Origin of the sequence: Microbispora sitophila, from assembly GCF_014892245.1 — a bacterium.
GTDB lineage: Bacteria > Actinomycetota > Actinomycetes > Streptosporangiales > Streptosporangiaceae > Microbispora > Microbispora siamensis.
On sequence record NZ_JADBGC010000028.1, the window covers coordinates 1 to 57671 of the forward strand.

Consider the following 57671-nt stretch of genomic DNA (forward strand, 5'->3'; position numbering starts at 1 on the left):
CATTGCGGGGTGTGAACGCCTTCATCGCGAGCTTGCGCAGCCTCATATGATCCGGTGGATCGGCCAGTGCCACATTCCTGCCGAACACGGTCAGCGCCAGGCCCGCCTCCTTGAACTCCCGGCCGGCATTTTCCGGGTCGTTGCTGAAACGCGGGTCGTCCAGCAACGCGAGAACGTCGGCGTAGCGGGTCACTAGCCACACCGGAACGCCTGTTCCGGGAATCTCGAACCTATGGACAGGATCGTTCGCACGCAGCCACCGCCAGGCCGGATAGGGATCGCGGAAGTACTCCGGGCTGTGCAGCGCGGGCGACGGTCCTGACATCGGCTCTCCCCTCACGATGCTGCGGTTTGCAGCCGTCAGCGGAAGACTGCCGCCCGCATTGATCCGGCACATTAGGGGCTTCCCCCAACGCGCCCCCCTAGAGATTTCAGGATGAATGCCGGGATGGTGATCTCGGCCGCGCAGCAGAGTCCACTTCCACGTAAGATCCGCTGTCCCACGTTCGGTTGGGCAGCCATCGGCGCCTCACGCCCGCCCTCTCACATCGTGCAGAACCGGACAGGCAGCGACTCCGGCCTGCGGGAGAAGATGTTCGCCTCGTAGCGGATGTGGCTACGCGTGACCGTGAGCTCCCACTCGGGGAACCGGCTTATCAGCATGGACAGGACAATCCGCACCTCCAGCCGGGCCAGTGCCGCACCCAGGCAATTGTGCAGACCATGCCCGAAGCCGATATGACGGACGTCTCGTCGTGACAGATCCAGCCGGTCTGGATCGGCGAAGCGTTCGGGGTCGCGATTGGCCGACAGCAGCCCTCCGAGGACCGCCGCTCCTGCCGGAAGCGCGGCTCCGGCGAATTCCAGATCATGTGTGGCGAAGCGCCACCCGGACACAGCCAGCGCTCCTGCGTAGCGAAGGAGCTCCTCTACGGCCTGAGGAACGATCGACAGGTCCTTGCGCAGCAGTTCCAGCTGCTCAGGATGGTCCAGCAGGGCGAGTACGGCGTTGGCGATCAAGTTCTGCGTGGTCTCGAAGCCGGCCACGATGAGCGTCGCGACCATCGTCACCAGTTCAGCCTCGTCGAGGCGATCGGATCCGTCACGGGTTTCGATGAGGTGTGACGTGAGATCATCCATCGGGTGGGCGCGCTTGGCCGCGACAAGTTCCCGCGTATAGTCCAGGACCGTCTCAAGGGATTCCCGGACCCTCCCGGGGACACCCGACGCCACCCCCTTCATCTGTTCGGACAGACCCTCTCGCCGGTCAGCGTCCATCCCCAGGATCCGGCCTATCACATCGGCCGGTATGACGGTGGCGAGGTCGTTGACCACGTCCATCTCACCTCTCGCCCCGACCGAGCAGAGAATGTCGTCAACCATCTCCTCGACCACACCGCGCCAGATTTCGACGTTGCGCGGAGTGAACGCCTTCATGGCAAGCTTACGCAACCTCGTGTGATCGGGCGGGTCGGCCATCAGCACATTCCTGCCCAGCGGGGCGAAGCCTAGTCCTGCTGCCAGGAATTGGCGTCCGGCGTTGGCGTAGTCGTTGCTGAAGCGGGCGTCCTGAAGTAATGCGAGAACATCCGCATACCGAGTCACCAAATAGACCGGAACGTCCGTGCCGGGAAACACGAACTCGTGTACCGGGTCATGCCGACGCAGCCACGTCAAGGCAGGGTAGGGGTCCTGAAAGAACTCCGGAGTGTACAGAGCCGGTGACGGACCATTCATGACGCCTCCTCGCCGAAGCGCGCCGCCCACAGCGCGCATCATCTCCCGCCGCTCCCGACAGGGAGCCTGTCATCGGCGCGGGACCAGCACCACCAGGGAATCCCCTAGTGCACCACCCAAATGTTTGGTGAGCGGCCAGCGGTTTCCCCAAGCACTGATCAGGGTCAGGAGTCGCGCAGCCTATAGGGCAATCCCGCGGGAGCGATGTGCGGCGAGCCCGACTGGTCGTCGAACTGCGGCGCACGCAGGCAGTCCAGCACCCGCCCCACCGTTTTTTCATGCTCGTATCGGCATCCGGCACCTCTACCAGGCCTTGATTCTCGTCCGCATTCCTGGGGTTCCCCCTTAGCCGGGACACTAATTTTTGGAGCAATCGGAATTACGGGGTTAGCCGCGTCGACGGCGCGGCGGAAGATGTCTCCGAAAGGAGACGCAAATGCCTATGAGTGGAATCGGCGTCGTGGGGGCCGGCATCAGCGGCCTGACACTGGCGCTTCGGCTGCAGCAACTCGGTGTCGACGTGACGCTCTACGCGGAGAGCACAGCGGACGAGATGCGGCAGGCGCGGCTGCCGAACACGGTCGTGCGGATGAAGCACACCCGTGCTCGCGAGCGGGCGCTCGGCTGCGAACACTTCGCCTTCGACGGCAGCCTCGCCCACACCGCGACGATCTTCATCAAGGGCGAGCCTCCGCTGGAGTTCCGCGGGATGCTGGACGATCCCTTCCACGCGGTCGACTTCCGCCTGCTGCTGCCCGCCTTCCTCGACGACTTCACCACGCGCGGCGGACGCCTGGTCGTGACCGGCTCCTCTCCCGGCACCGCGGACATCGACACGTGGTCGGAGAACCACGAACTGATCGTGGTGGCTGCCGGCCGCCGATCCGTGGCCGAGCTGTTCCCGCGTGACGAACGCAGGTCACCGTACGACCGCCCCCAGCGGAGGCTGCTGTCCGGGCTCTATACCGGCATCGCCCACGCGGGCTTCGGCTACAACGTGTCCCCGGGAGTGAGCGAAACCTTCCAGATCCCGATGTGGACGCGCCATGGCCTGGTCGCCGCCATGCTGATCGAGGCGGTTCCCGGTGGACCGATGGAGGCGATCACCCGGCTGCCGTACGAGGAAGACCCGCAGACGTTCAACCGCACGTTGGAGAAACTCCTCTCGGAGCACGCGCCCCAGGTCGCCGAGCGGATCGAGTCCGATTCCTTCGGCCTGATCGGTCGCGACGACCTGCTCCAGGGTGCGATCACCCCTGTGGTGCGCGAACCGGTGGCGAAGTTGCCCAGCGGCAAGGTGGCCCTCGCCATCGGCGACGCGTGGATCACCAACGATCCGATCACCGGCCAAGGGGCGAACCTCGGATCGCACTGCGCCTGGGTCGCCGCCGAGGCCATCGCGGCGGGCGGTCCCTATGACGAACGGTTCGCCCATGCGGTGGCCGACTCGATGTGGCAGGTGGCCGGACCGGTCACCGAGTGGTCCAACGCCTTCCTCCAGCCTCCGGCCGATCATGTGGTACGGCTATTCGCCGCGGCGGCCGGCGACCAGAGCGTGGCCGACCTCTTCGCCAATCTGTTCAGCGACCCGGTGCCCGCGTGGGCGCTGCTCTCCGACCCGGCCAAGGTCGACTCCCTGCTGACGTCCCGCACGCGTCCCTGAGGGCGCGCTCTTGATCACGTCGTTCGACCACACCCCGGACAAGAACAGAGACACGATGTCCAAGACCCTCAGCCCGCATGCTCATGCCTACGACGACTTCTCGGGACCGCAGCTGAATGCCGGCAAGTGGATGTATCTGGAGTACCGCATGCCCGATGGGTCGTCCTGGCGGTGCGCCGAGCCTGGTGCGGTGACCTCGGTCGCGGACGGCGCTCTCAGCGTCTCCGTCGACCGCTTCCGACTCGAGCACGACGGCATCCAGATCATGGACAACCCGAAGCATCTGCTCCTGTCCACGAAAAGCTTCTCCCTGCCCGGGTCAGGCCTGATCACCTTCTCGGTGGACATGGCGGTCAGCTGCCGGGGCAACGACCCCCACGACTACCGGGACGGCGTCGCCGCCTTCAACGTGCTGGACATGGAGTCCGGCTGGGTCTTCGACGTGGCCGCGAACAACGACCACATGTGGGCCATCCACGAGATGCTGCCCGTGCCGAGCGCCGCGGCGGCGCCCTTCACTCATGTGGTCGAGGACCCTTTCGCCGGTCTGACCATGCGTCCGGGCCGGCCCCATCGCTGCCAGGTGGTGATCGACACCGCCGCCGGAACCGTCACCTGGCTGGTGGACGACAAGCCGATCCATCATGTGGCCTCCGCACACCTGCCCCGTCAGGTCCGGGTGGGATTGGGGATGTTCACCCTGCGTCCGATCGCCTTCGGTAAGAGCCAGTCGCTGCGAGGCCAAGGAATATCGGCGTGGTGGAGCAATCTCACCGTCGAAGAGCAGGCGTTCTGAGGCGGCCCCTGCCGCGTTACTCACATCGGAAGGGATGTCATGACCTCCATCACGCCGAGCGCGGGGCGGCGCCTCGCGGGCAAACGCGTTTTGATCACCGGGACGGCAGGCGGGCAGGGAGCGGCCGCTCAGGAGCTGTTCGCCCACGAAGGCGCCCGCGTCGTGGGATGTGATGTGATCCCCGGCGGGGCCGAGAGCACGGCGGAAAAGCTCGCGGCACAGGGATACGACGTCCACGGCGCCACAGTCGACCTGGTCGACCCCGAAGCGGCCAGAGCCTGGGTCGAGGAAGCCGCCGACCGCCTCGGTGGGATCGACGTCCTCTACAACAACGCGGCCGGCTTCGGTTTCTCCCCCTTCTCGGACTTCACCCTCGCCCTGTGGCACCACGTCATCCAGGCCGAACTCGACATCGTCTTCCACGTCACCCATCCCGCCTGGACCTACCTGCGGCAGGGCGGAGGATCGATCATCAACACGGCGTCCGTCTCCGGCGTCCGGGGTGTCGGCGGCATCGGGCAGGCCGCACACGCCGCCGCCAAGGGCGCCGTGATCGCCCTCACCCGCACCCTGGCCGCGGAGGGAGCCGCCGACGGGATCCGCGCCAACGCGATCTCGCCGGGCTTCGTCACCTCCCCCGCCACCGATGCGGCGATGGACGACTCCGCGCGCGACTACATGCTCGACATGCACCTCATCAGGCGAGCGGGCACGGGACAGGACATCGCGGCCCTGGCCCTCTACCTCGCTTCCGACGAATCCAGTTGGGTCACCGGGCAGAACATCCGCATCGACGGCGGCTGGACGGCCGGCTTCCGCTGACCGCAGCGGCGTCATCCGACCATGTCCGATGTTTCCCGAGCCGCGGTGGCGGCCATCGTCAGGACGTCCTCGTCGCGCGTGCGGTTCCCATTCCCATCCTGATCACGTCATGCCCTGCCACACGGGGCGTGCTCGAAGACCCAGGAGAAGCAACAGGGCCAAAGTTCGGGGCACCCGTAGGGGGCGTGCCCCGATGTCCTCGGACGAACCGCCGACACACGATGAGCCGTCATCTTTCCATCATCCGTTCCGGAAGGCGGTTCCATGACCAGCTCATCCCACGAGGCCGACGCCGCTCTGGTTGGGGAGGGCTACGATCCCCTTTCTCCCGGCTACGCCGAAGATCCCTATGGCTTCTACGCGCGTGCGCGTCGCCTCGCCCCGGTCTGCTACAGCACTCGCTACGACGCTTGGGTCGTGACAGGCCACGCGGAGCTCATGACGGTGGTGATGGACCCCGCTCTGTACTCCAGCTCCGACAATCTGAGCCTGCCCGTGCCACCGGCGCCCGAGGTGCGCGCTGTACTGGAGGAGGGCCACTATCCCTGGGCTCCCACCCTGTTCAACGACGATCCTCCCCACCACACCCGCGCCCGGGCCCTGTTCTCCAGGGCGTTCGCGGCCCGGCGTATCGCCACTCTGGAGCCGGCGATACGAGAGATCGCCCACGCTCTCGTCGACGAGTTCGCCGGTCAGGGCACGGTCGACCTGATGGAGCGCTTCGCTTACAGGCTTCCGCTGACCGTCATCGCGGACCTCGTCGGCGTGCCCCGCTCGGACATGCCGCAGATCAAGGCGTGGCACGACGACTGGATGTCCCTCTTCACCATGCCCTCCGTGGAACAGGCGCTTCCCGCGGCCCGCAGCGTCGTCGCCTATCAGCGCTATTACGAAGCCCTCATCGCCGACCGGCGGGCCAACCCGCGTGAGGACCTCGCCACCGCACTCACCCAAGCGGAGATCGACGGCGCGGGATTCTCCCTGGAGGAGCTCATCGCCCAGCTGATGCTGATTCTGGGCGCGGCGCACGAGACGACCACCCACCTCATCGGCAGCCTTGTCCTCCTCATGCTCCGCAACCCCGAGCAGCGCGAGGCACTGGAAGCAAACCCCCACCTGATCGGCGCCGCCGTCGACGAGGCGCTCCGTTACTCGTCGCCGGTGCAGGCCGAGCCGCGCACCGCCACGCGGGACGCCGAGTTGGCGGGGGTCACGATCCCCAAAGGTTCTCGGCTCTACGTCGTCTTCGCCTCGGCCAATCGTGACCAGGCCGTCTGGAGCACCCCCGACCGCTTCGACATCACGCGCGAGGGGCCCCAGCGGCACGTCGCCTTCGGCCATGGCATCCACTTCTGCATCGGCGCCCCGCTGGCCAGGCTGGAGGCGCGGATCGCGTACGAGGTGCTGACCGAACGTCTGCCCGGACTCCGGCTCGCACCGGGGTACACGCCGGCCTACCAGCCGAGCTTCTTCTTCCGAGGGCCGCGGGCCCTCGATCTGGAGTGGGACGCGATGACGTAGCCGAAGCCTGCCCGCGTCACCGGCGGTGGAGCCCTGCCCTGTGGATGAGGTCCCACATCCGCGCGGGGGACAGCGGGGTCTCGACGAGCCATTCGGCGATCTCGGGGACCGCCGCAGCCACGGCGTTCCCCACCGCCGCAGGCGCCACGATGGTCCCGCCCTCGCCCAGGCCCTTCATCCCGCCCGGGATGTGCGCCACGCCCACGCCCTGTCGGACACGCCCGGCCGAGGGCCGGGCGCGCGACGCGACACCGGCGCTGACCCGGCGCAGCGCCTCGGGATAGTCGCCCGAGTCGTATGTCTGGAATGTCCGTGTCTGATACGGCAGGTCCTGCGGGCCGAGCATGTTGCGCAGGCGCAGCTCCACCGGGTCGACGCCGAGCTTTCTAGCGGCCTCGTCCACGAGGCGCTCCCGCACCCACGCGGCCTCCTGCATGCCGAACCCGCGCAGGGCGCCGGTCGGCGTGGTCGAGATGACCGCGGCGGTGATCGTCGCGCCGGCGCGCTCGAAGACGTACGGGCCGGGAAGCATGGCGGCGGAGATGCGGAACGGGCCCGTCCCCTTGGTTGACGCGTGCGCGCCGCAGTTGCCGACGATGTCACTGTGGATCGCCAGGAACCGGCCGTCGGGGTCCAGTGCCAGCCGTGCCCGGTGCCACGCGTCACGGGCGTGGAAGGTCGCGTGGAAGTGCTCCCGGCGGTCCTCGATCCACTTGACCGGCCGCCCTGTTCTCATGGCCGCCAGGCAGGCCAGCACCTCGTCCGCGTACAGATGGTCCTTGCAGCCGAACCCGCCGCCGACGTCGCGGGCGACGACCCGCACCTGATCGGCGCGCAGGCCGAGGGCCACGGCGAGGCTGTCGCGGACGTGGTGCGTCACCTGCGTGGACATCCACACGGTCAGCGTCTCCGCCCCGGTGTCCCACTGCGCGACCAGGCCGCGGGGTTCGAGCGGGTTGACCGCGACGCGCTGGATCCGCAGGCGGCGCTCGACCACGTGCGCCGCGCCGGCGATCACCCCTTCGATCTCGTCGCGGGGGTCGCCGACGTCGTAGGCGGCCACCACGTTGGTCCCCCACTCGAGATACAGCAGGGGCGCGTTTTCCCCCAGCGCCTCGTCGGCGTAGACCACCGCGGGCAGCTCCTCGTATGCGATGTCGAGCAGATCGAGGGCGTCCTCGGCCGCCGCCCGGCTGTCCGCCACGACCACCCCGATCGGCTGACCGCCACGACCACCCCGATCGGCTGACCGACATACCGGACCTCGGTGGACACCACGGGAACACTCGTCTGCCGCTGGCCGGGAGCGATCCACACAAGAGGTATCCGGCCGGTGCCGGCCGCGGCCTGGTCGAGGGTGACCACGGTGGTGACATCCGCTGCGGCCGTCGCCGTCTCCGCGCCGAACCCGACGACGCGCCCATGCGGGATCGAGGGCCTGACGATGGCCGCGTGCAGCATGCCGGGGAGGGAAAGGTCGTCGACGTAGGTCCTGCGACCCGTCAGGAGTCTGCCGTCGTTCACCCGGCCGACCCGGGCGCCGACCAGGCCCGGTCATGCCGGAACCTCGGTCGTGCCCCGTCCGCCCGCGTCGAGTGCGGCCCAGCGGCGGCGGACCGCCGCACGGATGCCCTGATAACCGGTGCATCGGCAGATGTGCGCTCCGAGCACGTCCTCGCACACCTCCTGACAGGGGATGCCTGACCTTTCCGCGGCCAGCAGGCTCATCAGGACGCCGGGGGTGCAGAAGCCACACTGAAGGCCGTGCTCGTCGCGCATGGCCTCCTGCATGGGTGACAGCTCCCCCCTCGGGCGCCAGCCCCTCCACCGTCTCGACGTGCGCCCCGTCGACCTGTACGGCCAAGCCAGCAGGAGGCAGGATCGGACGGGTGTGCCGTCCACCAGGACCGTGCAGGAACCGCAGACACCCTGCTTGCACCCCACGTGGTGCCGGTCAGCCCGAGCTCGTGCCGCAAGAAGTCGGAAAGGAGCGTCCGCACCTCGGCTCTTCCCTTCGTCTCGCGGCCGTTGACCGAGAGAACCACCTCACGCGTCTCCGCCTTCACGCCGCCTGCTCCTCTCGGTCCCAGCCCTCGATCGTCCTCCGGACCAGCGCCGCCAGGATCCCCCTGCGGAACACCGCGCCGCCGTGCACATCCGTCGGCGGGTCAACCTCCAGCGAGGCGAGGGCACCCGCCTGCTCCGCCGCGCCCGCGTCGAGCCGCCGGCCGGCGAGAGCGCCCTCCGCCTCCAGCAGCCGGACCGGCCGGTCCGCAACCCCGATGGCGGCCAGCCGGGCCTCGCTGACGATTCCCTCCTGAACACGCAGGCCCACGCAGACGGCCGCGATCGCCGTCCCGCCCCGGTGCCGGGCGAACTCCCGGAATCGGAAGGCGAACCCGGGGCGGATCGGGAAGATCACTTCGGTCAGCAGTTCGTCGGGCCCGCGTGCCGTGACGAAGCCGGACCTGAAGAACTCGTCCCAGCCCACCACCCGTTCTCCTCCTCTCGAAACGAGCCGTACGGCGCCGTCGAGCGCGGCCAGCACGGCGGGCAGCTCCGACGAGGGGTCGGCATGGGCGATGTTGCCGCCGATCGTGCAACGGTTGCGGATCTGGGGGTGCGCGATGTGACCGATCGCCTCGGCGAGCACGGGCAGGGCGTCCGCCACCTCGGCGTCGCGCTCGGCGGCGAACGCCCGGACCAGCGCGCCGATCCGCAGGGCGCCGCCGTCTCGGCTCATCCGACCCAAGCCATCGACCTTGTTGATGTCGACGACGACCCTGGGCCGTACGAGCCGCATGGTGAGGAGCGGGAGCAGGCTCTGACCGCCGGCCAGCACGCGGGCGTCGTCGCCGTGCTCGGCGAGTGCGTCGAGTCCCTCCGGCAGCGTCCGTGGATCCTGATAGGAGAAGACGGGTGGCTTCATGCGGCCCTGCCTTGTGGAGATCGGGGCGTGCGGACGGGGCGGTGACGACATCCGTTCGTTCCGCGGCCGGTTCGCGCGGCGCTTGCTCACCGCGGGGAGGTGACCACGCGGGCCTCGGGCCTACGCGCCCGCGGTTCCCGTGCACGCACTCCCAGCAGCGCCAGCCCGGCGGTGGCCGCGCCGAGCAAGACCCAGGCCGTCGTGTAGCCGGCGGCCGGGACGAGCAGCCCGAACGCCCAGGGCAGGACGAAGCCGCCGACGGCAGTGATCGTCAGCATGAGGCCGACCGCCGTCCCGATGTTCTCCGGACGAACAGTGCGATCTTCCCCAGGGATCGTCTCCCAGACCGCGAAGGCGCCGTTGAACGCGAACCCGACGATGAACGCCGGCACCCAGAACCAGGACTCGCCGGCCACGGGGATCAGCAGCAGGCCGACGGCCTCCAGGAGGACGGCCACCAGGAGCACGAGCCGCGGCTTGCCGAGCCGGTCGGAGACCAGGCCGATGACGAGAGGGCCGGGAATCCCGGCCAGGCCGGCGATCAGCGAAGCGAGACCGGCGGTCGAGAAGTGACGGTAGTCGGCGCCGTAGCCGCCGAGAAGCTGGGAGGCCGCCAGGAACGACCCGTAGCCTCCGAGGAAGGCGACGCCGTAGATCCACAGTCTGCGGTTGCCGAGAGTCTGACGCACGGCGTCGCCGGTAATACGCACGCCCGTGAGGCTCCTCCCGCCGGGCGGCGGGCGGAAGACCACACCGACGGCGGCCCCCGTGACCACGCACAGCACGCCGCCGGCGACCAGCGCCCGCCTCCAGCCGACGGCGTCGGCGAGGTCGGCCCAGACATACAGGCCGAGGGCGGTGCCGAGACTGAACATCGCCGACACCACACCGAGGGCGAAACCGTGCGCGCGACCGGCGAACCACACGCTCACCGCGGCGATGCCGATGCCCGCGTAGATCGAGGCCCCGACACCGCAGACGATCCGCAGGACCAGGAGCTGGGTGTAGTCGGCCGCGACCCCCGACAGCGCCCCGGTGATCCCCTCCACCACCAGGCCGATGACGAGGGTCCTGCGGATGCCCAGCCGGGTGGACAGGAAGCCGGCGGGGATGTGGAACACGCCGTACCCCGCCACGAACGCGGAGATGAGCAGGGCCACCTGGGGGATCTCCACCCGGAACTCCACGCTGATCGGGCCGAAGGCGGGCGCGAGGTCGAACCAGTTGACGGTCATCATCACGAAACCGAGCGAGACGACCGTCATCACAGCCCAGCGGCGCCCTCCCGACGACGACGTCGGAGGCTCCGGGGGCGACTCGGCGAGACCGGACATGAACATCCCTTCACGTGCGAAGACGTTCCTTGTTCAGTGGCGTGGCACGCCCCTCGTCGGCGTGCCTTTCTCGTCGCTTCCGCCGTATCCATGACTCGCGCAGCCGATCGGTTCCGGGAGTCGTCGAGCGTGGTTTCGTCCTTCCGTCAGGACGATTGGGCTTCTGCCGCGGATTCTTCTTCGAGAAGTACGGCCCTGACATCAGGGGGCGCCCCCAAGCGGGCTCCCCAATCCTCGGATGAGCCGACCCGGAGGATAGGCGTCGACGGCACACATCCCAGGCGTCCGCTCGCTCGCACACACCGGTCGCGGCGACGCCGCCATGAGCGGCCTTCAGCGTCCCCGGCGGTGTGCCTCACCTCAGGGGCGCATGTCAGGGATTGGCTGGGGAGACCGGCGGAATCGCTGGGGTGGCGCCCGAATGCGGCCCTGCGCCTGAAGCAGATAGTCAATGTCAATGTGCGAAACAGGTTGGCGAACTGACGAAAGCGCCCGCGACAGCGGGCGTCGAGGCACCTAACCGGAGATCGCACCGTCTTCACAGGGCCGCCGCCGGCGCGGGATTCGGCTGCGTCACTCATCCGTGCACTCGACGGCGCACCCTGTCCGTCAAGCATCCGAGGAGGACCCTCATGTCAATGCCAATTCGGCTCCGCCGCGCCCTGGGCGCCCTGGCGATGCTCACCGCGACCGTCGCGGCCGTCCCCGCCATCTCCGCCGCACCGGCGAACGCGGCGACGGGGATCTCCGTGCGCCTCTGGGAGATCCAATGCCTGGAGAAGAGCGACGTCGGCCATGGTGACCGCCCGTACTTCGTGGTGTTCACCGGAAGCCCGACCAACCCCGATGACAACCGGACTGTGCTGGTCGACCCCGGCATCATCACAACGGACCGCCCGCTCCCGTACTACCCCAAGACGCTCATCGCCAGCCGGGTGCCCTCCGGCTCGCTCACCGTCACCGTGATGGTCGAGCAGGACGATGACAGAGACCTGACGTTGGATCAGATCCAGAAGATCGGCGACGCGATGCGCGGCGACTACCAGAAGTACTTCTTGAAGCCCGCCGGTGAGAGGGCGGGCTTGATGCGCGCGGCCCTCAGGTCCTACGTGGAGGGTTATCTGGGCTGGGACGACAATGACGACATCCTGGGTGACAGCTACGCCACGGTCTATCAGGGCAAGGTGACTTCCTCCATGTCGTTCACGGGAGACGGCGGCGACTACAGGATCTATTACACCAGCTGACAACAACCGACCGACCGGAGTGTTTCGCGCCACGGCAGCGCGACCACGGCTCTGATCACCGCGATCGCGGTCATCTCGGCGATCAACGGCGCTCCGGTGACCTCGCCCTCACGGAAGATCGCGTTCCGCCCACGAGAACAGGCACGGGCGGAACTTGGAAAAGGGGATTTTGAATAGGTGAGTAGCCCGGATCGTGTGCCGGTCACCGGCCGCCGAACGGCACAAGGGCGGGGTCTCACGGCTGCCTTCTCAACCGATGGGTTTCGGGCCGCTCGCCGAAAGACCTAGTGCTCGAATGCGCGCGCAGACGCCGAGCCTCGGCGGAAGTTGTCCATCGATCGTCAGAGAGGAATTCTTATGTCATCTGTGCCCCGCCGGCTCCGGTACGCCCTGGGCGCGCTGGCCATGGTCACGGCCGCCGCTACCACGTTCACCGCCACTCCGGCGAACGCGGCGACGGGGATCTCGATACGCCTCTGGAAGATTGAATGCGTGGAGCAGAGCGACTGGGGGTCGAGCGGCGACCGCCCGTACTTCGTGGTGTTCATCGTCAGCCCGAACCACCGCACAGGGACGGTGCTGGTCGACCCCGGCATCTACACCAAGAGCCAATCCACCTACCTCCCCCAGACGCTCATCACCGGCAATGCGTCTTCCAGGGCTCTCACCGTCACTCTCACCGTCACCGTGATGCTTGAGCAGGACGAGGCCAGGGACCTGGCGCCGGAGCAGATCGACGGGATCGACGCCAGCATGAGCCACGATTATTGGTTCGAGATGCCCTCCATGGAGTCCACCCACGAGAAGGCGGCCTGGCTGGGGGCCCGGCTCAGGTCCAAAGTAGATGCCATTCTGACCGAGAACGCCAAAGACGTCATCCCGGGAAACGGCGACGACGACATCCTGGGCACCAGCTACGCCACGGTCCAGCAGGGCCAGGCGACCGCCCCGATGTCGTTCAAGGAAGACGACGGCTACTACAGGGTCTATTACACCGGCTGACGGCAGCCGACCGACCGGAGTGTTTCGCGCCACGGCGGCGCGACCACGGCTCTGATCACCTGATCGTGGTCACCTCGGCGATCAACTGTGCTCGCCGAGGTGACCATTCCTTCACCGCTGAGCAGGGACCAGTCCGTGTGATCAGGGTCAGTCCGGACCCGCAGGCACCGGGGCCGTCGACCCCGATCACGATCAGGGCGCCGAAGGCCGCAACGGGGCCGACAGTGGCATGCCCGATGGTGGGAGCTGACCTGCTCGGTGCCCAGCATTGCGTCCGACACCGCGGGGGGCGGCGGTTGCGGAGGTCGCGGTCTGGCCATCCGGTCGTCACCGCCGGGATTCCTACCGGGAGCCGCCCCAACACTAGGGGCTCGTGTCAGGGATGACCCCGATACCGGAGACCGGCAACGGGAGTTTCATGAGGAAACCCGCTTGCGACCCTTCCAGCCAGAACGGGTCAAGTTGGGCAGCGTTGTTTCTTTCTTTTCGATGGAGGCAGGTTCATGAAACGGTCAACGACCGGAGAAGTCCAGCCGAACGTCAGAGCGCAAGATTTCGTGTTCGTGAACTCCGGAAGCCCGGAGGATCTGTTCGAATTCTTCACCTCGCCGCAAACCCTGAACCTGCCGGTCGCGTGGGATTACCAGAGCTACGGCGATTTCTGGAGTGGGGCTGCTTATATTGGCAGAACCAATCTGCAATTCTTCAGGTTCGATACCGATCTGGTGCCTCGACTCCCGGAGGGCACGGCCCGGTTTCACGGGATCGGATTCGAGGCCGCCGGCTCCCTGCAAGACACTCTCGATTATTTGAAGGATCAGAATATCGAATGGGAGAGGGGCGACATCAATGTCGGTTCCACCTTGCTGTGCACGAACATATATCCGGTCAATCTGGATCATCCGGCCCAGAGCGACACGGGGCTGCGGACGCAGATAACGTTCTACGGACCGGACTTCTACTCGGCCACCTTCAGGGCGGCGACCCCCAGCGAATATCGGGACGCGGCGGACCGCGAGCTCATCGATGTGCGCAGCGGAGGACCGCTGGGAATCCAAAATGCGATGACAGTGGTCGTCGAATCCCCCGACGCCCCGGCCGCACAGAGCGGATTCGGACGTTTCCTGGGGATCGAGCCGAACTCCCACGGCGCATTCGAGTTCGAGGACGGTCCCGCATTGAAAGTCATCCCCGGTCGGACAGAGAAGTGGGCGAAGCTCGTGCTGAAGGTGTCCGACCTGGATGCGGCGAAGGACTATCTCGATGGCAACAACATGTTGGGGATCCACAGCGCGGAACACGTGCAGATCGCCCCTAGCGCGATCCAGGGCCTCACCATCGAGCTGAGAGAGAGCTGAGAAGGGGCTGCCGAACCCTGCCGATGGGACAGCCGAACCATATCGCGGCGAACTGCGACGCGGGATCTCATCGTAGCGCCACGAGCAGCATTCCCCAGCTTGGGCGGTGTGTCTCGCGGCCGTCCGGCCGACGGCACGATACGCGAATGTCAGGGATTGCTCGGGGAGCCCGAGCGAATCATTAAGGTAGCACCCCAATGCGCTCACACGCACAAATCAGATAGTCATATAGAGGTGCGAGCAAGGCACGGCACTTTGGCGAAAATCGCCGGTAACGGGGTCAAGGCGTCCGCCCACTGCTCGCACCGTCTTCGCGGGCCACGGCCGGTGCCGGATTCGGCTGCGCCACTCATCGTGCGCAGCAACTGTCTCGGCCCTCGGCGACACGCCTATTTCGTTAATCACCATACAAGGAATTCCATGTCATCCATATCATGCTGGCTCCGGCGCACCATGAGCGCGCTCACGGTTGCCGCCGCGGCGATTCCCGTCATCGCCTCCGGAAGTCCCGCCAACGCGGCGACGGGGATCACCGTCGATCTCCGGCAAATCGTCTGCGCAGAGATGAACGACACAGCGGGCAGCGACACTCCGTACTTCGTGGTATTCATCGGCAGCCCGACCAATCCCGACGACACCCGGGTCGAGGTGGTCTACCCCGGTATCGAAACCACTCCCAGAAAAACCCCATACACCCCGAAGACGAAAATCGCTACTAACGTCCCATCCGGCTCGCTCACAGTCACGGTCATGCTTGAACAGGACGGACCTTTCGGGGATCTCAACCCAGGACATCAGATCCCTAACATAATGCATAACGAGTACCAGAAGTATTTCTGGCAGCCCATAGAGAAGAAGGCCGCCGCGCTTCGGACCGCCCTGAGATCCGCGGTCAAATCAGAAATGAAAAGCGAACTCCTGGGCAGGGACGACATCCTGGGAGACAGTTACGCCACCGTCTACCAGAACACCGTGACCGCCCCGATGAAATTTGCCGAGGACGACGGCGAGTACGTGGTCCGCTACGCCGGCGGCGCCTGACGGCGTCCCGGCCGGACCGGCAGGCCAGGCGTCGCGTCACGGCGACGCGAAACGGCTCTGATCACCCGATCGTGGTCACCTCGGCGATCAACGGCGCTCGCCGAGGTGACCATTTCCGTTAGAGACAGGCCGAGGACGGGCGCGGCAGCGGCCCGGAGCGAAAAATAGGGGCGTCGCCTTGGGGTCCGCCCCGGTGTGCGAATGGGAATGCCGGGAGACGATGCCCCGGTGCCTTTGGTCGATCACCGGGCCTGCAACCCGGGACGACGGGCAGGGCTCCCATTGTATGGAGGGACGACATGTCGGCTGAACAACCTTCTCCCACGTTGTACACACCAGAGTTCTTCCGGGATCCCTATCCCACTCTCGAATGGTTCCGAGACCATGCGCCCGTAGCACAATTCCAGTTTCCGGTAGGGGACGTTCCCGTCTGGCTGGTCACGCGATACGAGGATGTACGGTTCGTGCTGGGCGACCCCCGGTTCAGCGCCAATCCCGCCCACGCCAACAGCGAGATCCAGGCATCTGGAATATTGTACTCTTCTCTGCCTCCCGGGATGGGCCAAGCGGATCCGCCCGACCACGCCCGGCTACGCAAACCCGTCATGGCGGTGTTCACGGCCCGGAGGATCCAGGCGTGGAGCCAGGTGGCCCACGACGTGGTGCGTTCCCTGCTCGAAGGGTTTCGGAACCGCTCGGAAATAGACCTCGTGCCCGAGTACGCGCATGTCCTGCCCGCCGAGATCATCGGCCGCATTCTCGGGTTCCAGCCTGATGATAGGTGCCAGGCGGCCGAGGATGTCCGGATCCTCTTCTCGGGTCACCCGGACAAAATCCCGGCTGCCATCAAGAGTCTCATCGAACTGTCCGAAGACTTGATCGCCACCAAGCGTGCTCACCCGGACGACGACCTGGTGACGCATCTGGTCCAGATGCGGGACGACGGGGGCGGCCTCGACGAGGCCGAGTTGATCGGCACGGTGACCAATCTCATCCTGGGAGGGTATGACACCACGCAGAACCTCATCGGCAACGCGGTTCTCGCGCTCCTCGACCATCCGGTGCAGCGGAGGCTGCTCCAGGATCAACCATCTCTTCATACTGCAGCGGTCGAGGAGTTCCTCCGCTACGAAGGCGCTCTGCTGGCCACCTGGAGGTATGCCACCGAGCCCGTCGCCGTCGGCGGTGTGGAGCTGCCCGCGGGGGCAGCCATACTTCCCCTCACCCTGTCGGCGAACCGTGACCCGCGGCGTTTTCCGAATCCGGACGTTCTGGACATCACCCGCTCCGATGTCAAACACGTGGGCTTCGGACACGGCCTGCACAACTGTGTCGGTGCAGCGCTGGCCCGACTCGAAACGGAGATCGCGGTCCCGGCGATCATGAGCGAGTTCCCCGATCTCAGGCTGGGGGTGGCGCGCGAGAAGGTGTGCTATAGGGACAGCTTCTATATGCGAGGCCTTGTCGAGCTGCCGGTCGAACTCCGTTGAGAAGACCCATCGCGCGGGACCGGCCAGGTGGGCGCGTGACGGCCGGCTCTGGAGAGTCCGCTCACGTTTGGCCCGATCCTGCCAGCATGGAGGTGAGCTGCTGCCGACGCGTGACGCCGAGCTTGCGGTAGACGCTCGACAGGTGGACCTCCACGGTCTTCACCTGGATATAGAGGCGCTGGGCGATCTGGCTGTTGGTGAAACCCTCCGCGGCCAGCCGGGCGACGCGGGACTCGCTGGGGGTCAGCGACTCGGGACCGCTGACGTAGGAACGCCTGGGGCGGGCTCCGGCGGCGGCGAGGTGGCCCCGCGCCTCCTTCACCAGGGGTGCGGCCTGACAGCGCTGGGCGAGCTCCATCCCCTCGTACAGCAGGGGCCGCGCCGCGGCGAGGTGCCCCATGCGGCGCCGACATGCCCCGAGCGCCACCAGCGAGTACGCGAGCTCCAGTCGGGCGGTGGTGGGGCGCAGCACGTCGACGCTGCGTTCCAGCAGTGTGAGCGCCTCGGGCATCGGGGCGACAAGCCCTGCCACCCGCACCGCGCGCCCGATCGCATACGGTGCCCCCCATCGCTCCGCGAGTTCGACCTCCTCGCGAGCGTACGCCTGAGCCCCGGCCGCATTTCCCAACGCGTACAGGCTCAGGGCCGCCTCCGAGCGCCAGGCCACGATGGCCGGATTGGCGCCGTTGTGGCCCGCGAATCTCTCCCCCGTGACGAGCGCCGCCTCGAGTGCCCGTTCGGTGAGGCCCTGCGCCGACAGGAGCTTCGCTCGCGCATGGAGAGTGAAATGGAGAATCCCAGCCTGCGGCAGTTTAGCGGGCAGTTCCTCCTCATCGAGGAGTGCCCCCGCCTCATCGATCTTCCCCTGCTCGACCAGAACCTCGGCGAGGAGTCCCCGCGCGATTCCCAGCACGATGCCCATGGGGCTGAGTCGATCCATCTGGAAGACCTCGCGGAGGTCGGCTTCGGCTTCGGCGAGTTCTCCCCCGCGCAACCAGCCCATCGCCCGGTACGTCAGCGAGATGCCGAGGGCGACCGTCGACCCGTGCCTGCGCGCTTCCTCGACCACCACACCGTACGCGTCGATGCCCTGCTCGATGTCGCCGACGATGAGCGTGAAGTGGCCGACGATGCCCGCGGAGGCTCCCATAGCGGCGGCCGCCGGCATCCCCGGATGCCTGAGCGCCGCCCGCGCGCGCTCCAGTCCGCGAGGATCCCCTGCATAGCATTCGTTCCCGGCGATCATGCACTCCAGGAAGGCCGCGTTCAAGCTCTCGGAACGCGGGAGGCGTCTCAGCGCCGGCATGCGCGTGCGGAGGTCGCCGAAGCCGTCGGCGACCAGCGGAATGTCCAGCAGCAACGCTTCGAGGCCTCGCCGCAGATCGTCGGCGTCATCGGGCAGCCGCTCGATGGCCTCGGCGAGCTGCTTCGCCATCTCGTCCCCCCGGCCGATCCATGATTTGGCGAGCCCTGCCATGCACAGAAGTTCACCGGTCTCGACCGGGTCCTCGCTCAGCTGGAGGGCCGACTCCAGATGGTCGGTGGCCAGCTTCACATCCACGAGCAACGCGGTGGTGATGGCCTCCTTGAGCAGGTCGAGCCTCTCCTTCGGTGGCACGTTCGCGGTGAGGGCGTGCGCCAGGTAGGCGTGGGCCGACTCGGGCGCTCCCCTGTCCAGAGCCTGTCTCGCCGCCTGTCGCAGCACCACCAGATGCCCGGCGGCCGGGAAAGGGAGCGCCAGGAGATGGATCGCGGGCTCCTCCGGACGGCGGCCCTCCTGGATCAATAGTTCGGCCGCCTCCAGATGCCGGCCGGCACGGTCACTGGGGTCCATCTGCTCGTAAACGGCCGACCGCACCAAGGGATGCACGAACTCGACGGCCGCCCGCTGCCCTGGAGCACGGCGGAGGATGTGGGCGTCGTCGAGCTCGCTGATTCCCCGGTGCACCGTCTCCGGCTCGAGCTGTGCAAGAGTGGCGAGGCGGCCCAGATCGGCCTGACGGCCCAGTATCGCTACGGTCTCGGCAATTCGTCGGCCCGCCTTCGACAGCCTGACAAGCTCGACCGAGACGCGCCTGGCGATGGCCTTGCCTCCGACATCGTCGATCCGCATGTTCTCCAGATCGCGCGAGCCGCTCTGCTCCCTCCTCAGTGCACGCCCCATCTCCATGAGCAGCAATGGGGTGCCCACCGTGGCCGCGTGGCACGCCGAGACCAGCTGCGGGTTCGGGGTGTGGCCGAGAATCTCCTCCAGGACGGCTCCGGTGGCCTGAACGCTCAACGGCTTAGGCCACAGGGTCCGGCATTCGGGATGAGTCAGGAGGACATCCAGCAGATCTCTCGCGGCCAGCGGATCGGACGGCCGCGTCCCCGCTACCACCACCAGACCCACATCATCCAGCCGGAGTTGCAGGTACGCCAGAGAACGCAGCGATGCTTCGTCCGCCCAGTGGAGATCGTCCACCGCGAGCAGAACGGGGCCGATGTCACAGAGATTGGCCGTGAGCCAGAACAACCCGTGGAACACGGCCATCTCGCTCCGTGGGGCGCCGCCTCGCCCCGTGGGCTCGAAGAGAGGGCGGACCTCACTCGCCGCGCCCGACAGCAGACGCTCACGCTCGGCCTCGTCTGCCCGTATGAGGACGCTTTCGAACAACTGGCGTACCAGTCCGAACGCATACCCACGCTCAAGGGGTGAGGCCTTGGCCGCCAGAACGCGCAGGCCGTTCTCGGCCGCCGTCCGCCTGGCCTCCTCGATCAGCCGGGTCTTGCCTATGCCGGCAGCCCCCATCACCGCGAAGAACGTGCTCCTTCCGGCCCTGGCCCTGGTAACTCCGTCGAAGATGGCGGATAGCTCAGATTCACGTTCGAGCATTAGGTCACGCGGCACGGGCGACATTCTCAGGCCACAGGATCACAAGCGGAAGCCTCTCCGGTGACAGACATGGGAACTTCTCCGACGGCGGCCGGGTCCGCGGAGCGGCGGAAGCCGCCCTCCAGAAGGATCGGACATCTGGAGGATGGGGTCATTCCTGGGGTTGTCCCCCAATGTTTCGCCCTTCCTCTTGCCGGACGATGAGGAGCATCCGAGACAGGAGGAAAGGTGTCTGTTGATCGCTCTCCTCGTATATCGCGCGCGCTGATCACGGCCGCCGTCTTCGTGGCGTCGGCGTGCGCCCTCACCACAGGTCCCGCTTCGGCCAAGCCGTTGTGGCAGACGGTCAGGGCGGAGACTCCCATTGATACGACTCAGTACAAACATGTCGAGGCCACCTGCCCTGCGGGGACGAAACTCGTCGGCGGTGGAGCTCACATCGGGTACGCTTCCATCCCTCTTGCTCAGGCGGAGGCGTCCGCACAGGCGAACTCCTACTCCGGCGCGGCGTATGCCGGCGGCACGACACAGGACCCGTGGAACCTGAACGTCACGGCGCTCTGCGCCGACGTCAGCGTCGTCCTGAACCTCCAGTACGTCAATCGCAGCACGCCCGTGAACGACACGGACGCCAAGTCGGTGACCGTCCAGTGCCCCGGCACCCTGCGCGTGCTCAGCACCGGCTTCAGGATCATCGGCGGTAAGGGTGACATCCGGCCGGTGGGCACGTCGCTCAGCGAGCCCGCATCCTCCAGCTCGGCGGTGTCTCCGAACACCGCGGTGACGGCGAGCGCAGTCGAAAAGCCGGGCTATCCGGGCACGTGGGGCATCAACGCCTCGGCCGTCTGCGGGACGCCCAGTCCGAATTACGAGGTGAAAACGGCGATCGACACAGTCGTCGTAGACCCTCCGGCCACGCTCTACTCGTGGAGAGGCGCGGTGGCGAAATGCACGCCGGGAAAGCAGCTTTATGGAATAGCGGGCCGGATCGACGGAGGAGCTCCGAGATACGTGGCGCTTCAGGCTTTCATCGCGGATTACGCTCCGGAAGGTACGGCCTTGCTGCAGGCAGTAGCGGAAGTCCCGAACATGCCTCCGTGGTCGGCGACAGCGAGCGCGATCTGCGGTTAGCCCTGAACTCTCGTCGTCTTCTGGTGGGCTGAGTGGTTCGGCTGACCTCTGATTTCACGGTCGTTGTCATCCCGTTGGCCCCGTTGGGTGGCTCTGGCGCATCGCTGTGCCAGGGCCCCTCAGCGATGGACGGTCGCGCCCATCAGCCGGCTGTACGCCCAGGTCGGCGCGAGTGTGGACGGAGCCACCGCCAAGGTGCGCGACCGGAGCCGAAGGACCGGATCCTAACCGCCCAGGGCGTGGTCTAACCACCCGATGAAATCTCATTTCCTTGGGGTTGCCCCCGAAATTTTAGGAGGCGAGACCCACATGCTGGCCCGTCCGTCGAGACGGACACTGTGACACGATCCCGGCCGTCCCCGAGCATGAAGTGTGACGCGGCCTTGCACGATGGCGCCATTCAGCGGCCCATCGCGTGCCGGTGGGAAAGATGCCACGCGGAGCCGACCGGGACGACGGCATCGCACCGGGCAATGGTCCATCCCCTTTGTGGGGATCAGCTCGGCATCGCGGCACTCACCCGGACCTACGGATCGAGGACATTCCGGCAGGACTGCGCTCCACACCGTGCCGGCACTACGTCCAGGAGGAGGGGGCTCATGTTGGCCTCGGCGTCGGACGACCTATGGGAACGGGACGGTGAGCGGGCGACGCTCGCCGAGGTGATCGACGCTGCTCGATCGGGCACGAGCAGGCTCGTCCTGGCTGAGGGGCCCGGCGGTATGGGCAAGACGGCTCTGCTGGCGGCGGCGGGGACGATGGCCGCCTCGGCCGGGCTCCCGGTGCTGCGTGCCAGAGGATCGGATCTGGAGCGGGGCTTCGGCTTCGGCATCGTCCGCCAGCTGTTCGAGCCCGCTTTGGCGGTCGCCGGCGCCACGCAGAGGGACCGCTGGTTGCAGGGCCCGGCTCACGGCGCGACAGCGGTGCTCGGCGCGCTGGGAGAAGGAGAGGCACCTGTCGGTGACTTCGCCGCCCTGCACAGTCTCTACTGGCTCACCGCGAACATGTGCGGCGACTCCCCCCGAGCAATCATCATCGACGATCTGCATCTCGCGGATGCGGCGTCATTGCGGTTTCTTGCGTACCTTCTGCCGCGGATCGAAGGCCTGCCGATCGGCATCGTGCTGGGCGCCCGCCCCGGGGATCCGCGAACCGACCAGAACCTGCTGGCTTACATCACCACAGACCCGGCGGCGCGGGTGCTGAGATTGCGCCCGTTGAGCCCGGACGCGTCCGCCAGGGTGATACGGGGCGTGGTCGGCCCGGCGGACGACGCCTTCTGCATGGCGTGTCACGAATTGGCCGGAGGGAACCCCCTGCTGCTCCGTGAACTGGCGGTCACCGCTGCGGCCCAGGCGATTCCGGCCACCGCCGATGGAGCGTCGCGGCTTCCCGCCGCGGCCGGAACCGCCATCGGTCGCCGGGTAAGCCTTCAGCTCTCCACGCTGGGCCCGGAGGCGACCGCCCTGGCCTACGCGGCGGCGATCCTGGACGACGGGGCCAAGCTCGCCGAGACCGCCGTGGTGGCGGGAGTCGACGCGGCGAAGGCCTGGGATGTCCACTCCTCCCTGGTAGCGGCGGACATCCTGCGCGGAGGAGAGCCGGTGTGCTTCGTCCATCCCGTCGTCCAGGCGGCCGTCTACGATCTGATCGACCGAACGGAGCGTGCCCGCCTCCACCGGCTCGCCGCGCGGGTGCTTGCCGCAAGCGGTTCAACGGCCCAGCGCGTCGCGGCCCACCTCGTACGGACCCCTCCCGCGGGAGACCCCGAGGTCGTAGGCGCCCTCAGAGCCGGGGCGGCGGAGGCGCTTACTCACGCCGCACCCGAAAGCGCACTGGCCTATTTGGAGCGGGCGCTACAGGAATGCTCCATGGACAAGGAGGAGCAAGGGGACCTGTTGCGGGAGGCGGGCGGCCTCGCCATGCTCACCGACGGCCGCAAGGCGATCGACTACCTCACCCGGGCGTTGGAAACGACCGAGCCGGCGGAAGCCCGGGGAGTTATCGCGGACACGCTCGGGCGCGCGCTCTTCACGGTCGGCCGCAACCGCGACGCCATGACGATCCTCGACGAGGCCATCTCCCGGCTCGGTCCCGGGCACGCCGACCTGCGCCGCCGCCTGCAGGCCAACCTGCTCAACGTCACACTCTCGAACGTCGAGTTGCACGACGTCGCGGAGGAATTGGTGATGGAGCTTCGGGACGCACCGCCGCAGCCCGGCCTCGGCGGACACATGCTGGACGCACTCATCGGCTGGTACGAGGGCATCGCGCTGCTCGATCACGAACGGGCGTTCAGGTGTACCGGGCGCGCGTTCGGCGACGGGCTCTTCGTCGAGCACGCCATTGCCACGGAGGCGTTCGCGGACGCCGTATGGACGCTGATCAGCGCGGACCAAGGCGACGTCCTCGCGATTCTCGACGCGGCCCTGGCCCACTCCCATCGCAGCGGTTCCACGTACGGCGCCTCGGCCGTGCTCGCCTTCCGCGCCCTGGCGTGGCTGCGTCAGGGATCTCTCATCGAGGCCGAGATCGACGCGCGCGAGTCGATGCGGCTCGCGGAAACGGTCCGCCTCGACGTGATTCGGCCCCTGGTGGCCAGTTATCTGGCCGACACGCTCATGGAACGCGGCGAGAACGAGGCGGCGGCGCAGGCCCTGAGCTGGGCGGGCGAGGCCGGTCTTCCGAGCTCCGCGGCGCAGATGTGCTGGACCGAGGCCAGTCGCGGCCGCCTGCTCATCCGTGAGGGCAGACTGGAGGAGGGCGCCGAGGCTCTCGTCGAGTGCGGTCGCCGTTACGAGTCCTACGGCTGGCGCAACCCCGCCTACCTCGACTGGCGAGCGGACGCCGCGACCGCCCTCCACACCCTGGGCCGTGAGACAGAGGCGGCGGAGCTGGCCGCCGAGACCGTCGAACTCGCCCGCCGCTGGCGGGCGCCCCGCGCCCTCGGCCAGGCCCTTCGGGTCGCCGGCAGCCTCACCGGCGACGAGATGGGACTTGCGATGCTCCGCGACGCCGTGGAGATCCTCCACCCCTCACCCGCACAGCTCGAACACGCCAAAGCCCTGCATGCCCTCGGGGCCGCGCTCCGTCGCGCCAACAAGCGGGGCGAAGCACGGGCTTGCCTGGCCAAGGCGCTCGACCTCGCCGACCGCGCCGGCGCCGTCCCCCTCGTCCAGCAGACGCGCGCCGAGCTGCGGGCGTCAGGCGGCCGTCCCCGCCGCACCGCCATCACGGGCCCCGGCGCCCTCACCCCCAGTGAACGGCGGGTGGCCGTACTCGCCGCCGCCGGCCACACCAACCGGGTCATCGCCCAGCGACTCTTCGTCACCACCAAAACCGTCGAGGTGCACCTCAGCAGCGTGTACCGCAAGCTCGGCATCACCCGCCGATATCAGCTGTACAAGCAGGATCAGCTGCTGGCCGGCGCCGTCGCCACGCCTTCCCGCGGATGAACAGGAGACTTACCAAAGATGCCTCGAATTCCCGCCGAGCCTTTCACAGATGAATATTTTCAGAATCCTCACCCCACCTGGGCGTGGCTCCGGCAGAACTCCCCCGCTTTCCCGGTGACGTTCCCCGGCACAGGCGTGCGGGTATGGCTGATTTCGCGTTACGAAGACATCCAGAAGATCCTGAGCGACAGCCGTGGGTTCAGCTCGGACTCCGCATCCGCCACGGACGATTTCCGTACAGCCGGACTCGCGATCGGCCCAGGCACGGCATGGGAAAACGCGCCCGCTTTCTCCGATCCACCGGATCACACGCGGATTCGGCGTCTGCTCTCCCCCGCCTTCGCCGCCAGGCGCGTGGCCACTTTGGCCGGCACCTTGCAGAAGAACTTCGACCAGATCCTCAACTCCCTGCCATCGAGCGACGAATCGGAACTCCTGGGATCTATCGCCTATCCGTTCTCCATCGCCACGATCGCCGACATCCTCGGGGCCCCGCTCGAAGACCACGAGGAGTTGCAACGCCTGGCGTCCGAGGCCGTGCACCCGGACCGAACGCGATCGTTGGCGGCCATCGGCCTGTTACTCGACCGTGCCCGCGCTTTCGTGGCGGAGCGACGGGCGCATCCACGCGACGACCTGCTCTCGGACCTCATCCGGTCCGAGGAAGCGGAAGAGACTCTCACGGAGGCCGAACTGGTCGGAACGGTCGGCGTGCTGGTCGTGGCGGGATACAACACCACGGCGAACCTCATCGGCAACGGCATCCTGGCGCTGCTGGACCACGAGGATCAGCTGCGCCTCCTCCAGGACCGGCCTTCACTGATCGGCAGCGCGATCGAAGAGATCCTGCGCTACGAAAGCCCCGCCGCGACGTCCTTGTGGCGCTTCCCGAGAACAGAGGTCACGATCGGAACGACGGGCATACCGGCAGGCGAGCCCGTCCTTCTCCTGCTCGGCTCGGCCAACCGGGACCCGTCCGCCTTCGCCGATGCCGACTCGTTCCTGATCACACGGCCCTCCGGTCCTCACCTGGCCTTCGGCCACGGAATCCACTTCTGCCTCGGCGCCCCGCTTGCCCGGCTGGCGGGCCAAACGGCTATCTCCTCCTTGATAACGAAATTTCCTGACATCAGATTGGCCGACCCTCGGGATGGGTTGCGCTACCGGCCCGCGCTGATCGATCGCGCTCTCGTCGAGCTCCCTGTCAGGCTGGGACCGGCCCGCGTCGCTCCGGCGTGCGGCGCGAGGGCTGGACAGTAGACGTGAGATCCCTCCGTTCAGAGGGATCCCCCAACATCATGCGCGGCGGTCAGGTCCGCCGGCCCGCCCTCACCGGCCTGGTGACGACGCGGTCTCCGTGCTGACAGTCCTTCTCCGTCGAGGGACCGTCTTACGGAGACCTCGCCATTCAACGATCTATGAAAAGTGCTGCCTCCACCGTACGCCGAATTTCTCAGCCACCTCAGCTCTGGCAGACCGTAGGTGTTTTCTGGGCATTGACCATCAATCTGCTCAGCACTGCGGAGTCGAAGGCGAGGGAGAAATGATCCAGCCCAGAGTTGTCGGTAAGTGTGAAATGGTGACAGGGCATCGCGCTCCACACCTGGATCGCGTTGTTGGTGATGTCCTCCTCATTTCCGTCACCGTCCCGGGTGAAGACCGGCAGGGCGGAATCGAAGACCTGACCGACCGTCAGATCGTGCAGGGTGACGCCGACGAGAGTGGGGATGCCCGACCCCTTCTCCGCGTAGACGTCGACGTTCGGGAGATTCGTGGAGGTGGGGAGGATGCTCGTGGGATCTCCGTCCTGGAAGCGCACGAAGCCGATGTAGTAGTCCGCGATTTCCGCCGCCTCCGGCGGCATGCCGGGGGCGGTGACGAGTGCGTGGTAGTCAGCCGGCGTGTACTGCTTCCCCGTGCCGGCGTCCGCGATGACGACTTCGTCGGTACCGAAGGTCGACGGCGCCGCGGCGCTCATGTACGTCGACGGCGCGGAGATCAACATCCGCGCGCTGCTTTCCGCGATCTCCTGCGTGTCAGGCAGCGTGAACGTGGTGAGGTTGAGGCCGGTGAACAGATACCCGTACATCGCGCCCTGGCCGGGGAAGTTGCCGGCGATCGGCGTGAACCCCTGAATGTACTTCCGCTTCCAGCTCTCCGAGGAGTGGGTGAGCAGGTACTGGGCGTACAGCGGACCGTTGGAGTGGCCGACCAGGTGAACGCGACGGTTGCCGTTGGCCGCGTATGTCTTCTCAATCAGATGCCGCGTTCGGCTGAGAAAACCACCCATGTCGGGAGTGAGGCGGGAGTCGTACCCGGCGACGCGGATGCTGACGTCCCTTCTCCAGCCGGCTTGCTCGAGCGAGGCGTACATCTGCTCGTACGCCGGAGCGCTTGCGGTCTTGCCGTAGTCGGACATGGCGACGGTTACGCCTTGCTGATTGGAGAACCGGTCCGGCATGGGGAGGCTCGGGTCGCCGTCGTAGCGCAAGGTCATGAGCTTGTCCATGCAGACCCGGCTGAAGGTCGCGCTGGGCGTGGGGTTCGGATACCAGTCCTCGAAGCTCCCGGACGCGGGACAGGACGGATCGACCTGCTGGTTCTGCACGTTCACCAGAAGCCTGGTGAAATGGAAGGCGGGGAACAGAACGATCGGCGTCCGCGGCGGAATGGCCTGAGCAGCGGCGGCCCCGGCGAACACCCCTAACGTCGCGACCGACAACAGTAATGCCGCAAGAAGCCGGCATAAGCAACGAAAAGCGGGCATGGCTTTCTCCTTGATGCGTGTTCCTCAGGCTCAGTCTGCGGCACGCGTCGGAAGCCACGCCTCGGAGGAATCCCTTAGCGCGTACCCTAAAGCTGATTACGAGGTGATGAGGGCGATGCGATGGCGTTTCGGTTCATCCGCCGGCCCCTCTCGGATTTCCAACTCGGACGGGAGCGACTGTCAACCGACGGCACCGGCCATCAGCGCCTTGATCTGTTCCCTCCGATTGATGCCCAGCTTGCGGTAGCACTGCTGGAGATAGTTGTCCACGGTCCGCCGGGACAGGTGCAGGCGCTCGGCGATCTGCTTGCTGGGCAGGCCCTCCGCCGCGAGCAGAGCGACCTCCCGCTCGCGATCGGTCATCGTACGTGAGGTCGTCTGCGTGAAAGTCACCATGGGGGTGCGCGCCTGCTCGCAGGAGCGCAACGCCGACCACGCCTGCTCGCGCATGCGAGTCGCCGACCGCCGTTCACCCCGGCGTGCATAGCAGCGGCTGCTCTCCGCCCAGGCCTCCGCGGCCAGCAGCGCCGCGCCCATGGCGTCGAAGGCGGCACCGGCCTCAGACAGCGCCGTGGGATCGTGATGGGCGGCCGCCTCGATCATGTCGAGCTTGGCCGTCATGAAGGGACCTTCGACCGCCGGGCGCAGGTTCCGCATCAGAGGAAGAGCCACGGCTCCGCGTCCGAGCCGGGCCAGCGTGTGCAGCGCCTCCACCGCCACCGTCCGGGCGCCGGAGGCGCCGGACGTCTCGGCCACGGCCAGGAGCTGACTCTCCGCGTGCGGGATCCGTCCTTCGGCGGCGACCAGCCAGGCGAGGGCGATCCGCTCCATCCCCGCCAGGTTCCGCACCGGCCCGGATGCGGCCGTCTTCAACTCGGCCGCCACGTCGCGGGCCGCCGCGCGACTTCCCGAATAGACCTCGGCCTCGAGCAGTAGGGCGAGAGGCCATCGCCGCCTGCTCGGCAAGGCCGCGCCGTACAACTCCGCCGAGCGCCGGAGCCATCGTCGCGCGGTCCGCGGCCTGCCCCGGCTGAGGGCGATGTGGCCGCGGCACAGGGCGGCCAGAGCCATGCCGACGACGAGATAACGCCGGTGGCACTCCCTCCACACGCGTACGGCGAGAGCCTCGGCCTCGGACAACCGTCCGACGAAGGACAGCGACACGACTCTCACGACGTCGTCCATGTGCGGAGCCCACTGGACCAATCCGCCGTCGATCGCTCTGGCGTAGAGCGGAACCGCGCGTTCCATGAGCTCCAGGCAGCTCTCCGGGCGTGCGTCCCAGGTCAGGGCCGTTGCTTCGGTGAGAGCGGCGAGAGTGAAGGTGCGTGGATCCCGGCTGCGCAACAGTGGAGCGGTCAGCGCGAAGGCCGCTTCGGACTCGCCGCGTAAGAGGCGCAGACGCGCCTCGTGCGCGGTGACCTCGTCCGCCCAGTCCGACCCCGCCACCCCGGCCGCCGTCTCGGCAGCGACCTGTGCGGCGCGCTCGCCGGCTTCCAGCCCGCTGAGGAGGTTCTCGCTGCGGACGATGCCAATGGCGGCGAGGTCGTGCGGCAGGTCCGCCCGCGTCATGGCCGTCGCGAGCACCGACTCGGCCTCCTCGGCCCGGCCCTGACCGGCCAGGGCGTGTCCCAGGAGGAGGCGGGCCCGCACTCCGCCGTCCATGGCCTTGGCCGCCCACGCCAAGCGGACGGCCGAGGATGAGTCACGGGCGTTCACACTGATCGCGGCGGCACGCGCAAGCATGTCCGGGTCCACGACCTCCCCGGCCTGCAACCACCAGTCGGCGACGCGGGCGAGATCGGCGTGGCGTCGCATCCCCGTACGGACAACGGCGTCGGCGAGCGTGACCAGCAGCCGGCGCCTCTCAAAGGTGGAGACCCCGAGCACGGCCTCTCCGAGCAACGGGTGGGTGAGTCTCACTTCTCTGCGCAGCTCGTGCCTCCGCACCTCGACGAGGCGGCGGTCCTCCAGGTCGCGCAGAGCTTCCTCCCCGGCCATCTCGCACAGCAGTCGATATCCGAGCGGCTCGCTCAGGGCCACCAGCCGCAGTGCCAGGTTCGCCTGCCGAGACAGCCCCTTGACCCGTTCGCCGACGACCATGTCCAGCAGGTATGGCGGCACCGTGAGCGGCCGTTCCAGCACCCAGCCGCGATCCCCGTCCAGGCGAAGACTGCCCGTTCCGGCCGCGTAGGAGATCAGCTCGCGGAGAATAAGAGGGCTTCCCGCTGACAGCTGGCGCAGTTCGCGGAGGACCGTCGCGCCGGTTCTCCCGGGCAGCGCCTGAGCGATCAAGTCCTCCATGTCCTCCTCGGGCAGCGGCTCCAGCCTCAGCCGCAGCGCTCGTTCGTCCTTCCACAACGGGGTGAGCGCGTCCGGCAGCCGATCACCCGAACGAGCGATGACGAGAGCCACCACCTTGCCGGTGAGAGTCAGCTGGTGGGTGAGCACCGCGGATGCACTGTCCAGATTGTGCGCATCGTCCACGAGCAGGACCAGACGACCGCCTGCGTGTCCCGCCAGCAACGCATCCCGGGCGGACGGCAGCAGCATGGCGTCGGGAACATCCAGATACGGCAGCAGAGGTGCGAAAGCGCCCAAGGGCAACGAGGCCGCCGCAGGCGTGGCCGACAGCCTCAGAACCGTACCCGCCTCCGGCCCCACCCGCGTGACCGCCTCGTCGGCAAGCCGGGTCTTGCCGACCCCGATGTCTCCCACCAGGAAAACGACCGAGTGTTCACGGCGGGAAACAGCGCAGGCGAGCGCCTGGACCTCCGTTTCCCGCCCCACGAAACGCCATGATCCGACGACATCGCGCTCCCGCACGCACACGGTCACCGCTCCGATTCCGCGCCTGAAGATCTCCTACCGCCCCGCCTTCGACGTCGGCGGGAGAACCCCGCGATGAGAGTCCTGACCCAGGGTGGAATGGCCGTCGGCCTGAGGGCATCGTGGTCATCCCGTAGCGGATCCCCAAAGTTTCGCCCGGCACCCCCAGGCCCCGGCGACCCGGCTTGACACCCACAGCCCGAAAACAAGCAACGATTGCTCTGATCACCGAGGACCTCTGCCTGCCATCATCAGGGCCGTTTCCGCCCTGTCATGCACTGGAGGCCGCCTGATGTCCGTTACGTCCTCGCTGCCGGAAGAAGCCGCGGCCGAGTTCGACGCGCTCGTCGTCGGCGCCGGCTTCGCTGGGATGTACATGCTCCACCGGCTGCGTGCCGACGGCTACAGGACCGTCGTCCTGGAGTCGGGAGGAGACGTCGGCGGGACCTGGTACTGGAACCGCTATCCCGGGGCACGCTGCGACGTGGAGAGTGTCGAGTACGCCTATTCCTTTTCTCCTCAGCTCACCGAGGAATGGAACTGGAGCGAGCGCTACGCGGCCCAGCCGGAGATCTTGCGCTACGCCCGCTACGTGGCCGACCGGTTGGGGCTTCGCGAGGACATCCGGTTCCGCACGCGGGTGACCGGCGCGACCTTCGACGAGGACGCCGGGCACTGGGTGGTCTCGACGGACGGCGGCGAGGTGATGCGAGCGAGGTTCCTCATCACGGCCGTCGGCTGCCTTTCGTCGGCCAACGTGCCGGACCTGCCGGGCCTGGACACCTTCCGCGGCCGCTGGTACCACACGGGTCGCTGGCCGCACGAGGGCGTGGACCTCGCCGACAAGCGGGTGGCGGTGGTGGGCACGGGCTCGTCCGCCATCCAGGTGATCCCGGCCATCGCCGGGCAGGTGGCGCACCTGACCGTGTTCCAGAGGACGCCCAACTTCAGCGCTCCCGCCGCGAACGGGCCGCTGGACCCGGCGCGGCAGCGCTGGTTCAAGGACAACCGCGACGCTCTCACGCGGCAGGCGCGGACATCCCATGGCGGGTTCCTCATCGAGTACGGACAGCGCTCGGCTCTGGATGCGAGTCCGGAAGAGCGCCTCGCCGAATTCGAGCACAGATGGGCGCACGGCGGGATCGGATTCCTGGCCAGCTTCAACGACCTGCTCTTGTCCGAGCAGGCCAATCAGTTCGCGGCCGATTTCGTACGAGACAAGATCCGGGGAATCGTCGACGACCCGGGGACGGTCGAACTTCTGCTCCCCACCGGTCATCCCATCGGCATCAAGCGCCTGTGCGTGGATACCGGTTACTACGCGACGTACAACCGGCCGAACGTCACGCTGGTGGACCTTCGCAGGAACCCGATCGAGGAGATCATCCCGACCGGAATCCGCACCCGGGGAGGCACCTTCGACGCCGACGTCATCGTCTTCGCGACCGGCTACGACGCCATCACGGGGACTCTGCTGTCCATGGAGATCCGGGGGCGGGACGGATTGACTCTGAAGGACAAATGGGTGGCCGGGCCCAGTAGCTACCTGGGTCTGATGAGCGCCGGATTCCCCAACATGTTCACCGTCACCGGTCCCGGCAGCCCGTCGGTGCTCAGCAACATGATGGTCTCGATCGAGCAGCACGTGGAGTGGATCGCCGCCTGCCTCAGCGACCTGCGACGTGGCTGCGGCGCCTCCGCGACCATCGAGGCCGATCCGCGAGCCGAGACCGCCTGGATGAAACACGCCGCCGAGGTGGCGCGGCACACGCTGTACGTCAAGCCAGACACCTGGTACGTCGGCGCGAACATTCCTGGCAAGCCACGAGCTCTCATGCCCTATGTGGGCGGTGTGGGCAATTACCGCGCCATGTGCGACGACGTCGTCGCCCGCGGCTATGAGGGTTTCATCCGTACGCCCCGATGAAAGCAGGGGCCGCTAGGCACCGAGAACGGGCACCTTGTGCGGCACGTCACACGACGGCTCGTCCCATGCCCGGGAGTTGCTTCAGCAGCTTGGAGTTACACCACCCGAAGGGCACGTCACCCTCCTGGCCGTCGACCGCCGTGTCACACAGCCGTCGTTCATAGCTGCTGTGCACTCGGTGCGAAACCACCCGCCCACAGGGTCTGTCCAATCAACGGTGAACTCGAGTGGTTCTATCGGGCGGTTGGGGTCAGGCGGCCTTCGAAGGTGATGGCGAAGGCGTTCAAGGCGGCCTTCCATCGGGTGTTCGGGGTCGAGCCCATCTGCCGTGTGCTGACCGCGCACGGGCTGAAGATCGCAACCAGCACCTACTACGCCGCCAAGAGCAGGCGGCCCAGCGCCCGCGCCCTGCGAGATGAACAGCTCAAAGAGCACATCAGCCGGGTCCACGCCGACAACTACGGCGTCTAGGGGGTCCGCAAAGTCTGGCGGCAGCTGCACCGTGAAGGGATCGAGGTGGCGCGCTGCACCGTCGCCCGGCTGATGCGCGAGCTCGGCCTGCATGGCGCCCGCCGCGGCAAGACGATCCGTACCACGGTGCGCGAGGACGGCCATGAACGTGCCGCCGACCTGCTGCGGCTGGACTTCACCGCCACCCACCCCGAGCAGCGCTGGGTCGCCGACTTCACCTGTGTGATGACCCGGGCCGGCGTGGTGTACGTCGCGTTCGTCGTCGATGTGTACTCCAGGGCGATCGTCGGCTGGTCGGCTGCCACCACCAAGCGGGCCAAGCTCGTCTTGGACGCCCTGGACACGCGGCTGTGGCGGCGCGACCGGGCCGGCCACCCGGCCGGGCCGGGGCGGGGCCATCACAGCGACGCCGGCAGCCAGTACACCTCCTTCGCCTTCACCGCCACCTGCTGGAGGCGGGCATCGACGCCTCCATCGGCACCGTGGCGACGCCCTCGACAACACACTGATGGAATCCCAGATCGGCCTGCACAAGACCGAGCTGATCAAACCCCGTAAGCCCTGGAAAGGCCTATCCGACGTCGAGCCGGCCACCGCCGAATGGGTCGACTGGTTCAACCACCAGCGCCTGCACACCGCGATCGGCATATCCCGCCGACCGAACACGAGACCAACCACTACGCTCAATACCAGCCCCAACCGGTGGCTGGAGTCAGCCTGTAGAGCCTCCACACAACCCGGACCGCTTGATTCGGCGAAGACCCACAGGTCAACCCGCAATCAGGATCTGGCCGGGCTGATCAGAAACTTCATAGGGACGATGAGAAAGGGCCCGGGTAGGTGCCGGGCCCTTCCTTACTTCAGGTGATCGGCCAGGGGTCAGACGATCTTGCCGGACCACATCTTCTCGGCGACCTTGTAGACGGCCAGGGTCTCACCATCGAAGTACGGGGAGACGCTGGTGTCGATGCGCTTGTTGCCATCGGTGTCGGAGACGCCGATGGTCACACCGTTGAGGTAGCCGAGGCGCTTGGTGTTGCTGTAGCGGTACAGCCAGGAGGAACCGAGGGAGCCCTCACCGGTGAAGGAGCTCTTGACGCCGACGAGTTCTTCGGCCTTGACGGCCGGGGCGGCCGCCTTGAAGGTCTTGCCGTAGGCCCACTTGAGGGTCTTACCGGTGAAGGCGTAGTTGCCGTCCGGGTGCGACCCGCTCGGGTAGCCGAAAACGAAGACCGGATTGCCGACCTTCTGGTTGTAGGCCAGGCCCTGGCCACCGACATTGCTGCCGAGGGTGCCGACGTCCTTCAGAGCGATGTCGACGATCTTGCCCTTCAGCTTGAAGTCGAGGTCGTAAAGCAGCCAGAAGGTGGCCTTGTAGAAGCCGTTGTCGTACTTAACGTAAAAGGTCTTCTTGTCCTGCGACCAGTAGTAGTCCGCCAAGTTGTTGCCGTACTCGTCCCGGCTGATCCGGGTGATAACGATGCCGGCGGTGTGTGTCTTGTTCGTCCACTGCGTGCTGGTCTCACGGATCAGCTCCTCGAGCTTGTTCTGGGAGCTGATCTCCGAGAAGGTGACGAAAGCGTCGTCGTAGGGGACGAACTTCTTGTAGGACTCCTTCTTGTCCGTCGCCAGGTGCTGGTCGTCCTTGACGGGGACGATCTCGCCGGCCCAGCCCGTGGTCTTGAACTCGAGGTCGTGGCGGGCCTTCTCCGCCTCGGCCTTGGTCTCGAATACCTTGTTGTCGACCCAGTTCTTGACCTTTTCGACGGCCACGCCGGTGACCTGGACACCGTTGTAGACGGTGACGAACGCGTAGTCGCGGTCGCCGTCTTCGTAGTTGTCGAAGTCATAGTGGGTGTAGGCGGTCTTGCCCACGTAGATCCCCCACGGGGTCTTGCCCTGGTAGTAGCCGGGGATGAAGACCCACTTGTCGAGGGTGGCCTTGTTGCTGACGGTGTCGTAGACGCAGTGACCGGCGGTCGCCACCAGGTTCTTGTAGTAGCCCTGGACCGAGGTGGCCGAACACCAGTGCGGCTTGTGATCGGCGCCGAGAAAGAACACCTTGCCCGTGGTGCGGGGCAGGTTGATGTTCTTCGAGGTGCCGGTCGCGGCCTTCTGATCGCCGCTGGACCCGACGACACCGGGCTTGTCATCGGCGGATGCGCCACCCGTCGAGACGTGCTTGGTGGCAAGCGTGGTCTCAACGCCATACGGCGTGGCATTGATCAGGTTCGCCTTGTTCTGGCCGTACCAGAACGCCGCCACCTGCTTGGCAGCGAAGTTGGTCTCCGCGAGGTTCACGGCCGGTACCGAGTCGGCCTGCGCCGCGGGGGCGGCGACAGCGGCGGAGGCCAGCAGGCCGGCCGCGATCCCGCCCAGAGCAAGGGTGCGTTTCATTTTTTCTCCCTGGTCTGTCGTGAGGCGTCACTTGCGCCCCAACCGTCAGAAAATGAACAGGCAGAGGAAGGCTAACGGACGAGCGGGCAGGAATTATGATTTCGGACTACTTTAGGGATGGTGGCCGAAAATCTTTAGGGTCATACCCTAACGCGGCAACTCGTACGATACTTCTTGATTCCACGGCTGACGTAGTCCTCGGATAACTCAGACGGCCCGCTGCCGGTTCGCAGGTCACGTCTCGTTCGAGTACGGCGCTGCAGGGCGGTATATGCAACAAGAGCGTAGAAAGCCGGTTACCGCATCAATCGTCCGACGGAGTCTCGTTGTCCGCACGGTCTGCCATGCCGCCCGCCGGAACACGACCATGGATCGCAATATGGAGTCAGCGAGGTACGGAAGGAGAACCCTCAGATCGTGATCGCTGCAACCGAAGCGTGATCATCAGCAAAGGGGGTCAACGCCAACCTGCGATCACCACGAACCTCGCGTGGAAGGGTTGCTCACCGACGGCGACTTCGCCGGCGGTATCCGCTGATGGCCTTCGGGGCTGTCGCCGGCGGTGCTGGCGCTGCTGTCGGTGTACGCAGAGAACCTGACCGGCCGTCAACCCGGGCAGGCGGCGGACTTTGCGCCAGAGCCGGCTTATCCATGGCCACCATCGGTGGGGACAGGTGAAGATTGCAGGGTGCTGCGAGACCTGCTGGTAGAACGTGAGGACGAGACCGCGGCGATATCCGCCGGGATAGCCTCTGCTCTTGAGAGGGCCGGTGCCTGCGTCATAGTGGTGGGCGCTGCGGGGATCGGCAAGACACGGCTGCTCGAGGAAGCCCGTTCGATGGCGGCCGCCGACGGCATGCGGGTGCTGTCCGCGCGAGGGGCGCACCTCGAGCGTGGATACGCGTTCGGCCTGGTCCGGCAACTGTTCGAGAGCTCGCTGAGAAGAGCCGGCGCGGACGAACGCGAGCGATGGCTGTCGGGTGCGGCCGCCGCCGCCGGGCGCCTCTTGGCAGCGGCCGACGGCGAGCAGCAAAGCGAGATGAGCCTCCTCCACAGCCTGTTCTGGCTCACCGCCAACGTCTGCCAGGAAAGGCCCGTTCTGCTGGTGGTCGACGACCTACACTGGGCGGACGAGCCGTCGTTACGCTTCCTGGCTTACCTCCAGCAGCGGCTGTACGACATGCCGCTTTTCATCGCCGCCGCGACCCGCCCGTCCGACCCGTCCGCCGCGATGGACTTGCTGGACCTCGTCCTGACGCATCCGGAATGCCGGATCCTGCAGCCCAAGCCACTCAGCCCGCAAGCCGTCGGCGTCGTCTTGGCGGAAATTCTCGGGGAAAGCCCCAAGCCCACCCTCTTGTCGGCCTGCCACACCGCCGCAGCCGGGAACCCTCTCCTCGTGAAAGAGGTGGCCCGCGCTCTCGCCTCGGAACGAGACGACAGCGCGATCGAGGTCGACGACGTCCAACTCCGTGACATCGGAACCAAGGCGGTGGCCAGGCGCGTTTCGGTCGAGCTGCGGCGGCTGTCGCCGGCTGCCCGGCGCGTCGCCGAGGCTGTGGCCGTGCTCGGCCGGCACGCCGACCCGCGCCATGTCGCCGCGGTCACGGCGCTGGCGCAGGCGGACCGGGCGTTGAACGAACTGGCGAGCGCGCAGATCCTTCGCAGGGCTGGTGAGGAAGAGGCCGTCGCCGAGTTCCTGCATCCGCTGGTCCGCTCGGCCGTGTACGAGCAGATGGACCCGAGCGAACGGGTCCGATGCCATCTGGCTTCCGCGGCGCTCCTGACGCGGGAAGGTCATCGGGCGGAGGAAACGGCGAGCCATCTTCTGCGCGTCCCGAATCTCACCGGTGAGCACGTGAGCATGCTGCGGAAAGCCGGAATGGAGGCGCTGGCCAATGGCGCACCGGAGTCCGCCCACGCCTACCTGGCCCATGCCCTTACCGCAGAGATGACACTGGAGGAACGGCTGGAGACACTCAAGGACACCATCGGAGTGGATGTTCTTGTCGATGTGGAAGCAGGACTGGATCATCTTGCCGTCGCTCTGCGGCTGGTCGATGACCCGGTCCAGGTCGCGGAGTTCGTCGCCCTGGTGGGGCTCGCGAAACTGTGGGTGGGGCTGGCCGAGGAGATGACCGAGGAGCTGATCAAGGTCATCGCAGACCTTCCCGAGAACTGCGATGACCTGCGGCGCGGCCTGGAAGCGATCCTGCTGGACGTCCCCCTGGTCGTCGTCGGTTTCGAGCACGTCTGCCAGCGGGTGGCGAGGCTGCGCCGGCTACCCCCCTCCAGCACGATCAACGCAGCGCTCCTCGAGTCCATGATCGCCGGTCACGAGAGCTTCGCCGGAGACCCCCGCGGGCTGGATCGCGCCCGCGAAGCGCTGGCCCATCCGCAAATGTTGGCCGCCACGACCAGCGGAGCGTCCGCGAGCGTCCCCGGCTATCTCACTCTGCTGATCGGCGACCTCCGCGAGGGCATGGACGCCTACGGCGAGCTGGTCACCGAGGCACGCAGGCAGGGGTCAACGGTGACACTCGGCGTGGCGCTCACTTATCGGGGGATGGGCTGGCTGCGCATGGGCGAGCTGGCCGAGGCCGAGAACGACCTCCGCGAAGTGATCGAGCTGCACCACATCACGCCGATGGGGGTCGTGCTCCCGCTCGCGCGGGGCCTGCTGGCCGAGGTCTTGCTCGAAAAGGGCCGGATAGATGACGCGTCAGCGGTCATCACGCAGGTCAGCCTTCCCCCATCGCTGCTGCAGGACGGAATCCTCTACCCGTGCCTGCACGTCCAGGCCAGGATCTTGGCCGGTCAGGGCAGGTACGAGGCGGCGCTGGAGGCGGCCGTCCAAACAGGAGAACGGTTCGCCGCCTACAACGGCGGCAACCCCGCGCTCGTGGCCTGGCGCTCGCAGGCCGCACTGTGCCTCCACGCACTGGGCGACACCGCGGCGGCACAGGCGTACGCGCACGAAGAACTCGAACTGGCCGAGCGCTGGGGTGCGCCGTACGCGATCGGCCACGCGCTGCGAGTGGCCGGCCTGGTCAGCCCGATGCCCGACGCGGTGACACTGCTGGAACGAAGCGTCGAGGTGCTCCGCCCGTCCCCTGCACGGCTCGAGCTCGCATACGCCCTGGTCGACCTCAGCGCCTGCCGCCGCCGTCAAGGACAACCAGCCGCAGCGCGCTCACTTCTGCAGGAGGGCATGGACCTCGCCCAACGCTGCGGCGCCGACCCCCTGGTCACGTCCGTGCGAGACGAATTGCGCGCCCTGGGCGCCCGCCCCCGCCGCTCGTATCTGACCGGCCTTGAAGCACTCACCCCCAGCGAGGCGCGCGTCGCCGGGCTGGCCGCGACCGGCCTGACAAACCGCCAGATCGCCCAACGCCTCTACATCACGGTGAAGACCGTAGAGGTCCATCTCTCCAACACCTACCAGAAACTAAGGGTGCGACGCAGGAACGAGCTCGGCGCCATACTGGCCAAACTCCCCGGCCGGTGAACCGCGGACACCAGCGGATGATTTGCGCTGCAAGTCCTTGGGAGCGCCGCGACATGCACCGTGCGACACCATACGGGTGTGCTCCGGCTAACGGTCGACCTCGGCCCACACGCTCGATGCGGTCGGCGGCCTCGGTGACGTTCGTGACGAGGGCGATCCGTTCGGGCCAGGGGAACCAGAAGCTCCACTCCCCCTCCGCATCAGGCGTGATCACGTCCAGCAGGTGCTGGGCCCGCCGATTCGTCGAGGGGATGGCGGAGACGGTGATGGCCTTGGCCCGGTCGATCGCCGCGCTGGACCGCCCTGTCTCCACCTCTATCGCGACGCCGTAGATGGCGACGTTGGCCTGGCCGAACATCGTCAGAGGGTTGTGATGAGCAGGGCCGAGAGCGGAGGCGGCCCGGTGCGCGAGGTCCCAGTGCCGCCAGGCGTCGCCTCCCCTGCGCATCGCCGCATCCTGGCCCTGGGCCGGCCAACTGGTCACCGCTATCACCCGGCTTCAGGCGCTCCCGGCCCCGACCTGACCAGCACCAACCCGCCCCGACGACCAGGAAGGACACCCCCGCGGGGCCCGTGGAACCCCGCCCAGCCAGCGCGACAGCCGGGCGACCAGGCTGACCACGACCCCGAAATCACACTCCAGCCGAACCGCTCAGCCAACCACCGGATCTACACGAAAGATCGAGGCTAACGTCAGCATTACGACCCGCTTACGCAGATTGCGTACATACCTCCCGAGGCATCCTCCGCTATGACTCGCCAGCCAACCGGCTTGCCGTTTTCCCGGATTGGAAGACTCGCGGTCACCCTAGCCGGCGGTTTGCTGCTTGCGATAGTGAAGCCGCCGCCCATCGCGAACATACCCGCAGGGCAGGGCAGATCCACGACACCACCAGGGAAGTCGAATGCCTTTGAAACAACCTGAATCTCGCGTAGGCCGGAGTCGCCCTTTTCACCCTTTGGTCCGGCCGGTCCAGGGTCGCCCTTCGGCCCCTTGGGCCCTTGAGGCCCCTGAGGCCCATTGGCCCCAGGGGGGCCCGCTGGGGCCTGCTTGTTCCAGGAGACCTTGGTCTCCGAAGAGCGGCACTTCGCAGTCATGTTGACCATACGCATGTACCGCGTCTTCTTGTTGACACAGGCGTAGTAGACGGTGTCGTTTGCCGACGAGGCCGTGGCGGATCCACCGACGGCGAGAATCGCTCCGGCCACTGCAACAACCGTCATGAGGCCAACCGTACGCCCGCCCCATAGCTTCATAGCCACGAACTCTCCTTTGAATATCTGATTCCGCTGGACATCTCTGTGGCCAACGGCACATACGTCTACGGGGCAAACGTAACGTTTGCATCTCGCGCAATGACCTGTCAGTCCCGACTCAGCACAATCCGACCAGGTCACCGGCGATATCACGGACGAACTCTAGGGGTCGGTCACCGCAAAACTTAGGGAACAAGATTGGGGTCCACCCGAATCTCTTACCCGGCGAATTGGGCCCGGTCTCGGTTCTCGTTGCCCTGGCGGCAGCAAACGAGGGCGGCGTCGGCGATGGACACTCCCCTTCCTCGGCCCCGCCGCTCCTCGCATATCGGTGTGCCGCATCAGGACGTCTTGATGTCAACGACACTCGAATTCTGGCTCTGGCACTAATTCTGTGATCTTCCAGCGCGCGACTGCAGGGCGTCGCTGATCATGCTGGGTGACGGTCTCGGAGTTGCTCGCGATCCTCTCCCCCACCTGGCCTGCCTGCAGATTGACCAGGTGTATCGGTCAGGCAGGTCGATCCGGATCCGGGCCAGGACCGGCTCCTCGCAGGCGGCGTGCTCGCGGTGCGGGACGGTTTCCCAGCGCGTGCACAGCAGCTATGAGCGGCGGGTGTGCGACACCGTGGTCGTCGGCCAGGAGATGGTGCTTCACCTGCGGGTACGGCGGCTCCGGTGCGGCAACGACGACTGCGATGCGAAGCCTTTCGCCGAGCAGGTGCCCGGGCTGACCGTCCGCTACGGCCGCTACAGCGTCCCGCTCCGCACGCTGCTGCAGACGATCGCCCTGGCTCTGGGCGGTCGGGCCGGTGCCCGGCTCACCCACCGTCTGGCCGCCGCGGTGAACCGGATGACGCTGATCCGGATGATCCGATCCCTGCCCGACCCCGCACCCACCGACGGGCCCCAGGTGCTGGGCGTGGATGACTTCGCCCTGCGCCGCGGCCGCACATACGGGACGATTCTGATCGACATCACCGCCAGCCGGCCGGTCGACGTGCTGCCCGAACGCTCATCCGATGCGCTGGCCGCCTGGCTGCGCGACCGGCCCGGGGTGGAGGTCATCTGCCGGGACAGGGCCGGGTGCTATGCCGACGGCGCCAGCCGCGGTGCCCCGCAGGCGGTCCAGGTCGCCCGACCGATGGCAGTGCGCCATGAGGCGCCTGGTCGTATCCCCGGCTCAGCCCGGGAGGAATTGGAAGGAGGTTCCTGGGTCCGATGGCTTACCTGGATCCGAAAGGTGAAGGGGACAGCAGCATGTCATTGAAGCGGCAGCCGTGCTCAGGCGTTGGAGGCGGCGCGTCGCGGGACCCGCGTGATATGGCGAAAGCTGGATTGCCTGAATCCCAATCTCCAGTTGATGGAAGGTCGCATCCGTCGGAAATCGACGCCCGAAGCCGACGCCGCGCTCTGCTCGGGTTTAGTGCCATGACCTGGGCACCTTCCGAGCGCGGAGCGATGCCCAGTGAGGGCATTGAAGGAGATGAGTAGGTCGCCTACGTCACCCTGTCACGTACGGCCAGGACGAACATGGGATCGCCTACGGGACGCGAGTCCTATGGCGACGGAGGCCCCGTAGTAGTCGCCGGAGTCACGACCGGCCAAGGAGTCCGGGAGAGCCGGACGCAGGGCGAAGGGGGCCAGGTGGTCGGACACTCAGGGTCGGGAGGTATGCGTAATGCAGAGCGCCGAAACGGTGCTGGGTGTCCTGCGTGAGCGCGGCAGGCGTGGCCTGCCGTTGAACGAGTTATATCGGCAGTTGTTCAACCCGCAGTTGTATCTGCAGCCTTCTTCGTCGCGATATCGGCGATGGCCAGGGGTTTGCCCTCGGCGCCGCCGTCGGTCTGGGGAAGTCGATATGTGGACAGTGGACATCGGTGCTCCTGCTGTTTGTTTGGGAGAGAGCGGCGGGGCCGAGTCAGGCGACCGTGGGGGTCGCCGGAGGGTGGGTGCGGGCGATGTCGAGCGGGGGACTCCGCCGACGCGGGCGCCGATCGCGATGACGGCGGGTTCACTGAGATCAGTGATGGCGCGAAGAGTGTGGGCGTTTAGGATCTCGACGTAGTCGACCTCGACATGGTCAACGGGGAGTTCGGCCAGCGCGCGGTCACGGGCCAGTTGGGGATCGCGCATACCCGAGCTGACGGTGTCCAGGGCGCCTGCAGCGCCCTGGGTACGCAGCCGGCCCGCTCCCTGTGCTCGCCGAGATGGACGTTGCGGCTGGACATCGCAAGGCTGTCGCATTCACGCACGGTGAGAAGCACAACGATCTCAGCGGGGAGGTTGAGATCAGCCGCCATCCGCTCCACCGCGATCCAGTGCGGCAAATCCTTCTCGCCGAAGAACACCGTCGTCGGCTGCACGATGTTGAGCAGCTTGACGATGATTGTGCACATGCCCGTGAGCTGCCCGTCCATGCTCAGCTTCGTCTTCAGCAGTGTCTCGGCCAGCTCGCCCTCGACGGAGACTACGGTGGCGAAGCCCTTGGGATAGATCTCTTCCACCAAGGGCGCGAACAACACGTCCACGCCCTCGGCCTCTGCCATGGCGGCGTCGCGCCGCTCGTCTCGGGGGTAGCGGTCGAACACCGCGTGGTCGGGAAACTGCGAGGGGTTGACGAACAGCGACACCACCACGACGTCGTGCTGCTGACGTGCCGCGCGCATCAGCGACGTGTGCCCTTCGTGGAAGGCCCCCATCGTGGCACGAATCCAACGGTGGAACCTGCGTCGGTGTGCTGCTTGAGCTCGGCGCGAAGCTCGGTTATCGTGCGCAAGATCTTTACTTGGCGTCTCCTGTGTAGGTGGACGAGGGTTGCGAGGGCCCCTGGTCGCGGTGACGCGGCGGGGGCAACCGCTTTCGACGGCAGCTCGTTGTGCTGGACCGCCGGCCTGCGGGCGCTGATGGTCGGATCGGTCAGAGCTCGGGCGGCGCCAGGCTCCGACCAGCAGCCCGGCCGTTGCCCGGCGATGGTGAAGGGGCGCATTCTCAGCGCCCGGGCCGGGGTATCGGCCTGGGCGAGGTGGCCGCCGGGCCGGAGCGGACCAGGTCGTTGCCTTTTCGTGACGGCGCTACACATCGATGATGTGACCATTGCATAGAAGAGCCCGTGCGATATCAGGGGGAACCCCTAAGACGGCTCCCCAGTTTCAACCGCCTCACCGATGATCGGATGTACGGGCTGAGCTGCTGAAACGGAAGCGCCTCCCGCCCTGCCGCCAGGATCTGTACCGATCCTTCTGGAGACCAGAAGCTGGGGGCAGGATGAACGCGGTGGCGTGGAGTTTCGGGTGCCTTCTAGGGGTTTTGCCCATGTCTTAGTTGTTGCCGGGGACCGAAACTGGCCGTACCGGCACGGTGGGTGTGGCCACAATCCCGCCTCGCCATGCCGACAGGCTCCGGCCGAGTGGCTCAACAGATCTTAAAGGGTTTGTGGGACCTCGCCGGGATCGCGCTAGGTCGGGGGATGAACCCGGTCCCGTAGCGTATGCACCCCCACCTCTGGAACAGGTGGGGAATGACGATTCCCTCGACCGGACTTAACCGGTCAAAATCACTCGAATTTCCAGCGACCGATTCTGTCGCAGATCAGCGAGGTGGAGTTGATGATGAAAGGTAAATGGTGGCTGAAGCTGACCGCCGCCGTCATGGGCGCCGGCGTTCTCGCCCTCCCGTCCACGGCCACGGCCACGGCTAAGGGATATCTCATAAAAGTCACCTACGAGACGTACAAGCCGTACGATATCCACGACTGCCCCACTCCGTCGGATTCGGTGTCATGCGATCACCTGGAGATCTACGGATACATCCGGGCGCGGAAAATCAATGCGCAGGGCACTGCCGACTCATGGAATACCCGATACCTGGGCGCCTTGTTTGACGAAAAAACGCCGTGGGACGAGTGCGAGATGGACCTGAATATCAGCGGGGTCGCCTGGGGGCAGATGACGGAACTGTCGGGAAAGATACCGGACAAGACCCTGCACACCACCAGGTGCATGAAGGGCGTGGACGACGGCGTCAAGTACAACTGGGCCGACACTCCACTGTGCACCGGCGGTTACGACAAGCCGTATCCATGGTGGTGCTACGCAAAGGGCATGAACTACATGATCCTGAAGGTCTTCCCCGATGAGAAGATCAATATCGACACTAACCTTAAGGACTACGACGAGACCAGCCCCAACGACCCGATCTGCACGATAAACAAGACATACGGGCCGTACAAAGACGCCGAGCTTCAGAATCTGAACGAGTGGCACACAGAGCATGACTGGTCTCACCGGGGCGACGCTCTGTGCGATGTCGAGATCTCCGTCACGACGTACGGTACGTTGTCCTAGCCTCGACCCTTCACTCCCATCCGTTGGCTGGCTCTGAGCCTGACTGCACCGGATGATCTCTTGTGATCGACTCTCGGTCCGATTCCTACTCGCGGGCCGTTTACGCCGGCGAAGCGTTGTGCCCGGGGGATGTGGGAACCGCTGCGCGCGGGCCACAGCTTGGTGGATCGGCACAATTCCCCTGCGGCGCCCGGAGGCTTCGCCGGAGGCGCTCAAACGATCGCGCTCGGTCGGAACCGAACCCGGTCGGGCCGACGCGAGGCGTTTGGATCACCAACCCGGTTCTCGCCTCAAGGGCAATGACCATCGCAACCGACAGCCGGCCGAGTATCACTAGAACCGCGCGACGCACGATAGTTCTGCCGCGCTCACGCTCGGCGATCGTTCAGTTTCCCATAAAAGAGGCTTGGGTGCGTGGCCCAATTCATGGACCCGCCAGGGGAACCCGGCCCAGGTGCGCCAGAACTTGAGACCTGAAGCAGTTCGGACGTACCCGATCTCCATTGACCGATTCCGTTGCAGACCATCAAGTTATCGAGGGGGGGTTGACGATGAAAGTGAGATGGAAGCTGAAGCTGGCCGGGGCCGTCATAGGCCTCGGCGTTCTCGCCCTCCCGTCCACGGCCTCGGCCATGACTACGGGATTCCTGGTCGAGGTCACCTTCGAGACGTACCGCCCAACCCCCGCGAACACAAGTTCGGGCGAGGTGCGCAACCTTGCCCGCTGGCAGGAGTCCGGTCCTTGGCCTTCGTGTAGCACCTATCCGGGAGTTCCCTGGACATCCGATACAAAGGGTGAGTGCGTCAAGCGTGTTCACGACGGAACCGAATACAAGTGGGCCGACACCCTCCTATGCAGCTCAACCACGGAGAAGGCCTGCGACAAGAGCATCTTCAAGAAGAACAACAACAGAATCATCCTCAAGGTCTTCCCTGGAGACAAGATTCGCGTGGCGATTCGTCTCAGGGACTATGACGAGCTGAGTGCCAGCGACCCCATCTGCTATGTGAACAGAACCCATGGGCCATTCGAGTCCAGTGCGCCGGCCCAGTTGGCTCAGCATCGCGCGGAGGGCATGTGGGCCAACAACGATGGCGGCTGCATCATGGAGTTCAGCCTCAGAAAGATCGGCACTGTGTAGCAATACGGCGCCGCTCAGCCTGGATCCTTCGGCCGTTTTCATCCTGATGGTGCTGGTAGGGACAGGTGTAGAAGCACGATATCCGTTTCAGTCAGCGGGCAGATTGGCCGTCATGACAGACGACCCTGTACCCGCAGGCTCGCCCCTGGCCCACCCAATCGGACAAACTTCCACTTTGCCGGACCTTGCCCGGTTCTCGCCCCAAGGGCAATGACCATCGCGCCCGGCAGCCCGGCGAACTATCACAAGAACTGCGCGACATGCAAGAGCTCTGAGCGCATAGCGGAGGCGGAGAAAGATCCGCATGCGACGAATGTGCCATGGTCTGGCCACAACCGCGATCGGCACCGAACCTAGATTGGAGTCCAAACATGATGAGAAGTAATCTGAAGCGGAAGCTCGCAGGCGTCGCTGCGGCCGTCGCCGCGCTCGTGGGCATTCTCACCGCTCCGACCCCGGCCTCCGCCGCGAGCCCATTCTTCATCAGGGTCGTCTTCGAGTAATACACCCCGACCCAGATCGACGACTGCGAACTGTGGGCCTGCGGCTGGGCGGAGGTCTACGGCACCCTGGCAGCCGCTGCTGTCACCTCGGCAAACACCGTTACACAGCGCCAGACGCGCAACCTGGGCGAGCGGTCCTCATCATGCGAAATCACCTGGGGAGACCTCCTTGGCGCTGAGGATTGCCTCAAGGGGGTCCATGAGGGAACCACCTACGGTTGGCGCGACACACCCCTGTGCGCCTCCACAGACGAGTCGTGCCCCAACCTGGGATGGAAACTACACAACAACATAATAATTCTCAAAGCCTTCCCCGGCGACAGGATCAGGGTGGGGGCCATAATCAACGACCGGGACGCGACAAGCCCAGATGACGAAATTTGCCACATCAACAAGACCTTCGGCCCGTTCGACGCCGCCGCCCTTCAGCAGATGAATGAGAGTCACACCGAGAAGTGGCTGAATCCAAATGACGGAGGGTGCATTATCAAGTTCAGCTTAGTTAAGGTAACAGTTGCCTAGAAGGCCACTGAAGATCTTGCGTTCTGGCCTCGTTCTTTCTGGCATGAGGCCACCGTGGTTTGAGTGCAGGGTGAGTGGGCTGGGGAGTTGGTCGGTCCGGATGTGTGGCAGACCTGCCGGGAGCTGATCCCGGCAGGCAGCGTCTTCGCGTTCTTGGGCGAGCATCGGCAAGCGCTGTTTCCCGCAGGGCTGTTCGCGGACATGTATCCCTCGCGCAACGGGCGGCCGAGCATGCCTCCGCAGGTCCTGGCGGCTGCGGTGGTGCTGCAGACGCTGCACGGGCTGTCGGACGCCGACACCGTGCAAGCGTTGCGGTGTGACCTGCGCTGGAAGGCGGCCTGCGGACTGGGACTGTATGACACCGCCTTCGATCCGACGCTGCTGACCTACTTCCGGCGGCGGCTGGCCCGCTCCAGCAGGCCGAACCGCCTGTTTGAGGCCGTCGGTGAGATGGTTGCGGCGACCGGGGTACTCAACGGCAGGCAGCGGCGGGCGCTGGATTCGGCGGTGCTCGACGACGCGGTCGCCACCCAGGACACCGTCACCCAATTGATCGCCGCGATCCGGCGGACGATCCGTCACGTGCCCGGTGCCGCCCAAGTCGCCGCCCAGTGTTGCACCGCTCATGACTACGGCGATCCGGGCAAGCCGCGTATCGCCTGGGATGACGAGCAGGTCCGGGCGGCGCTGGTGGACGCTCTGGTCACCGACGCCATCCGGCTGCTGGCCGGCCTGCCCGCCCAGCCCTTGGGCGAGCAGGCGGCCACCGCCGTGGGCCTGCTCGCCCTGGTCGCCGGCCAGGATGTGGAACCGGCCGACGACTCCGACGGCCGGGACGGGCGCTGGCGCATCGCCCAGCGCGCCGTCCCCGACCGGGTCGTCTCCACTCGATTCAAGGCCCACGTGGCGGTCGAACCCGAGACCGGCCTGTTCACCGCCGTGGCGTTACGGCCCGGATCCGGTGCCGCCCATCACGAGGCCGCCCTCGCTGTGGACCTGCTCGCCGAAGAGACCAGCCCCGTGCAGGTCTTCGGCGATTCCGCCTACTCCACCGGGCCCTGCCGCCAAGCGCTCACCGACGCCGGGCATCGTGCCGTGATCAAACCCGCACCGCTGCGCCAGGCCGTGCCCGGCGGATTCGACCTGGACGACTTCGCCATCGACACCGCAGGCAGCACCGTGACCTGCCCGGCCGGGCACCAGGTCCCGCTGTCGGCGCCCTCGGGCCAAAACCAGCAGCGCAAGGCGTTGTTCACCGGCCAGTGCGCCGGATGCCCCCTGCGCTCGCGCTGCACCAAAGCCAAAGCCGGGCGCATCCTCACCATTCGCCCGCACCACGACGAGCTTGCCGCTGCCCGCCGGCGGGCCGCCACCGACACGGCCTGGCAGAACGACTACCAGCGCTGGCGGCCTCCCGTCGAACGCGCCATCGCCTGGATCGTCGCACGAGGAAACCGGCGATTACGGTACATCGGCACCATCAAGAACAACGCCTGGCTCCACACCCGCGCCGCCGCCCTCAACTTGCGAACCCTGATCAACCTCGGACTCACCCGAACCGGCAACGCCTGGACACTGGCTCCCAAACTCACCTGAGCGGACCACGAGCCGACCACAAGCACCGGTCGTCATCGAGACAAGATCTTCAGCGGCCTTCTAAGGCGTGTTTCAGAAGTTGGCTCCAAGCGAGGCTGTCCGTCGGGATGATCTTCCGACGTGGGGCGTGGAGGTTTAACGGATGCGCAGTGGGCGGTACTGGAACCGTTGCTGCCGGTGGCGGAGACGGGGCGTCCGGCCGGGTGCCGACGGCGGTTGATCGACGGGATCCGCTGGCGGGTGCGTACCGGTGCCCCGTGGCGGGACATGCCCGTCACCTATGGAGCCTGGCAGACGGTCTACGGCTGTTCCACCGCTGGCAACGCGCAGGTATCTGGGCCAGCCTGCTGTCACGGTTGCAGGCGCGATCTGATGCGGCCGGACTGATCACCTGGGAAGTCAGCGTGGACTCCACCATCTGCCGGGCCCACCAGCACGCAGCCGGCGCCCGCCGCGACGGGGCCGCGCAAAACAGCCGCCGGGCGGGGTGCGGACCGAGCCCGACGACCACGCCCTGGGTCGTTCCCGCGGCGGGCTGACCACCAAGATTCACCTGGCGTGCGAGCAGGGCCAGAAGGTGCTGTCCCTGCTCGTCACCGCCGGGCAGCGCGGGGACAGCCCGCAGTTCATCACACGCGAAGCCTCCTTCCGAAGAGAAGTGTGGGGCCGGTCATCGGACAAGAGAAGGGTGCCCTATGAATGGGAACCGCAAGGTCGCCTGTGAGGACGGCGGCCATACCGATGAGATCGCGTACGAGTACGCGCCGGAGGACCGGTAGGCGATCATCAGGAACTACGGGACATGGAAGTCGGCGAGCAGGACGCTTCAGCACGAACTGCGCTGCCGGCGGCACGATGCTCCCCTCCATATCCGGGTGGCGGATGCCGAGGCAGGGATTTTGCTCGGGGGCGTTCCGCTCCTTGAGCATCCGGAGTATCTCGTCGCGCTGGAGCGCCAGGACCGGGAGATGGCCGAGCTTCCTATGCTCCCCTGCACTCGCAGGGTGGAGGCCACGGGAGACGGCAAGGCCATGGTGGACGGTGTGGTGATACCGCGACGCCGGTATCGGCTGGATGTCGAAGATAATCTTCCCCACGTGCTCATTGCACCGTGACCGGCGCTTGAGAGCTTCGGGATGACATGGTTCCATCTTCGGCGTCTGATTAGAGCTCGGGTGGCACCATGTCTCTCTGGGCGACTCGTAGGGGTGCCCTCCCTCAGGGCACTATGTCCCTGCTATAGCGACGGTCCCAGACCTTTAGGAGTTCATATTCCTGCTCTTTCGACACCTCATGGTGAGACTGACGATCGTAGGCGGAGGGGCCGCCGCTCTCCTTGAGCCACCCGTAGGTATCGCGGACGGTGGCCTCGATGGAGCGGCAGGTGAGGCCAGCGGCTGTCGTCTTCGTGGAGTCCACCGCCCAGGTTCCCTCCAGGAGTCCGCCACAGTGGGATCTCCGTCCATTGCCTCACGTCATGTTCGACAAGGAACGTGTCGTCCACCCACGTGAACTCTGCTTGAGAACCCGTCACCTTGCGGCACGCCTCGATCATGCTGCCGAAGGTGGCGTGGCCCTGGGATGCGGTGACGTTGAAAGCTGAAGGCAGCTCAGCATGAAGGCCGTCAGGTCCCTGATGTCGACGGGTTGGATCGGCTTGGCCGGCTGGCCCGGGGCCAGGACCCGGCCGCCTTGCGCTATCCGTCGCAGCCACCACGTGAGCCGGCCGACGTTCTCCTGCGGTCCCAGGATCACCCCAGGTGGCAGAACACTGACCCGCCCTTCGAACGCCTCCTGTACGGCGCGCTCGCACCCGGCCTCGTAGGCGCCGTACTGTGCGGCGGACCAGTTCGCCTCATCTTCGGCGGTTGGACAAGTGTAGACGTCGCTGTCCTCGTTGACCGGCTCAGTCGGCCAGCCTGGATATACGGAGATGGCGGAGAGGAAAACGTGCGCGCTCGCCCTGTCGGATAAGAGACGCGCGGCGTTTCCGACAACCTGGGGAACATAGCCACTGGTGTCGACCACCCAGTCCCACTCCCGCCCTTGAACCAAGGACAGCAGGTCGGATCTGTTCTCCCTGTCTCCCCGAACGACCTCTATTCCAAGAGCATCCTGCTCCGTCTGACCACGGTTGAATGTGGTCACCTGATGCCCTTGGGCGAGTGCCTCTTCGACGAACACTCTGCCTACGGAGCGCGTCCCGCCAAGCACCAGAATCCTCATGTCTGCGATCATCACGCAAGCGGGCAGCGGCATCGACAGGATCACCATGCCCTCGGCGGCCAGTAGCCTTCCGATCAAGGACGTCTTCACCCAGCGGGGCATGGGCGGGGGCGCGCCGCACTCGACCTCCCGATCCCTGACGAGCCGTTCCCGCACGAGAACCCGCAGCCGAAACACGGGCCCGGATCAGCGACATCGACGGCCAATGACGTCGGCAAGGAGAGAAAGCCGGCCCGCATCCACCGCGTCAGCGTCGAGGACATCGCTTTGGCTGCGCGACCCAGGTCAACGCCTGCGGCTCATCGGCGCCCACGCCTGAGCCGATAAACGACCCTGGACTGCTACAAAGTACAACTAGCCGTCACGCTCATGATGCGGCGGCGGTGATGCAGGAGCCGGCCGCAGTCCGACGTGAGGACGATCTCGGTGATCTAGTCACAGACAGCCCCCCGTCCGGTTCCGACGAGAGCCTGGTAATGGTCCCACTTCTGGTGCCACGGGACGTGTACAACAATCTGGATGACGAGGGCGTCGCGTGGCTTGGCTACGGTCATGCGCCATGGCCGCGAGTTGGCGACCACCATCTCCGACGCCCGCAGACGCGGACGGATCAAGCGGCAGCAGGGCTGTGGAGACGGGTAGCACAGAGTCGTCGGCAGTTCGGGCCCCCTGCGGCACCGAGAACGGGACGCTCGACGTGCGCGGGTGTGACCACGACTTCGGAGATTCGGCCGGCGAGCGCGAGGACGGCCTGGATGGCGTTGTCGATCCAGTCATCGGAGGCCGGGTCGATGCCGAGCTCGCGAAGATGCCGGTTGAGCCGGTTGGGTGTGGTGCCCCACCGGGTTCCGGGCCGGTTCGGATCGAAACCGGTGACGAGTTCACCGTCGAGGGCGTAGGCGAAGTCCTGCCTGGCGGCGTAGTCGTGCCGCATCACCGCGACGGCCTCGCCGCCATCGCGGGGTAGCTCACCGACCGATGACCTCGTGTTGCACGCCGCGCCAGCCGCACTCCTCGATCACGAGGGTCCAGTCTCCCGCCCGCCGTACCATGACGATCTCGGTGCGGCTGGAGGCGGGGTACTCATCCACGTCGATCAGGCGGATGTGTTCCGTGGCGGCGCCCAGGCGCCGGAGCACTTCGCGCTCCTCGACTCCCCTGACGAGGGTGATCGTGTAGATCGGTCCCGGCGGGCCCTCGTCCTGCCGCGCATAGTCTTCCGTTGAGGCGCCGGGCGTGCGGGCGGTGGCATGGACCGCCTCGGTCTTCTCGGCCCGCTCGTACGCTTCCGGGTTGGCGGCGAAGAAAGCGTTGATGAGCCCGTGACCGACCCGGCCGCGATCGCTGACCGGGTGTCTATTGGCCCGCGCCCACCCCCCGGATCGCCACGTCGATGTCACGCCCGTACGCCAGGTGGGTGACTCAGAGCGGAGTGAAGTCGGCGTCGGACATGATCGGAACCTACCGATGCCCGCTACAGGTGACAATGCGCTGCCCGCAGCCGCAGCCTTCCGCATCACCCGGCGTCGGTGCGGCAAGCGACGACCACCAACTCGTAGCCTGAAAGGTCGCCGCGGCATCTACGGGCGTCTGCGCCGACTCCCGGTGAGGATGCGTTGTCGATCAAGATGCACCGTTCAGAAGCAGCGTCCTTTACGGTGTAGATCTCTCAGTCCGTTTGAACACAAGGCGCTGCCCCGGCCAGAGGACCGGCGGATGCGGTGACACGCTGGACATACATGTGTCACCGGACAGCACGGTCCGACAGGGCGGCTCTTGATGACACCTGGGTGACAACAACAGAAAAGCCACAATCCCCGATCTTGGGAACTGTGGCTCTGACCTGCTAGAACAGTGTCGGGACGGCGGGATTTGAACCCACGACCCCTTGACCCCCAGGACGTGGGGATAGGCGTCTTTGCAGCTCAACCGCCTTCAGGTAGCTATGAACGACGTCTCGTGACGTGCAGGTTGTGCGCCCCCTTGCATGACGTGTGGTCCCCGGATGGTCCCCAGTCCCTATATCTGCTTCCGCATGCAGCGACCGGCCGCCCCCCCAGCCACGAGCATCGTCACCCGCAGCTCTTCGTGGGTGCTTGTCGTGCTGGCACCACCTCACCTCGTGGCATTAGCAGCTCTTAGATGTAGCGGAACGGAGCAGGGTACGCAGCTTCATCGCTCAGGCCAGGGCGGCCCGGCTGGCCTACTGCCACGCCGCCGAGCGCATGCTGGTCGGTCTGCCGTTCAAGAAGGAGGCGGCGATCGCCAAGCTCGTGTCGTCCAACGCCGCGATGGACAACGCCCGCGACGCCACCCAGATCTTCGGCGGCTACGGCTTCATGAACGAGTTCCCCGTCGGCCGCTTCTACCGGGACGCGAAGATCCTGGAGATCGGCGAGGGCACCAGCGAGGTGCAGCGCATGCTCATCGCCCGCTGCCGCCCGAGGTCTCCTGAACGTGAGGGACGGACCTCTCGCCGTCCGCAAAACCATGATATTGGCGTGTCCGCTACCAGTATTCGTCTAATTTCTGGGCGCAAACGCCTGCGATGGCAAAGTTGTGATGTTTTTGTCGCAAGTAGAGTGGCCATTGTTTTGGTTGGCGACGTCCCGGGGAAATATGACCGCGAAAGGTCACAGAAGGGAGGTCGCCTCATGGGTTGCGCTGGAGATTTCGAAAAAGTCGAGTCCCTGGACAGAGACCATCAGGAACTGACCAAAGCCGAACGTGAACAACTGGGAGAACTGCTTCTGGCCGCGAAGATCAAGAAACCGCTGAACAAGAAATAGGCGTTGCAAGCCGCAGGGTGGGCGTGGGATCTCGCCCATGCCCCTCTGTCTCCTGCCGTACCCGAGCGAAGGGCGGCCCCGATGTCCGGATCTAGTGAGGCGAAGTGGGGAGGGAGCTCGCCGTTCGGCGTGGAGCGTGTGGTGCCGCTGTGGGACGCCATGAGGCGGGTGACGGCGGCGCTCACCCAGCTGGGCCTGACGCCGGAGCTCATCGACGTGGGCCGGGGCGGCGATCCCAGCGCCTGGTCCTGCCGGCTGCTGACCGAGGAGGGCGCCAGTCCGCCGATGGCCCAGGGGATGGGAAAGGGACGGCGTGAGGAGGCGCGCGCCGGAGCGCTGTTCGAGGCGCTCGAACACTATCTGACAGGCCCGGACTGGTTCGATCCCACGTCCGTGGAACTGGTCGAGTCCGCTCACATCGTCACCGGGCCGCTGCGTCGTGAGGCCTGCAGTGTGTTGCTGGCCCGCACACCCGGCGCTCGGCTGGGGTGCTGCCGCTACCGTGCGCTGGGAGGAGGACGAGAGATCCCGGTGCCGCTGTTCCTGTGGGCGCCATGGTATGCCGAGACCTGGGCAGGCTCGCTGCGCGAGCGGGCCGGGGACGTCTGCGATTACGGCCAGCTGATGCGCTACAGCTGCAACAGCGGTTCGGCTGTCGGAGTCACCGCCGCCGAGGCGCTGCTGCACGCCCTCAACGAGACCATTGAGCGCGACGCACTCTCCCTGCTTCTGGTACGGGCCTTCCTCTGCGATGCCGATTTCCGTCCTACCGTGATCGATCCCGCCACTCTTCCCCACGACCTGGCCCGCGCGTACTCGGCGGCCGAACGACTCACCGGCTCGCCGGTGTATCTGCTAGACATCACCAGCGGTCTCAACGTCCCCACCATGCTCGCCTACACCGCTCCGACCTCCCGCCGCCCGCATCGGCGGGGCGCCGGCACATCGCTCAGCGCCTCCTACGCCGCCTGGCGGGCCCTCACGGAGCTCGTCCAGACGACTCTGGGCGAAACGCTCTCAGGGGCCGACGCTCCCGTCCGAGACGAGCCCCCCAGGCTCGCCGACTGTCCGGAGCTCCACGCATGCTGGCGCTTCGACCTCACCGACCACCTCCGCGACGCCCGCACGATTCCCTACAGCCATGCCGGCGGCACGCCCGATCACCCTTCTGATCAGCTAAGCGAGCTGATCTCCATCCTGTCCGCGCACGGCTATATCCCCTACTGGCGTCTTGTGGCCGCCCTTCCGGAAGAGATCGTCGCAGTGCACGCCGTCGTGCCCGGCCTGGAACGCTTCATGCTGATCATCGATGGCAATTTGGTACTGCCCGGCCAGCGCGGGCACGACGTCGTCCGGAAAGACGCGGGCGCGGCTGCCCTCCTCGGCGAGCCCCGCACTCACCAGGGAAAGGCAGTCGATCGCTCATGCCCTCCTGCCTGGCGTGGCTGCTGATATCAGTGGTTTGACCCGGCGACTGGTGCTGGTGGGCGGCGTGAGAGGTTCCTGAAGGTGCGGGTGACCCGGCGCTGGTGGTGGGGGGCAGTCACGTCTCAAAGCTACCCAGATTGCCAGATTGGCTATCCGCGTCCTAGGGTGCGATGCCCCGCGCGACCGTGCCTGCGGTCCTCCCGCACGATTTGAGCGGGCGAATCAGCCTGTAGGCCGGGTTCTTCTCGCGGCAGATCTCCGACCTGCGGTGGATCTCCAAGACTGGGCTTGAGCTGGGATTTCATGTTCCAGCAGTTGTCAACGGTTTCGGCAGTCTTTCGCGTTCCGGCGGAACAGAGACGGAAGAACGTTGGCGTCCAGACATACGAGACCTTGCGTTATAGCTCTCTTGCGCTGTTCGCTGGTAGGCGGATAATACTCGATGAACGCGCTATGAAAGTCGGCCATTGATGTCCTGAACCGCGCCGAGTTTCGTGGAGGCCGGGTTAGCTGGCTGGGGTGAGGATAGCCGGGTCGATCTGTGTTCGGTAGCGGGTCTCGAATTCGGCTGGTGGGAGGTCGTTGCAGGCGCTGTGGAGACGCCGGTTGTTGTACCAGTCGACCCATTCCATGGTGGCGATCTCGACGTCGTCCAGGCCGTTCCAGGGGCCGCGCCGGTGGATCAGCTCGGTCTTGTACAGCCCGATGGTGCTTTCGGCCAGGGCGTTGTCGTAGCTGTCCCCGCGGGAGCCGACCGAGCAGACCGCCCCGGCGCCCGCGAGGCGCTCGGTGTAGCGAATCGACAGATATTGGCAGCCGCGGTCGGAGTGGTGCACCAACCCCTCCAGCCGCCGGCCGTCACCGCGGCGCCAGATGGCCATCTCCAGCGCGTCCAGTGCCAGGTCGGTGCGCAGGTGATCGGCCAGCCGCCACCCGACGATCATCCGCGAGAAGGCGTCGATCACCAGCGCCGCATAGACGAACCCCGACGCGGTGGGGATGTAGGTCAGGTCGGCGACCCACAGCCGGTTGGGGGCTGGGGCGGTGAAGTCGCGTTTAACCAGATCTGCGGGCCGCTCGGTGAGGGCATCGGTCATCGTGGTCCGCGTCTTGTGGTCCCCGCGGACCGCACCGGCCAGCCCCAGGCGCTTCATCAGCCGGGCCACGGTGCACCGGGCCACGCGGGTGCCGCGCCGGTTGAGTTCCTTGCACATCTTGCGCCCGCCATACACCTCGAAGTTGTAGTTCCACACCGTGGTGATCTCGGCCATGAGCTGGGCATCACGCACCGCCCGCGCGGACGGCGGGCGCACCTTGGCCGCGTAGTACGTCGACGTCGCCACCTGCAACACCTGGCAGATCGGCTCGACGCCGAAAGCATCGCGGTGAGCGTCGATGAAGGCGACTACCTGGGCGGCCGTGGGTCGAGTTCCGCCGCGAAAAAAGCGGCCGCAGCCTTGAGGATCTCGTTGGCGCGGCGCAGCTCACGCACCTCGCGCTCCAACTCGGCGATCCGCTGAGCGTCGGCGGTCGAGGTGCCCGGCCGCTGCCCCTCGTCGATCTCGGCCTGGCGCACCCACCCGCGCAGCGCCTCGCGGTGAACGCCGAGCTGATCGGCCACCCGGGCGATCGCGCCGGGAGCGCCGCCGGTCTGCCGGCGGACCTCGAACACCATCCGGACCGCGCGCTCACGAAGCTCTTGGGGGTACTTCCTCGGGGCTGGCATCGTGTCGTGATTCTCCCTTCCGCCAGCAGATGATGCTGGCTTCAGGGCCTCCACGAAAGTCGGAGTGGTTCATGACATGCTGCTGAGCAACTCCTGGCATCTTCCAGCCCGGTTCAAAGAAGATCAGCAACATGCAGTTGCGAGCGCAGCTAAAGTGCAGGATGGTGATCCATCCAACCGCAAAGCTGACGATCCAATATTCTTACCATACCAGGCTCATACGATCGTCTCGCTGCGGCTAATCATTAGTTCATGGTTACGGGAAGGCGATAATTCAGAGCTTTCCTTCCTCAGCCACCGCTATACGATGATAGGCAGGTCCCTCGTTGCCTGTGTAGGCTCCTTTTCCCAGACCCACAGCCTATGCTGCGGTGGCACTTGGTCGAGTTACGGCGCATCCATAAGGCGATCGACGAGGCAGTCTGCCGGGCTTACGGCTGGGAAGACCTGATTGACGAGCTCGGCCACGGCCATCACCCCGTTGGGCGCGAAACCCGCTACACCGTAGTAGCACTCGACGCCGCCGTCGCCTCCGGCTCCGTGCAGTGAGATGCTCCAACTGACGTATTCGGTACACTCCCATTTCCTGAGCTCAATCAGGAGATGCGAGAACTGGGGGAGCGGCTAGACATGTTTCGTAGGGAGCTCATGCTGTCGCGGTAGGCCGGGCTCACGGTGACTTCGTGGAGGCCCTTCGCGACCTCTTCGGCGTAGCACTCGTAGTTAAGCTCAAGGAGTCGGTCGACAAGCTCACTGCCGCGCCTCGGCTCGCACGTGCGGGTGGAGGCGGTCAACCCGAAGACGAACGACGGGCTGCACCGGATGGTGTCGCCGCGGTCGCTGCCCGCCGTGTACCTGTGGACGGACGGCCGGCCATGGCGCGCATGGTCGTCGCGTCGTCGCCCCGGGCCTGCTGGATCAGGTCGGCCAGGTCGAGCATGTAGACGCCGACGGCGGCGACCGCCACGGCCCGCGCCTCGTCCAGGGCGGCGGCGCTGCCGCGGCCCGTCACGTACGCGGACCACTCGGTGCGGTAGCCGCGGTCGGTGCTGGAGTCCGGACCTGGCCGAGCGCCTGGCCCGCGTGGAGGAGGTCGACGCGCCATGACCGCGCACATCCTGGTCAGCTGCCCAGATCACCGCACCTACGCCGGGTGCGACGACGACGCCTGGTACACGGTCGAGACGGCGGCCGCCGCGCTGGCCCTGCACGAGGCCCGCTTCCCCAGCACCACCGCCCGGAAGACGGCGCGAGTGTCGATCGGCTGCGAGATCGGCGGGTGCCACAACCACATCTACGTGACCGCCACCAGCGTGACCGAGGCCCGCGCCCTGGTGTCGGAGCACAACGAAGGCTGGTACCAGGCGCGGCGGGCTGGCGGGCGGCTCGTCGACGGCTGCCAGTGGCACCTGGGCACCTGCTGCATCCACCACGCCGCCCTCCATCCCGACAGCCCCACCCATGACCGGTCGGCGGTGCTGCCTGCCGTCGGCCAGCCGACGCCCGGCCCGGAGCCGGTGCAGCTGGACCTGTTCGCCCCGAGGGCGGCATGACCGTCCCCAACGAGAAGGGAGGCCCCGCATGGGGACTTTGCCGAACATCACGACCACGCGCCCCGCCGACGACGACGCGCGGCGCAGGCAGTCGCGCGCCGCGCTGGTCCTGGCCGACCTGCTGGCCGAGGACTTGCCGGAGCTCGTCTGGATCAACCCGCCCCGGGAGGTGGCGGTGCCGTTCCTGCGCGGGGTGGTGCCGGGCACGCCGCGCGACGACGCCGGGTTCGCCGAGCACGCCGCCGCCGTCCACGCCTGGGCGGGGTTCCTGCAGGCCGACCCGG

Annotated in this window: 43 protein-coding genes, 4 pseudogenes and 1 other annotated feature (1 of these 48 running past the window's edge); of the genes and pseudogenes, 28 read left to right on the top strand and 19 right to left on the bottom strand. The window is 66.5% G+C overall.

Annotated features, from left to right (window positions below; translation table 11 throughout):
* A pseudogene (locus IL992_RS37275) lies at positions 1-397 on the bottom strand (cytochrome P450); the annotation flags it as partial.
* 146 nt (positions 398-543) lie between these two features.
* Positions 544-1737, bottom strand: coding sequence for a cytochrome P450 family protein (locus IL992_RS37280; RefSeq protein WP_193208021.1), 1194 nt, complete (start codon positions 1735-1737; stop codon positions 544-546).
* 442 nt (positions 1738-2179) lie between these two features.
* Here IL992_RS37280 and IL992_RS37285 point away from each other — a divergent pair, with 442 nt between their 5' ends.
* The 4 genes from IL992_RS37285 (at position 2180) to IL992_RS37300 (ending at position 6539) form a co-directional block, all read left to right on the top strand.
* Positions 2180-3400, top strand: coding sequence for a styrene monooxygenase/indole monooxygenase family protein (locus IL992_RS37285; RefSeq protein WP_193208022.1), 1221 nt, complete (start codon positions 2180-2182; stop codon positions 3398-3400).
* A gap of 10 nt (positions 3401-3410) precedes the next feature.
* The gene (locus IL992_RS37290; RefSeq protein ID WP_226874519.1) at positions 3411-4196 is read left to right on the top strand and encodes a DUF6081 family protein; all 786 of its coding nucleotides are present in this window, start codon (positions 3411-3413) and stop codon (positions 4194-4196) included.
* 39 nt (positions 4197-4235) lie between these two features.
* Positions 4236-5018: an SDR family NAD(P)-dependent oxidoreductase gene (locus IL992_RS37295; protein ID WP_193208023.1), complete on the top strand. Its 783-nt coding sequence runs from the start codon at positions 4236-4238 to the stop codon at positions 5016-5018.
* A 264-nt stretch (positions 5019-5282) separates the two neighbouring features.
* Positions 5283-6539 (top strand): cytochrome P450, encoded by a 1257-nt coding sequence (locus IL992_RS37300; RefSeq protein WP_193208024.1) that lies wholly within the window; start codon positions 5283-5285, stop codon positions 6537-6539.
* Positions 6540-6555: 16 nt separating this feature from the next.
* Here the strand turns inward: IL992_RS37300 and IL992_RS37305 are convergent, their stop codons facing one another.
* The 5 genes and pseudogenes from IL992_RS37305 to IL992_RS37320 all read right to left on the bottom strand — a co-directional run bounded on the left by IL992_RS37305 (position 6556) and on the right by IL992_RS37320 (position 10802).
* Positions 6556-7743 carry a xanthine dehydrogenase family protein molybdopterin-binding subunit gene (locus tag IL992_RS37305; protein ID WP_193208025.1) on the bottom strand — a complete coding sequence of 396 codons (1188 nt, stop codon included), beginning with the start codon at positions 7741-7743 and terminating at the stop codon, positions 6556-6558.
* A 23-nt stretch (positions 7744-7766) separates the two neighbouring features.
* Positions 7767-8063: pseudogene (locus IL992_RS49130) on the bottom strand (xanthine dehydrogenase family protein molybdopterin-binding subunit); the annotation flags it as partial.
* 30 nt (positions 8064-8093) lie between these two features.
* Complete coding sequence (locus IL992_RS47000; RefSeq protein ID WP_226874520.1) at positions 8094-8330, bottom strand: 2Fe-2S iron-sulfur cluster-binding protein; 237 nt, start codon at positions 8328-8330, stop codon at positions 8094-8096.
* A 271-nt stretch (positions 8331-8601) separates the two neighbouring features.
* Positions 8602-9468 carry an FAD binding domain-containing protein gene (locus tag IL992_RS37315; RefSeq protein WP_193208026.1) on the bottom strand — a complete coding sequence of 289 codons (867 nt, stop codon included), beginning with the start codon at positions 9466-9468 and terminating at the stop codon, positions 8602-8604.
* An 86-nt stretch (positions 9469-9554) separates the two neighbouring features.
* A complete protein-coding gene (locus IL992_RS37320) occupies positions 9555-10802 on the bottom strand; it encodes an MFS transporter (protein WP_193208027.1) in 1248 nt (415 codons plus the stop codon).
* 632 nt (positions 10803-11434) lie between these two features.
* Between IL992_RS37320 and IL992_RS37325 the strand changes: the two genes are divergently transcribed.
* From IL992_RS37325 to IL992_RS37345, 5 genes are all read left to right on the top strand, one after another.
* A complete protein-coding gene (locus tag IL992_RS37325) occupies positions 11435-12049 on the top strand; it encodes a hypothetical protein (protein ID WP_193208028.1) in 615 nt (204 codons plus the stop codon).
* A gap of 357 nt (positions 12050-12406) precedes the next feature.
* Positions 12407-13051 carry a hypothetical protein gene (locus IL992_RS37330; protein ID WP_193208029.1) on the top strand — a complete coding sequence of 215 codons (645 nt, stop codon included), beginning with the start codon at positions 12407-12409 and terminating at the stop codon, positions 13049-13051.
* Positions 13052-13554: 503 nt separating this feature from the next.
* Complete coding sequence (locus IL992_RS37335) at positions 13555-14409, top strand: hypothetical protein (RefSeq protein ID WP_193208030.1); 855 nt, start codon at positions 13555-13557, stop codon at positions 14407-14409.
* Between the two features lie 420 nt (positions 14410-14829).
* On the top strand, positions 14830-15450 hold the full coding sequence (locus IL992_RS37340; protein WP_193208031.1) for a hypothetical protein: 621 nt from the start codon (positions 14830-14832) through the stop codon (positions 15448-15450).
* A 299-nt stretch (positions 15451-15749) separates the two neighbouring features.
* A complete protein-coding gene (locus tag IL992_RS37345; RefSeq protein WP_193208032.1) occupies positions 15750-16940 on the top strand; it encodes a cytochrome P450 family protein in 1191 nt (396 codons plus the stop codon).
* A 61-nt stretch (positions 16941-17001) separates the two neighbouring features.
* On the opposite strand, the gene IL992_RS37350 is transcribed toward IL992_RS37345, so the two are convergent.
* Positions 17002-19815: a helix-turn-helix transcriptional regulator gene (locus IL992_RS37350; protein ID WP_193208033.1), complete on the bottom strand. Its 2814-nt coding sequence runs from the start codon at positions 19813-19815 to the stop codon at positions 17002-17004.
* 228 nt (positions 19816-20043) lie between these two features.
* Here IL992_RS37350 and IL992_RS37355 point away from each other — a divergent pair, with 228 nt between their 5' ends.
* From IL992_RS37355 to IL992_RS37365, 3 genes are all read left to right on the top strand, one after another.
* Complete coding sequence (locus IL992_RS37355) at positions 20044-20946, top strand: hypothetical protein (protein ID WP_193208034.1); 903 nt, start codon at positions 20044-20046, stop codon at positions 20944-20946.
* Positions 20947-21545: 599 nt separating this feature from the next.
* Positions 21546-24401 (top strand): helix-turn-helix transcriptional regulator, encoded by a 2856-nt coding sequence (locus IL992_RS37360; RefSeq protein WP_193208035.1) that lies wholly within the window; start codon positions 21546-21548, stop codon positions 24399-24401.
* A gap of 114 nt (positions 24402-24515) precedes the next feature.
* Positions 24516-25661 carry a cytochrome P450 gene (locus IL992_RS37365; RefSeq protein WP_193208036.1) on the top strand — a complete coding sequence of 382 codons (1146 nt, stop codon included), beginning with the start codon at positions 24516-24518 and terminating at the stop codon, positions 25659-25661.
* A gap of 202 nt (positions 25662-25863) precedes the next feature.
* On the opposite strand, the gene IL992_RS37370 is transcribed toward IL992_RS37365, so the two are convergent.
* Together IL992_RS37370 and IL992_RS48700 are read right to left on the bottom strand one after the other, a co-directional pair.
* Positions 25864-27168, bottom strand: coding sequence for a lipase/acyltransferase domain-containing protein (locus IL992_RS37370; protein ID WP_193208037.1), 1305 nt, complete (start codon positions 27166-27168; stop codon positions 25864-25866).
* A 180-nt stretch (positions 27169-27348) separates the two neighbouring features.
* On the bottom strand, positions 27349-29958 hold the full coding sequence (locus IL992_RS48700; RefSeq protein ID WP_193208038.1) for a LuxR C-terminal-related transcriptional regulator: 2610 nt from the start codon (positions 29956-29958) through the stop codon (positions 27349-27351).
* A 331-nt stretch (positions 29959-30289) separates the two neighbouring features.
* Between IL992_RS48700 and IL992_RS37380 the strand changes: the two genes are divergently transcribed.
* The 5 genes and pseudogenes from IL992_RS37380 (at position 30290) to IL992_RS49135 (ending at position 33263) form a co-directional block, all read left to right on the top strand.
* Positions 30290-31924, top strand: coding sequence for a flavin-containing monooxygenase (locus tag IL992_RS37380; protein ID WP_193208039.1), 1635 nt, complete (start codon positions 30290-30292; stop codon positions 31922-31924).
* Between the two features lie 270 nt (positions 31925-32194).
* Positions 32195-32395 carry a hypothetical protein gene (locus IL992_RS37385; RefSeq protein ID WP_193208040.1) on the top strand — a complete coding sequence of 67 codons (201 nt, stop codon included), beginning with the start codon at positions 32195-32197 and terminating at the stop codon, positions 32393-32395.
* Between the two features lie 12 nt (positions 32396-32407).
* Positions 32408-32494: pseudogene (locus IL992_RS47980) on the top strand (IS3 family transposase); the annotation flags it as partial.
* Positions 32468-32953 (top strand): DDE-type integrase/transposase/recombinase, encoded by a 486-nt coding sequence (locus tag IL992_RS37390; protein ID WP_264295169.1) that lies wholly within the window; start codon positions 32468-32470, stop codon positions 32951-32953. The pseudogene IL992_RS47980 and the gene IL992_RS37390, both read left to right, overlap by 27 nt.
* Positions 32904-33263: an integrase core domain-containing protein gene (locus IL992_RS49135; protein ID WP_193208042.1), complete on the top strand. Its 360-nt coding sequence runs from the start codon at positions 32904-32906 to the stop codon at positions 33261-33263. Before IL992_RS37390 ends, IL992_RS49135 begins: the two co-directional genes overlap by 50 nt.
* A gap of 11 nt (positions 33264-33274) precedes the next feature.
* On the opposite strand, the gene IL992_RS37400 is transcribed toward IL992_RS49135, so the two are convergent.
* The gene (locus tag IL992_RS37400; protein WP_193208043.1) at positions 33275-34792 is read right to left on the bottom strand and encodes a trypsin-like serine peptidase; all 1518 of its coding nucleotides are present in this window, start codon (positions 34790-34792) and stop codon (positions 33275-33277) included.
* A 688-nt stretch (positions 34793-35480) separates the two neighbouring features.
* On the opposite strand from IL992_RS37400, the gene IL992_RS37405 reads away from it, so the two are divergent.
* A complete protein-coding gene (locus IL992_RS37405; protein ID WP_193208044.1) occupies positions 35481-38300 on the top strand; it encodes a helix-turn-helix transcriptional regulator in 2820 nt (939 codons plus the stop codon).
* Positions 38301-39989: 1689 nt separating this feature from the next.
* Positions 39990-40826, top strand: a complete 837-nt coding sequence (locus tag IL992_RS37410) for an ISL3 family transposase (RefSeq protein WP_226874522.1) — start codon at positions 39990-39992, stop codon at positions 40824-40826.
* 781 nt (positions 40827-41607) lie between these two features.
* Here the strand turns inward: IL992_RS37410 and IL992_RS37415 are convergent.
* Positions 41608-42258 carry a 4-phosphopantoate--beta-alanine ligase gene (locus IL992_RS37415; protein WP_226874523.1) on the bottom strand — a complete coding sequence of 217 codons (651 nt, stop codon included), beginning with the start codon at positions 42256-42258 and terminating at the stop codon, positions 41608-41610.
* A 906-nt stretch (positions 42259-43164) separates the two neighbouring features.
* On the opposite strand from IL992_RS37415, the gene IL992_RS37420 reads away from it, so the two are divergent.
* The gene (locus tag IL992_RS37420) at positions 43165-43902 is read left to right on the top strand and encodes a hypothetical protein (RefSeq protein WP_193208046.1); all 738 of its coding nucleotides are present in this window, start codon (positions 43165-43167) and stop codon (positions 43900-43902) included.
* Positions 43903-44405: 503 nt separating this feature from the next.
* On the top strand, positions 44406-45044 hold the full coding sequence (locus IL992_RS37425; protein WP_193208047.1) for a hypothetical protein: 639 nt from the start codon (positions 44406-44408) through the stop codon (positions 45042-45044).
* A 782-nt stretch (positions 45045-45826) separates the two neighbouring features.
* On the opposite strand, the gene IL992_RS37430 is transcribed toward IL992_RS37425, so the two are convergent.
* Positions 45827-45994, bottom strand: coding sequence for a hypothetical protein (locus IL992_RS37430; RefSeq protein WP_193208048.1), 168 nt, complete (start codon positions 45992-45994; stop codon positions 45827-45829).
* A 138-nt stretch (positions 45995-46132) separates the two neighbouring features.
* On the opposite strand from IL992_RS37430, the gene IL992_RS37435 reads away from it, so the two are divergent.
* Entirely contained in the window at positions 46133-47665 is a 1533-nt protein-coding gene (locus IL992_RS37435; RefSeq protein WP_193208049.1) for an IS1182 family transposase, read from the top strand.
* A gap of 120 nt (positions 47666-47785) precedes the next feature.
* Positions 47786-48052 (top strand): transposase, encoded by a 267-nt coding sequence (locus tag IL992_RS49140; protein ID WP_404804814.1) that lies wholly within the window; start codon positions 47786-47788, stop codon positions 48050-48052.
* A 242-nt stretch (positions 48053-48294) separates the two neighbouring features.
* Here the strand turns inward: IL992_RS49140 and IL992_RS37445 are convergent, their stop codons facing one another.
* The 4 genes from IL992_RS37445 to IL992_RS47990 form a co-directional block, all read right to left on the bottom strand.
* Entirely contained in the window at positions 48295-48762 is a 468-nt protein-coding gene (locus IL992_RS37445; protein ID WP_193208125.1) for a hypothetical protein, read from the bottom strand.
* Between the two features lie 454 nt (positions 48763-49216).
* Entirely contained in the window at positions 49217-49981 is a 765-nt protein-coding gene (locus tag IL992_RS37450) for an NAD-dependent epimerase/dehydratase family protein (protein WP_193208050.1), read from the bottom strand.
* 520 nt (positions 49982-50501) lie between these two features.
* Entirely contained in the window at positions 50502-50825 is a 324-nt protein-coding gene (locus IL992_RS47985; RefSeq protein WP_193208052.1) for a DUF6461 domain-containing protein, read from the bottom strand.
* Positions 50826-50859: 34 nt separating this feature from the next.
* Positions 50860-51291 (bottom strand): DUF6461 domain-containing protein, encoded by a 432-nt coding sequence (locus IL992_RS47990; protein WP_193208053.1) that lies wholly within the window; start codon positions 51289-51291, stop codon positions 50860-50862.
* A 774-nt stretch (positions 51292-52065) separates the two neighbouring features.
* On the opposite strand from IL992_RS47990, the pseudogene IL992_RS37465 reads away from it, so the two are divergent.
* A pseudogene (locus tag IL992_RS37465) lies at positions 52066-52326 on the top strand (acyl-CoA dehydrogenase family protein); the annotation flags it as partial.
* A 483-nt stretch (positions 52327-52809) separates the two neighbouring features.
* On the top strand, positions 52810-54132 hold the full coding sequence (locus tag IL992_RS37470) for a YcaO-like family protein (protein ID WP_193208054.1): 1323 nt from the start codon (positions 52810-52812) through the stop codon (positions 54130-54132).
* A gap of 482 nt (positions 54133-54614) precedes the next feature.
* On the opposite strand, the gene IL992_RS37475 is transcribed toward IL992_RS37470, so the two are convergent.
* A protein-coding gene (locus tag IL992_RS37475; protein WP_226874543.1) for an IS3 family transposase occupies positions 54615-55834 on the bottom strand; the annotation gives its coding sequence in 2 pieces (ribosomal slippage) (positions 54615-55549 and positions 55549-55834; 1221 coding nt in all).
* Positions 55443-55556, bottom strand: a sequence feature (AL1L pseudoknot). Its footprint overlaps the gene before it by 114 nt.
* Positions 55835-56212: 378 nt before the next feature.
* On the opposite strand from IL992_RS37475, the gene IL992_RS37480 reads away from it, so the two are divergent.
* Positions 56213-56383, top strand: coding sequence for a hypothetical protein (locus tag IL992_RS37480; protein ID WP_193208055.1), 171 nt, complete (start codon positions 56213-56215; stop codon positions 56381-56383).
* A gap of 241 nt (positions 56384-56624) precedes the next feature.
* Here IL992_RS37480 and IL992_RS37485 read toward each other — a convergent pair whose 3' ends face one another.
* Positions 56625-56939, bottom strand: a complete 315-nt coding sequence (locus IL992_RS37485) for a hypothetical protein (RefSeq protein WP_193208056.1) — start codon at positions 56937-56939, stop codon at positions 56625-56627.
* Between IL992_RS37485 and IL992_RS37490 the strand changes: the two genes are divergently transcribed.
* On the top strand, positions 56938-57387 hold the full coding sequence (locus IL992_RS37490; protein WP_183541383.1) for a hypothetical protein: 450 nt from the start codon (positions 56938-56940) through the stop codon (positions 57385-57387). The genes IL992_RS37485 and IL992_RS37490 overlap by 2 nt on opposite strands.
* Positions 57388-57415: 28 nt before the next feature.
* Positions 57416-57671 carry the 5' portion of a hypothetical protein gene (locus IL992_RS37495; RefSeq protein ID WP_183541381.1) on the top strand. Its footprint extends 131 nt past the window's final position, so only the first 256 of its 387 coding nucleotides appear in the window; it begins with the start codon at positions 57416-57418; its stop codon lies off the right edge, out of view.

Coding starts and splice junctions, on each gene's coding strand:
- IL992_RS37410 (WP_226874522.1), top strand. CDS start 39,990: ATGCTGGGTGACGGTCTCGGAGTTGCTCGCGATCCTCTCCCCCACCTG.
- IL992_RS37330 (WP_193208029.1), top strand. CDS start 12,407: ATGTCATCTGTGCCCCGCCGGCTCCGGTACGCCCTGGGCGCGCTGGCC.
- IL992_RS37300 (WP_193208024.1), top strand. CDS start 5,283: ATGACCAGCTCATCCCACGAGGCCGACGCCGCTCTGGTTGGGGAGGGC.
- IL992_RS47000 (WP_226874520.1), bottom strand. CDS start 8,330: ATGCAGGAGGCCATGCGCGACGAGCACGGCCTTCAGTGTGGCTTCTGC.
- IL992_RS37370 (WP_193208037.1), bottom strand. CDS start 27,168: ATGCCCGCTTTTCGTTGCTTATGCCGGCTTCTTGCGGCATTACTGTTG.
- IL992_RS37315 (WP_193208026.1), bottom strand. CDS start 9,468: ATGAAGCCACCCGTCTTCTCCTATCAGGATCCACGGACGCTGCCGGAG.
- IL992_RS37485 (WP_193208056.1), bottom strand. CDS start 56,939: ATGGCGCGTCGACCTCCTCCACGCGGGCCAGGCGCTCGGCCAGGTCCG.
- IL992_RS37340 (WP_193208031.1), top strand. CDS start 14,830: ATGTCATCCATATCATGCTGGCTCCGGCGCACCATGAGCGCGCTCACG.
- IL992_RS37295 (WP_193208023.1), top strand. CDS start 4,236: ATGACCTCCATCACGCCGAGCGCGGGGCGGCGCCTCGCGGGCAAACGC.
- IL992_RS37320 (WP_193208027.1), bottom strand. CDS start 10,802: ATGTCCGGTCTCGCCGAGTCGCCCCCGGAGCCTCCGACGTCGTCGTCG.
- IL992_RS47985 (WP_193208052.1), bottom strand. CDS start 50,825: ATGCGGCACGACTACGCCGCCAGGCAGGACTTCGCCTACGCCCTCGAC.
- IL992_RS37415 (WP_226874523.1), bottom strand. CDS start 42,258: ATGGGGGCCTTCCACGAAGGGCACACGTCGCTGATGCGCGCGGCACGT.
- IL992_RS37400 (WP_193208043.1), bottom strand. CDS start 34,792: ATGAAACGCACCCTTGCTCTGGGCGGGATCGCGGCCGGCCTGCTGGCC.
- IL992_RS37385 (WP_193208040.1), top strand. CDS start 32,195: ATGGCGAAGGCGTTCAAGGCGGCCTTCCATCGGGTGTTCGGGGTCGAG.
- IL992_RS37345 (WP_193208032.1), top strand. CDS start 15,750: ATGTCGGCTGAACAACCTTCTCCCACGTTGTACACACCAGAGTTCTTC.
- IL992_RS37420 (WP_193208046.1), top strand. CDS start 43,165: ATGATGAAAGGTAAATGGTGGCTGAAGCTGACCGCCGCCGTCATGGGC.
- IL992_RS37350 (WP_193208033.1), bottom strand. CDS start 19,815: ATGCTCGAACGTGAATCTGAGCTATCCGCCATCTTCGACGGAGTTACC.
- IL992_RS37360 (WP_193208035.1), top strand. CDS start 21,546: ATGTTGGCCTCGGCGTCGGACGACCTATGGGAACGGGACGGTGAGCGG.
- IL992_RS37285 (WP_193208022.1), top strand. CDS start 2,180: ATGAGTGGAATCGGCGTCGTGGGGGCCGGCATCAGCGGCCTGACACTG.
- IL992_RS37325 (WP_193208028.1), top strand. CDS start 11,435: ATGTCAATGCCAATTCGGCTCCGCCGCGCCCTGGGCGCCCTGGCGATG.
- IL992_RS49135 (WP_193208042.1), top strand. CDS start 32,904: ATGGAATCCCAGATCGGCCTGCACAAGACCGAGCTGATCAAACCCCGT.
- IL992_RS37280 (WP_193208021.1), bottom strand. CDS start 1,737: ATGAATGGTCCGTCACCGGCTCTGTACACTCCGGAGTTCTTTCAGGAC.
- IL992_RS37390 (WP_264295169.1), top strand. CDS start 32,468: ATGCGCGAGCTCGGCCTGCATGGCGCCCGCCGCGGCAAGACGATCCGT.
- IL992_RS37490 (WP_183541383.1), top strand. CDS start 56,938: ATGACCGCGCACATCCTGGTCAGCTGCCCAGATCACCGCACCTACGCC.
- IL992_RS37335 (WP_193208030.1), top strand. CDS start 13,555: ATGAAACGGTCAACGACCGGAGAAGTCCAGCCGAACGTCAGAGCGCAA.
- IL992_RS37380 (WP_193208039.1), top strand. CDS start 30,290: ATGTCCGTTACGTCCTCGCTGCCGGAAGAAGCCGCGGCCGAGTTCGAC.